The organism is Rubritalea profundi (assembly GCF_002954445.1).
Classification (GTDB): domain Bacteria; phylum Verrucomicrobiota; class Verrucomicrobiia; order Verrucomicrobiales; family Akkermansiaceae; genus Rubritalea; species Rubritalea profundi.
Genome location: NZ_MQWA01000001.1, coordinates 3,562,827 through 3,619,452, shown reverse-complemented (window position 1 = coordinate 3,619,452; position 56,626 = coordinate 3,562,827). Strand labels below are relative to the sequence as shown.

At 48.6% G+C, this 56,626-nt stretch carries 42 protein-coding genes, 1 other RNA gene and 1 pseudogene (1 of these 44 running past the window's edge); 16 read left to right on the top strand and 28 right to left on the bottom strand.

The window, feature by feature from the left end; translation table 11 throughout:
* Positions 1-457: 457 nt before the first annotated feature.
* The 11 genes from frr to nadC form a co-directional block, all read right to left on the bottom strand.
* Positions 458-1,024 (bottom strand): ribosome recycling factor, encoded by a 567-nt coding sequence (gene frr / locus BSZ32_RS15855; RefSeq protein ID WP_105044316.1) that lies wholly within the window; start codon positions 1,022-1,024, stop codon positions 458-460.
* 32 nt (positions 1,025-1,056) lie between these two features.
* A complete protein-coding gene (gene pyrH / locus BSZ32_RS15850) occupies positions 1,057-1,788 on the bottom strand; it encodes a UMP kinase (RefSeq protein WP_105044315.1) in 732 nt (243 codons plus the stop codon).
* Between the two features lie 100 nt (positions 1,789-1,888).
* A complete protein-coding gene (locus tag BSZ32_RS15845) occupies positions 1,889-2,446 on the bottom strand; it encodes a hypothetical protein (RefSeq protein WP_105044314.1) in 558 nt (185 codons plus the stop codon).
* A gap of 247 nt (positions 2,447-2,693) precedes the next feature.
* Entirely contained in the window at positions 2,694-3,737 is a 1,044-nt protein-coding gene (locus BSZ32_RS15840) for a DUF6973 domain-containing protein (RefSeq protein ID WP_129589795.1), read from the bottom strand.
* 73 nt (positions 3,738-3,810) lie between these two features.
* Positions 3,811-4,773 carry a FecCD family ABC transporter permease gene (locus BSZ32_RS15835; protein WP_105044312.1) on the bottom strand — a complete coding sequence of 321 codons (963 nt, stop codon included), beginning with the start codon at positions 4,771-4,773 and terminating at the stop codon, positions 3,811-3,813.
* Complete coding sequence (locus BSZ32_RS15830; protein WP_105044311.1) at positions 4,770-5,510, bottom strand: ABC transporter ATP-binding protein; 741 nt, start codon at positions 5,508-5,510, stop codon at positions 4,770-4,772. Before BSZ32_RS15830 ends, BSZ32_RS15835 begins: the two co-directional genes overlap by 4 nt.
* Positions 5,507-6,442, bottom strand: coding sequence for an ABC transporter substrate-binding protein (locus BSZ32_RS15825; RefSeq protein WP_129589794.1), 936 nt, complete (start codon positions 6,440-6,442; stop codon positions 5,507-5,509). The genes BSZ32_RS15830 and BSZ32_RS15825 overlap by 4 nt, the downstream gene beginning before the upstream one ends.
* Positions 6,406-7,236, bottom strand: a complete 831-nt coding sequence (locus tag BSZ32_RS15820; RefSeq protein WP_165788893.1) for an ABC transporter substrate-binding protein — start codon at positions 7,234-7,236, stop codon at positions 6,406-6,408. The genes BSZ32_RS15825 and BSZ32_RS15820 overlap by 37 nt, the downstream gene beginning before the upstream one ends.
* A gap of 75 nt (positions 7,237-7,311) precedes the next feature.
* The gene (locus tag BSZ32_RS15815; protein WP_105044308.1) at positions 7,312-8,499 is read right to left on the bottom strand and encodes a TonB-dependent receptor plug domain-containing protein; all 1,188 of its coding nucleotides are present in this window, start codon (positions 8,497-8,499) and stop codon (positions 7,312-7,314) included.
* A 26-nt stretch (positions 8,500-8,525) separates the two neighbouring features.
* Positions 8,526-9,242: a TonB-dependent receptor plug domain-containing protein gene (locus BSZ32_RS15810; RefSeq protein WP_105044884.1), complete on the bottom strand. Its 717-nt coding sequence runs from the start codon at positions 9,240-9,242 to the stop codon at positions 8,526-8,528.
* A 514-nt stretch (positions 9,243-9,756) separates the two neighbouring features.
* A complete protein-coding gene (nadC, locus tag BSZ32_RS15805) occupies positions 9,757-10,599 on the bottom strand; it encodes a carboxylating nicotinate-nucleotide diphosphorylase (RefSeq protein ID WP_105044307.1) in 843 nt (280 codons plus the stop codon).
* Positions 10,600-10,678: 79 nt separating this feature from the next.
* Here nadC and BSZ32_RS15800 point away from each other — a divergent pair, with 79 nt between their 5' ends.
* Positions 10,679-11,992, top strand: a complete 1,314-nt coding sequence (locus tag BSZ32_RS15800; RefSeq protein ID WP_105044306.1) for a bifunctional UDP-3-O-[3-hydroxymyristoyl] N-acetylglucosamine deacetylase/3-hydroxyacyl-ACP dehydratase — start codon at positions 10,679-10,681, stop codon at positions 11,990-11,992.
* A 198-nt stretch (positions 11,993-12,190) separates the two neighbouring features.
* On the opposite strand, the gene trxB is transcribed toward BSZ32_RS15800, so the two are convergent.
* Positions 12,191-13,144, bottom strand: a complete 954-nt coding sequence (gene trxB / locus BSZ32_RS15795) for a thioredoxin-disulfide reductase (RefSeq protein ID WP_105044305.1) — start codon at positions 13,142-13,144, stop codon at positions 12,191-12,193.
* A 179-nt stretch (positions 13,145-13,323) separates the two neighbouring features.
* On the opposite strand from trxB, the gene dnaG reads away from it, so the two are divergent.
* The 4 genes from dnaG to BSZ32_RS15775 all read left to right on the top strand — a co-directional run bounded on the left by dnaG (position 13,324) and on the right by BSZ32_RS15775 (position 17,067).
* Positions 13,324-14,610: a DNA primase gene (gene dnaG / locus BSZ32_RS15790; protein ID WP_105044304.1), complete on the top strand. Its 1,287-nt coding sequence runs from the start codon at positions 13,324-13,326 to the stop codon at positions 14,608-14,610.
* Positions 14,607-15,170, top strand: coding sequence for a hypothetical protein (locus BSZ32_RS15785; protein WP_105044303.1), 564 nt, complete (start codon positions 14,607-14,609; stop codon positions 15,168-15,170). Before dnaG ends, BSZ32_RS15785 begins: the two co-directional genes overlap by 4 nt.
* A 73-nt stretch (positions 15,171-15,243) precedes the next feature.
* The gene (locus tag BSZ32_RS15780) at positions 15,244-15,879 is read left to right on the top strand and encodes an RNA polymerase sigma factor (protein ID WP_240610658.1); all 636 of its coding nucleotides are present in this window, start codon (positions 15,244-15,246) and stop codon (positions 15,877-15,879) included.
* A 39-nt stretch (positions 15,880-15,918) separates the two neighbouring features.
* Positions 15,919-17,067, top strand: coding sequence for a PQQ-dependent sugar dehydrogenase (locus tag BSZ32_RS15775; RefSeq protein WP_105044302.1), 1,149 nt, complete (start codon positions 15,919-15,921; stop codon positions 17,065-17,067).
* On the opposite strand, the gene BSZ32_RS15770 is transcribed toward BSZ32_RS15775, so the two are convergent.
* The 7 genes from BSZ32_RS15770 to pyrF all read right to left on the bottom strand — a co-directional run bounded on the left by BSZ32_RS15770 (position 17,068) and on the right by pyrF (position 21,901).
* Positions 17,068-17,541 carry a rhodanese-like domain-containing protein gene (locus BSZ32_RS15770; protein ID WP_105044301.1) on the bottom strand — a complete coding sequence of 158 codons (474 nt, stop codon included), beginning with the start codon at positions 17,539-17,541 and terminating at the stop codon, positions 17,068-17,070. It abuts the gene before it with no gap.
* A gap of 2 nt (positions 17,542-17,543) precedes the next feature.
* A complete protein-coding gene (locus tag BSZ32_RS15765) occupies positions 17,544-18,245 on the bottom strand; it encodes a DUF1573 domain-containing protein (protein ID WP_105044300.1) in 702 nt (233 codons plus the stop codon).
* Positions 18,246-18,253: 8 nt separating this feature from the next.
* A complete protein-coding gene (locus BSZ32_RS15760) occupies positions 18,254-18,742 on the bottom strand; it encodes a hypothetical protein (RefSeq protein ID WP_105044299.1) in 489 nt (162 codons plus the stop codon).
* Between the two features lie 4 nt (positions 18,743-18,746).
* Positions 18,747-19,316: a hypothetical protein gene (locus BSZ32_RS15755; protein WP_105044298.1), complete on the bottom strand. Its 570-nt coding sequence runs from the start codon at positions 19,314-19,316 to the stop codon at positions 18,747-18,749.
* Entirely contained in the window at positions 19,313-19,957 is a 645-nt protein-coding gene (locus BSZ32_RS15750) for an RNA polymerase sigma factor (protein ID WP_240610657.1), read from the bottom strand. The genes BSZ32_RS15755 and BSZ32_RS15750 overlap by 4 nt, the downstream gene beginning before the upstream one ends.
* A 34-nt stretch (positions 19,958-19,991) precedes the next feature.
* The gene (recF, locus tag BSZ32_RS15745; RefSeq protein WP_105044296.1) at positions 19,992-21,056 is read right to left on the bottom strand and encodes a DNA replication/repair protein RecF; all 1,065 of its coding nucleotides are present in this window, start codon (positions 21,054-21,056) and stop codon (positions 19,992-19,994) included.
* A gap of 65 nt (positions 21,057-21,121) precedes the next feature.
* A complete protein-coding gene (pyrF, locus tag BSZ32_RS15740; RefSeq protein WP_105044295.1) occupies positions 21,122-21,901 on the bottom strand; it encodes an orotidine-5'-phosphate decarboxylase in 780 nt (259 codons plus the stop codon).
* 130 nt (positions 21,902-22,031) lie between these two features.
* On the opposite strand from pyrF, the gene BSZ32_RS15735 reads away from it, so the two are divergent.
* Positions 22,032-22,397 (top strand): KH domain-containing protein, encoded by a 366-nt coding sequence (locus BSZ32_RS15735; protein ID WP_105044294.1) that lies wholly within the window; start codon positions 22,032-22,034, stop codon positions 22,395-22,397.
* 58 nt (positions 22,398-22,455) lie between these two features.
* Here BSZ32_RS15735 and rnpB read toward each other — a convergent pair.
* The 8 genes from rnpB to BSZ32_RS15695 all read right to left on the bottom strand — a co-directional run bounded on the left by rnpB (position 22,456) and on the right by BSZ32_RS15695 (position 37,342).
* Positions 22,456-22,853: RNase P RNA component class A (gene rnpB, locus BSZ32_RS15730), an RNA gene on the bottom strand.
* Between the two features lie 408 nt (positions 22,854-23,261).
* Positions 23,262-25,181 (bottom strand): amidophosphoribosyltransferase, encoded by a 1,920-nt coding sequence (locus BSZ32_RS15725; RefSeq protein ID WP_105044293.1) that lies wholly within the window; start codon positions 25,179-25,181, stop codon positions 23,262-23,264.
* 86 nt (positions 25,182-25,267) lie between these two features.
* Entirely contained in the window at positions 25,268-26,263 is a 996-nt protein-coding gene (purM, locus tag BSZ32_RS15720) for a phosphoribosylformylglycinamidine cyclo-ligase (protein WP_105044882.1), read from the bottom strand.
* A 211-nt stretch (positions 26,264-26,474) separates the two neighbouring features.
* Complete coding sequence (gene purH / locus BSZ32_RS15715; RefSeq protein ID WP_105044292.1) at positions 26,475-28,019, bottom strand: bifunctional phosphoribosylaminoimidazolecarboxamide formyltransferase/IMP cyclohydrolase; 1,545 nt, start codon at positions 28,017-28,019, stop codon at positions 26,475-26,477.
* Positions 28,020-28,336: 317 nt separating this feature from the next.
* Positions 28,337-30,877, bottom strand: coding sequence for a CapA family protein (locus tag BSZ32_RS15710; protein ID WP_105044291.1), 2,541 nt, complete (start codon positions 30,875-30,877; stop codon positions 28,337-28,339).
* Complete coding sequence (locus tag BSZ32_RS15705; protein ID WP_105044290.1) at positions 30,864-32,087, bottom strand: NADase-type glycan-binding domain-containing protein; 1,224 nt, start codon at positions 32,085-32,087, stop codon at positions 30,864-30,866. The genes BSZ32_RS15710 and BSZ32_RS15705 overlap by 14 nt, the downstream gene beginning before the upstream one ends.
* 188 nt (positions 32,088-32,275) lie before the next feature.
* Positions 32,276-33,700 carry an aldehyde dehydrogenase family protein gene (locus BSZ32_RS15700; protein ID WP_105044289.1) on the bottom strand — a complete coding sequence of 475 codons (1,425 nt, stop codon included), beginning with the start codon at positions 33,698-33,700 and terminating at the stop codon, positions 32,276-32,278.
* Positions 33,701-33,796: 96 nt separating this feature from the next.
* A complete protein-coding gene (locus BSZ32_RS15695) occupies positions 33,797-37,342 on the bottom strand; it encodes a proline dehydrogenase family protein (protein ID WP_105044288.1) in 3,546 nt (1,181 codons plus the stop codon).
* A 205-nt stretch (positions 37,343-37,547) separates the two neighbouring features.
* Between BSZ32_RS15695 and BSZ32_RS15690 the strand changes: the two are divergent.
* The 5 genes and pseudogenes from BSZ32_RS15690 to BSZ32_RS15670 all read left to right on the top strand — a co-directional run bounded on the left by BSZ32_RS15690 (position 37,548) and on the right by BSZ32_RS15670 (position 42,869).
* Positions 37,548-39,054: pseudogene (locus BSZ32_RS15690) on the top strand (DUF7133 domain-containing protein).
* 176 nt (positions 39,055-39,230) lie between these two features.
* Complete coding sequence (locus BSZ32_RS15685; protein ID WP_165788891.1) at positions 39,231-39,764, top strand: c-type cytochrome; 534 nt, start codon at positions 39,231-39,233, stop codon at positions 39,762-39,764.
* Between the two features lie 53 nt (positions 39,765-39,817).
* On the top strand, positions 39,818-40,351 hold the full coding sequence (locus BSZ32_RS15680) for a Cif family virulence factor (protein ID WP_129589793.1): 534 nt from the start codon (positions 39,818-39,820) through the stop codon (positions 40,349-40,351).
* A 258-nt stretch (positions 40,352-40,609) separates the two neighbouring features.
* Positions 40,610-41,599, top strand: coding sequence for a ThuA domain-containing protein (locus BSZ32_RS15675; protein ID WP_105044881.1), 990 nt, complete (start codon positions 40,610-40,612; stop codon positions 41,597-41,599).
* Between the two features lie 136 nt (positions 41,600-41,735).
* The gene (locus BSZ32_RS15670; protein ID WP_105044284.1) at positions 41,736-42,869 is read left to right on the top strand and encodes a HupE/UreJ family protein; all 1,134 of its coding nucleotides are present in this window, start codon (positions 41,736-41,738) and stop codon (positions 42,867-42,869) included.
* On the opposite strand, the gene BSZ32_RS15665 is transcribed toward BSZ32_RS15670, so the two are convergent.
* Complete coding sequence (locus BSZ32_RS15665; RefSeq protein ID WP_206018884.1) at positions 42,858-43,622, bottom strand: bile acid:sodium symporter family protein; 765 nt, start codon at positions 43,620-43,622, stop codon at positions 42,858-42,860. The two genes, BSZ32_RS15670 and BSZ32_RS15665, sit on opposite strands and share 12 nt — an antisense overlap.
* Positions 43,623-44,019: 397 nt before the next feature.
* Here BSZ32_RS15665 and BSZ32_RS15660 point away from each other — a divergent pair, with 397 nt between their 5' ends.
* From BSZ32_RS15660 to BSZ32_RS15640, 5 genes are all read left to right on the top strand, one after another.
* Positions 44,020-52,743, top strand: a complete 8,724-nt coding sequence (locus BSZ32_RS15660; protein WP_105044283.1) for a tetratricopeptide repeat protein — start codon at positions 44,020-44,022, stop codon at positions 52,741-52,743.
* Positions 52,744-52,769: 26 nt separating this feature from the next.
* On the top strand, positions 52,770-53,987 hold the full coding sequence (locus BSZ32_RS15655) for a coiled-coil domain-containing protein (RefSeq protein ID WP_105044282.1): 1,218 nt from the start codon (positions 52,770-52,772) through the stop codon (positions 53,985-53,987).
* A gap of 383 nt (positions 53,988-54,370) precedes the next feature.
* A complete protein-coding gene (locus BSZ32_RS15650; RefSeq protein WP_105044281.1) occupies positions 54,371-55,360 on the top strand; it encodes an AAA family ATPase in 990 nt (329 codons plus the stop codon).
* 13 nt (positions 55,361-55,373) lie between these two features.
* A complete protein-coding gene (locus tag BSZ32_RS15645; protein WP_105044280.1) occupies positions 55,374-56,258 on the top strand; it encodes a DUF58 domain-containing protein in 885 nt (294 codons plus the stop codon).
* On the top strand, positions 56,255-56,626 hold the 5' portion of the coding sequence (locus tag BSZ32_RS15640; protein ID WP_105044279.1) for a vWA domain-containing protein. The gene runs 1,416 nt beyond the window's last position; the window shows 372 of its 1,788 coding nt (coding positions 1-372); it begins with the start codon at positions 56,255-56,257; its stop codon lies beyond the right edge, outside the window. Before BSZ32_RS15645 ends, BSZ32_RS15640 begins: the two co-directional genes overlap by 4 nt.

The following is a 56,626-nucleotide window of genomic DNA, read 5'->3' as shown; positions in this document are numbered from 1 at the left end:
TTTAGGATTATCTAAATCGTAATATTTCCAGGCTGAAGTAATGAATCATCCTGTAGATTTAATCACTTCAGGAGAACGTTCAATCAAGACCTCTGAAAAAAATATCATCGCCACAAACTGAAAGAGCTAGGAGTCAACAGTGACATGGCTCGATGCATATTCTCCATCAAGGCTTGGACCTGTAGACTTCTCCATCAACTCAGCTAATGACGCTTTGCTTTAAGTTAGGTTTTGGGTTGTGTTTAAAATTGTCATGGTCGGCTCGGCTCTCGGACGTTCAGTGATTAGATCGCGTCTTCCATGAAGAGATGCTGCTGAGTCTTACAGGCCGCTAGAAAAAATCTGTCTAACCTGAGGAATTCGCGGTCGGGACACACCCACCAACAACCTCAGCACCCAGAGTCAAAAAAGGCATCTCGTGTGAGACGCCTTTTGAAATTTGTTTGATAGAGAAAGATCAGACAGTCATGACTTCAGCTTCCTTCGCAGAGGTAGCTGCGTCGGCTTGCTTGACGAACTTGTCAGTGAGCGCTTGGATCTGCGCCTCGAAGTCGTGGAGGCTATCTTCAGTAAGTATATTCTCGTTTTTCATCTTCTTACCATTGTCCATTCCCTCTTTACGACAGCTGCGGAGACGTACTTTGATGTCTTCGGAGATTGTCTTCACACGCTTCACCATTTCGCGACGACGCTCTTCTGTGAGTTCAGGGATAGGCAGGCGAAGAACTTTGCCTTCGTTGACTGGGTTAAATCCGAGTTGAGCCTCACGGATAGCACGGTCGATATCTTCAACAGTACTCGCATCATATGGCTGGATCATGATCTGACGTGGCTCAGGAGTAGTGATAACAGCAAGCTCGCGGAGCTTCATTTTGCTGCCGTAGGCCTTGACCTCGACGGTTACATTTTCAACTAGCGCGGGTGACGCTTTACCTGTGCGAACTGAGCCAAACTCGGCGGCCATTTGCTCAACAGATGCTTCCATTGATATTTCGACTTCTTCAAGAACTGATGTTGGTTCCATAATTATTTAATTAGATACAATGTTAGAAAAATTTATGCCTCGTTACTTACGAGAGTGCCAATATCTGCCCCCTTGATGGCATTAGTGATATTACCGTGCTCGTTAAGGTCGAATATGATAATTGGAATATTGTTATCTTGGCAAAGAGAAAAAGCTGTTGAGTCCATGACTGCGAGCTCATCGGAAAGGCAACGCTTGAAGGAAATCGTCTCGTAGCGAGTTGCGTTAGGGTCTAACTTCGGATCTGCATTGTAGACTCCATCGACCATAGTAGCCTTGAGGATAGCACACGCACCCATCTCGCTAGCTCGGAGAGCTGCGGTGGTATCTGTAGAGAAAAATGGACTGCCTGTTCCAGCGGCAAAGATCACAATAGTGCCTTCAGAAAGATGGCGATTCGCTTTACGGCGAATGAATGGCTCAGCCACGTTCTTCATCTCGATGGCAGACTGAACGACACAAGGAACACCTTCCACTTCGATAGCACTCTGTACAGCAAGGGCATTCATCACAGTCGCCATCATTCCTACGTAGTCCGCGGTCGCACGATCCATTCCGCGGGCACTAGCGCTGGCTCCACGCCAAAAGTTTCCGCCGCCAACAACGATAGCTATCTCGACACCTGCAGCGTGAGCCTCCTTGATTTCTAAAGCAATGCGCTCCACAATCTCAGGAGAAATGTTATCTTGACTACCAACCTCACGAAGAGCTTCTCCGCTCAACTTCAGGACTACACGTTTAAAGGATCGTTTTGTTTCACTCATAGCTCAGCTGGTACTTAAAAAACAAATTGCGACAAGTCATGCAATCTCTATTCCCGAGAATGCGATGAAATATCAGATTCTCATCAAGGGTCATCTAGGACTACTTCCCATCTCGGGTTGCCACAAAGCGTACACTGAGCTTCTTGAGTTGCTCTAACTGAGGACCTTTCTCATCGCCAGTGATCATAATAGTACAAGGTAACCCCTCCTGAAGATAGGCAGCTCCGTAATTTTGGATTGTCATCTTTATCGCATTGACGCTCAATTTCACCACATCAAAGAGTGACACCTCCACCTCTTTTGGCACCTTTGCCCCTGAAACATCCACAGTGACCAACAAACCATTATCAGTGAGTTGAGCTCGTAGTTTGATTTTACTCAGAGCTATGAGATTCGCTTCCGGCTCATCGTAACCTCCGATCCTAGCTAATTGATGCTTCAGAGCTACCGCATAGACTAGATCCTCAGGTAACGCGCCCGATAAAACAACCGGCCGCGACATCAACACAGTGTAATCCACCCCAGACTCTTTTCCCAGAACACTAGAAACATCCGTACCGTGGAGCGAGATCGGCTGCCACACCCGATAGACTGACTTCGTAGACGCCTGAGCTAGGCTGCTAAGCACAAACAAAAGAGTTAGGATTTTTTTGATCATGCACGAAGCTATCCGCGAGCTACCACCGATGACCAGAACAAACCCTCAACGCGCAACAGCATACGACAATTTTTTAGCCCATCTCACTAGATGAAATCTATTTTCATACAGAATGATCAGAACTTTTCAGTATTCACAAATATTCGGCTAGGAAGAAGCTAGCTATACATTCTGTGAATTCTACGAAATTTTAGTGATTCTGTATAGCGCCGCAGGTTGAAACTGGAGCCAGCTCTGAGAAAATAAACTATTTCAGTAACCCTTTATACGAAGGCACCTCATGTGGACTGCGAATCACTCGAGGGTCAGATAGAATAATCTCCTCCAGGGCTTCAACTTTCACTCCATCAGCCACCAAAGCGCGCGCAACAGCATTATTATGGAAGTCCATAAGTCGCTCATTGACCGTATTTCCATCGAGTGTCTCGTGCGAATCCGTCACCCGTTTCGCAAACTCTGGGCCAAACAACTTTGTGAGTTGGTAGCTCCAATTGATATGGCGAAAGGCATCGTCCGGATAGGAGTATTCTTGTTTTTTCTTAGCCTCTGCGTCTTGTTTTGCCTTGTGAGAGATTAGTATAATTACTGGCGCTCGAAGCGGATACTCGGATAAGATATCCAGCATTTCATCGCTAATTCTAACATCAGCCTTTTCAACAATCTGCTGGAGGTCCTCACGCTTGAATCTGAGCCTGCGGACACCGCCATCCAATCGTTCAGTGTAAAGCAAGGCGTCCACACTCACATCCTTCTGCACCTGCACTGAAACATAACCTGAGAAATTGAAATCAGCTTTCACCTCATTTTCGTCAAACAAGGTCTCGAGCCCGCTCAACGTATTCCTCAAAGCCTGCTCAGGATCTAATACTGACAATGGTGCGCTCAAAAATGAGCCCGAACGAAATCCATCGAACGGGAAATCATCGGGCACATCATCGGGGTGAAATTTAAGCGAGAAATCTTGTAGCTGTATACGCGCCATTGGAGGAAATATGCCCGCGGCCGTCAGCTCTATATTTTGAGATTCAAAGCGGGAGCGCACTTTATTCTTGTTAGGCACTCCAATGTCAAAGTCGGTTCTAAACTGCTGCACACGTGCTTCCAGTGGACTGGGAATCTCAATCTCCCCGGAATCCAGATCCACCAACTCGATCCCGACCTTTTTAGCCTTTGAAGCCACCTTTACTAGCACACCATCAATCACAGCATTAGCAATAGCATGACGAGAGAACCACAGGACTGTACCAACAATCACTAACAAGCAGCCGGTAATCATCAGTAATTTCTTCAAGATTAGAATCTTGCTCTTCGGTTTTCCCCTCTGTGACTTACTGTGACTCATATCAACTTATTAAAAAAACTCTTCAAACACGCGCACGCCTAAGTAGCACTATCAGGAAAAATGGTCCACCTATCAATGAAGTAATGATTCCGACTGGCAGGTCAGCTCCAATGGTAACACTCCGCGCTAGTGTGTCACACCAAACTAAAAAGATTCCTCCTAACAAAAAAGTCATCCAAACTAACTCACGGTGCACCACGCCAAAAAGCATCCGACAAAAGTGCGGGACCATTATCCCAACAAAACCGATCGGGCCGCAGACGGACACCACTCCAGCCATCATCATTGATACAGCGAAGAAAAGCATTCGTCGCACTTTTTTCACCTCCACTCCACGACTCATTGCCAGCTCATCTCCGATTGAAAGTAAGTCGAGCTCCCTCCTGTATTGCACAATCAACAGCACGCCTGATACGACAAATGGTAATACCTGGAGCACGGCATCCATATCAGCTTGGCCAAGACTCCCCATCGTCCAGCGCATCATCTTAAACATGCTACCAGCATCGGCAAAGTATTGAACCAGCATCGTGAGGCTTGAGAAAAAGAAACTGAGTATGACCCCACCAAGCAGCAAACTCACAGTAGCCAAGCCACCAGAAAATCTTGCTAGATTATAGACTAAGGTAACAGAAAGCAGCGCACCCACCAGTGCTGCTAAAGAGACTCCTGTAATTCCTAGGACGGAAAAACTGAGACCAAAATTGATCCAAAGAGCCACCGAGAATGTAGAGCCGCTGGCCACTCCCAAGGTGTATGGAGTCGCGAGAGAATTACGGAACATTGCCTGGAAGACCAAGCCACCGAGAGCCAAAGCTGCGCCACATAGAAAGGCTAACAACACCCTTGGAACTCGCACTTCCCAAAACACCAAGCCGTCAAGACCAGCAGGATCAGCCCCCAGAATGAGGCTTTCCCCAAGAAACGGAGCACCGAGCAAGGTCAATACCGAGCATGCAATTAAGATCAACAAATGACGCTTCATACACTCTCCTCCTTATACTTTAAACCCACAGCCTCACCAAACAACCTGCTCACTCCAGAACCACTATAAAAATCAACTGTCGCGCCATCGTAATCGACACAGCCGTCACGCAATGACAACAAGGACTGAAAATCCATTTTTGCCCAATCCAGATCATGCGTCACAACCATCACAGTCACTTCCTTAGGTAGCTCACGAAGCGCTCTTTGCACTTCCATCCGTTGACTAGGATCAAGATGAACTAGCGGCTCGTCTAGAATCAAGATGGGCGCTTGCTGAGCTAAAGCTGCAGCTATGCAGACCCTCTGCCGCTCCCCTCCACTCAATGTTGAGACCACGCGATCAGCAAAACACGCAACCCCAACAGCAGTCAAAGCGCTGTCCACCGCCGCATCTCTCGGATCCCCGCCGTAGGCATACCTCCCCATAGCGACAAACTCTCTCACAGTGTAGGGAATTTCTGCCGCTAACAGCTGAGGCACATAAGAGATCGATTTTGCAATCTCAGCTTGGCGCAAGCTCGATAACTCGCAGCCACCTAGTAAAATGGATCCTCCCCGAATGGTCAGGCTTCCTAAGATAGCGCGTAGTAAAGTAGTTTTACCTGCCCCATTGGGGCCGATGATCACCTTGTGCTCACCTTGACGAAGTGAGAAGTTTACATTTGTAAGCAATAATTTACCACGTATATCAACGCAGACATCGCGGCACTCTAGCAGAATAGGATTTTCACTCATCGCCCCCCCCCTTCTTCTTCGCAGTTCGCTATCCACTCAAGGGTGGATACAAACCTTGGGCCAGGCACGAAATGCGCGTCACCTACTAACAAAAACACTTTACCATTCTTCACTGCTGATAGCTCTGGGTAGGATTTCCAATCTGCCATAATATTTTCGATACCATTTGCCTGAGCATCACGGATATTGACCATATCAATGATGACCTCTGGATTCATTCTAAGCAAATGCTCACGTGAAAGCTGTGGGAAGTTTTCGCCACCACTATAGGCATTGGTATAGCCAGCAATTTCTAATAATTGTTGATGATAACCACCGGCACCGGCCGCAACAACTCCAGTCACCTTCCCAACACCAAGCTCGCGACCGATCGATAGCAGCAGCCTCTTGTCCGGCTTTGTTTGAGCACGTATTCTAACCGCGTCGATTCTAGATTCTAACGACTCACGTAGAGCCCTCGCCTCGTCCAGTTTATCGAACCGTTCGCCGACCTTAGAAATCGAGCCCATGATCCCCTCCACCGACATGTGGTCCACGAACAAGGTCGCCATCCCTAAGTTTTCTAATTGCTTCGCCAAGTCGGATTGCTCCTTGAGCAGGACAACGACATCCGGCTTGAGCCGAACAATCGCTTCCAGATCAACATCTAGGTAGCCACCCACCTTAGCAATATCAGCCACTTCTGGTGGGTATTTTGCAAAACGTGAAACCCCCACTAACTGATTGCCCAAATCTAAAGCAAAAACGACCTCACCAGAGCTCGGGGCCATTGCCACGATCTTAACTTCAGATGTCTTAGCTAGTGGCGATTCTTTTTTATCATCATTACGCAACCAATAACTCGCTAAAAAACTGGCTAGTATGAGCAGGGAAATACCTAATTTTTTGACAAACTTCACCCAAGTTCCTCCTTTATTTTCTGGTGTAACCAAACGGAAGTATCGAGCAAGCTTGGGCCGTCTTGGATCATATTCTCCCCCATTTTCACGGTCGACATGATCACAGGGATATCGGTATCCCAGCCACGTTCATGAACTAACTCCTCGCCATCGACCAAGAACTCAGGCTCATGGAAAAAGAGATACACATCTGGCCGTTCCTCGGGCAAGGCATCGAGATCGTTTTCAAAATACCCCACAGCGCGCTCGCCAAACACTAGACTGCCACCAGCTAATTCCACCAAATCATTGATGTAGCTCAGCCCACCCACTGCGCGCCTGTGCCGACCTAACCAAAGCTCTACATAAACTCGTGGCCGATCGCTCAGTCTGTGTAGTTTACTCAGGTGACTGAATTGCTCACGCATTGCCGACACGAGTTCCCGCGCCTCTGGCAACACATTGAGCAAGCCACCTAACAACGCCACATTTTCCAGCATCCCAGCAAAGCTGCAGGGTAGGTTGAGATTATAAATAGGAACCCCCTCGCCTGCCAACTTGAGGCTTAATTTCCTCTGAATACCAGTCGTTAGAAGTACTAAATCTGGTTCCAACTCTTTAATTTTCTCAAAATCTGCCGTGATGTACTGGCCAACCACTGGGATATTTGTGGTGTCGACATAGCGATCACAATACTCAGAAACCCCGACAACCCGATCCAGCAAGCCCAGCTTATCCATCACCTCAGTTGCCGACGACACTAAACAAACAACCCGCATAGGATTCTCCGGGAGCTCGAAGCGGTGATTTAAATATTCGTTGTGGATGCTGCGCATGGTCAATTTCATTTCAAACATAGTAACAAGAAAGCTGCACGACCGAAATCGTGCAGCTCGCTATTTAGAATAACAAATAGTGTGGAATTAGAAGCTCAGAGTGAGACCGCCAAATGCACCGAATCCCTGGCCTTTCACGCTTCCGGCAATGCTTTTAGATGCATCATACTCTTCGTTGAAAAGGTTCTCAATTCGTCCGTGAATTTTAACATTTTCTGAAATCTTATAGTCTCCGTAAATACGAGTCACGAAGCGGCTGTCAGTGGGAACAAAGTACGTCCCACCAATTCCACCGTAGGAAGCTCCATCCACATAGGATGCACCTAAACCCAACACCCACTTCTCAGCATCATAGTACACATCTCCACTAAACACATGGTCTGGCACATCAAGAACTTCCTCTTTAAGTTGGGCTGTCCATGCTAGGCGATAATTCACTGTCAATTCCGAGAACGAACCTGCTAGTGCTGCCTCCACACCACTAACGCGTGACTCACCATCAATATTCACTCGGCGAGATACTGATGGGCTCGGAGGAAAGAAAGACCCGGGAGAAATAACTTCGGAACCAATTGCATCCTCTAACGACTGATAGAAATAGGTCACTTGCAGTTCATGGTTTACAACGATCTGTTGATCAAATCCAACTTCATACCCCATAATGGTCTCAGTCTTCAGACTTCCATTTTCAACTTGCACTCCAAATGGAGTCACAAATGCGCCACTATCAAGTATAGTAGGTGTTCGGAATGAACGCGCCGCGCGTGCTCTTAGGCGTGTGTTAGTCTGCTCAATGGTGTAGCCACCACCAACATTCCAAGCCACATCTCCTCCATGAGTATCATGCTCATCATAGCGACCACCAAACTCGATCAGAGCATTCTCAATTGGTTGCCAAAAACCGTTAGCGTAGAAGCCAATACTCGAGTACTCAACCGCCTGATTATTTGTGTTCTCGTAATCAGTGTCACTGTAATCGACACCACCCACAAATGTAAGAGACTCACGTGCTTCCCATTGGTTACTCCAGTTTACTGAGAATCGATCAGTTTTTGTGTCAAATGGTGACGGTCCGAATCCGTAATCGAGATCACTCTCGGAAGTCTCATCGTAATAACCAATAGTCAAATGCGACCGTAAGTCGGGGTTGATTATGTAAGTTGTATTTAGAGCCAAAAGGTGAATGTCAGTATCCGAATCCGTATGGGTTGTTCCATACAGGTCAGTCACTTCACTGAGGTACTTGTTGTTTGAACCACGGTAGCTAAACTTCATATTTAGAGCATCGGAGGCAAGCCAATTTAGCGCAAACACTGCGGAGTCCTGGCTATAATCTTGCAGAGGGAATTCTTCATACGTGTCGTTTGACGTGAATGAAGTCCCAAGTTCAAAGGCGTATTGAATATCTTGGATTTGCCCCTGCGCGCTTGCTGCGAAGCGATAGCTATCAAAGGACCCAGCCTCACCGAATAAAGTGTAAGTGGGGTCACCTTCTCCAACTGCTGTGTTAAATCCAATAACACCTGCAGCGGCCTCACTGCCGTATAGGACACTCTGAGGCCACGTAGCAACTCAAGTTGAGTTATCTGGCCAGTTTGAGCATTTGTGAGAAAATTGTTTAAGCCATTGGTTGAATCCGTGATGCGCACACCATCGACAACGACTTGTGTGTATTTTGTTTGTAAGCCACGCACGATGACAGAACCAAAAGCACCAGTCTGTCCGGCAGTGGAGAGTCCTTGTATACCAGGAAGGTCATTCAACGCATCAAGCGTCCTATTCCGCTGTCGAATCTCAATTTCTTCACCTGTCACTACAGAGACTGAAGAAACAGTCTTGCTGATAGGGTTGTCAAATTTCGAAGCCAGTACTGTGGTGGGATCTAGAGTCTCGACTGCCTCTTTAGGCACTGTTTGAGCGCTCGCCTCTTCCGCAATCGCGGTAACTTGACTGGCAACAATAAGGCCAGCCACAACTTTTGCACCCGTATTTGGGCGCTGTGATTTAGTATATTTCATAGTTCTAACCTTGTAGTCCGCAAGGATTGGAATAATTATCTCATGGCTGGATATCTGGCTTAGCTAACAATTTGTTAGCCTTACAGTGGCGGTACCGCTTCGGAATGGCTCGACCGCATACGCGATCCAGCTTCACCGGATTTCCCAACTATTTCCTGCCCGTACTACGGGCCTCCATGAGCAACGACGCGTCATTGACGTGTCGTCATGCGCTTCTAGCCACAGCATCAATGATTGCAATATAAATATCACAGAATACCGACACACCACGAAGGAGTAGATCCAAACAGCGAAAGAGGCGAAGGGCTAGGACTATGATGGAACTCAAACACTAATCGCACAAAATTTCACGAATAGATAGGCTGGGATGTTTCTCCGAATAGTCCGACTAGGTTGGCTCCCATCCCAACAAGAACCTCCAACCCGCCCATAGTATGCAACCGAATGAACGCATCTCCAAAATCTTAAATCAAACAAAGCGTCCTAGACTGCATCCTCGCTGCAACTCTGAAAACTATTCTACAAACTCCAAAGAAATATCCAGCGCTACGGCAGAATGCGTGACAGCGCCGACTGAGATAAAGTCGACCCCTGTCTGAGCAATAGCAGCCACGGTTTCAAGATTTACTCCACCACTGGCTTCTAGTCTTGGCCCGGAAGCTCCACGCAGGGCTACAGCTTCTCGCAGTTGCTCGTTGCTCATGTTATCTAGCAAGATGTAATCGACTCCTTCGAGGGTGAGAAATTGCTTCACTTGATCGATTCTATCAGCCTCTAGCTCCACCTCAACACCAGGCTTATCAGCCTTGAGCTTAAGAATCGCTTGCTGCAGCCACTCAAGTCCGTTTTCAGCAACCAGATGGTTGTCCTTCACCATCGCTCTATCGTAGAGACCCATCCTGTGATTCATACCACCACCAGCTCTCACAGCCATTTTCTCCAACCACCGCCATCCTGGTGTGGTCTTACGAGTATCAAGAATCTGCGCTTTTGTTCCTGCGGTGAGTTCTACAAACTTTGATGTCTTGGTTGCGACGCCTGAAAGCCTTTGGGTGAAATTTAGCGCCGTTCGTTCTGCCGTCAGCAATGCGCGAGCAGGCCCAGTGATCTCCATCACTCTAGTTCCATAGCTCACATCGCTACCATCCGTCACTAATTGGCGAATCACGATACTAGGATCAATTTTTGAGAAAATTTGCTCCGCAATATCTAATCCCGCAATCACGCCACAGTCCTTGACCAACATGAAGGCGCGTGACAGCACATCTGCAGGGACAAAATATTCTGATGTCACGTCCCCTGCTCCAATATCTTCACGGAGTGCTAAATCTATCAATTGCTCGACCTCTGGCTGCATGGTGGGACTCTAGCGTTAGATTTCACTCTGCAAACTCAAAAAACTTGCATCTTTGCACCACTCTGGTTTGACTCACCGCATGCCGATTGAAATGCAACAAACTCTCGCTGCGCCAGCAACCCTCGAGGGATCATCCCTCCATACTGGTCAGAAGGTGACTCTCACCATCAAGCCAGCCCCTGCTGACTCTGGATTCCAATTCCGTAGAATCGATCTCGACGACCAACCTTTCATTGATGCTGACGTCAGCAAAGTCCAAACAGTGGAGCGCGCCACGACCCTTGCAGAAGGCTCAGTAAAGGTCCACACAGTGGAACACGTCATCTCCGCGCTTACAGGAATGGGTGTCGACAACGCCCTTATTGAAATGGATGCCAATGAGCCACCGATCGGCGACGGCTCCTCTGCTCCCTACGTAGAACTCATCAAGCAAGCTGGCATTGTGACCCAGGACGTCCCTGCCAAGGTTTGGGAAATCCGCGAGCCTCTCTTCTATGATTCAGGTAAAGGATCCTTCATTACTATTGTTCCAGATAAAGAATTCCGGATTTCTTGTACCAATGTCGGTCCTGACGGCCGCTTCACTCAATATTTCTCTAGCGTTGTAAACCCAGAGACTTACGAGAAGGAAATCGCTCCAGCGCGTACTTTCGTTTACTACGAAGACGTGAAGCCACTTCTCGACAAAGGTCTCATCAAAGGCGGATCACTTGAGAATGCCGTGGTTATTCGCGGTGAAGAAATCATGAGTAAAGAGCCACTTCGTTTTGATAACGAATTTGCCCGCCACAAGGCGCTCGACGTCATTGGCGACCTCATGCTCAGTGGTAAGCGTATCACTGGCCATGTCATCTGTGTAAAACCTGGTCACGGCCCGAACACTCAAATGGCAGCACTGCTAAAGAGCAACTACCTTCGTATGCGCTCCATGGTGCCACCACTTGCTATCCCGAAAGGCGAGGCAGTACTCGACATCAACGATATCCTCAAGATCCTGCCGCACCGCTACCCATTCCTCCTCGTCGATCGTATCATCGACTTCGTAGGCGACAACAAATGTACAGGCGTAAAGAATGTCACGATCAACGAGCCATTCTTCCCCGGTCACTTCCCAGGCCACCCAATCATGCCTGGCGTACTCCAAGTCGAAGCAATGGCACAGGTCGCATCCTGCCTCATGCTGCGTAAGCCTGAGAACCAAGGAAAGATTGGTTACTTCATGAGCGCGGACAAAGTCAAATGGCGCCACCCAGTGCTCCCTGGCGACACCCTCTTTATCGAAGCTGAAATAGTCAAGACTCGCCGTAACATCGGCTTTGCGAGTTGCCGATGCGTCGTCAATGGTCAGGTTGTATCCTCCGGCGAGCTCAAATTCGCCTTAATCGACGAGTAAACGGAAACTCATTTCATTTTATAAAGGTCAATTGCCACTTAGGCTATTGGCCTTTTTTTGTTAAATCACTCTTCTTCGTAGAGTTACATCCTAATTTCTCATCGTGTAGTGTGATCGTATTTAGACCCAATACACATACAAAAAAGCGCGAACACCAAGAATGGCATCCGCGCTTTGAAATTTAAATCCCTCTCTCGACTAGAGCGAAGCGATGTAGTGCTCAGCTTCGAGCGCAGCGGCACAACCTTGACCTGCAGCTGTGATACCTTGACGGTAAACAGTGTCGGCAATGTCACCTGCAGCATAGATGCCTGGTGTCTTTGTTGCTGTTTTACCTGGAATCTGAACAAGGTAACCACTCTCGTCTTTATCGACGAGTTCTTCGCTTAGGAATTTGCTGTTAGGATTATGACCGATCGCCATGAAGACGCCTTCAAGCTCGAGCTCTGACTTGGTGCCATCCACAGTATTTTCGAGCATTACAGCGCGAATGCGGCCGTTATCGTCGAGCAGGTACTCACAGATTGTGGAGTTCCATACTGGTTCGATTTTCTCGTTAGCTAGAGCTCTAGTAGCCATGATCTTAGAAGCACGGAGCTCATCACGACGGTGAATAAGGTAAACCTTGCTGGCGAACTTGGTGAGGAAGCTAGCCTCTTCAGCTGCTGAGTCACCACCACCGATAACACAAACTGGCACGTCGCGGTAGAATGCTCCATCGCATGTAGCGCAGGCAGTGAGGCCTGCACCGCTCTTGACGAGATCCATCTCTCCGGGAAGTCCTAGGTATCTAGCAGAAGCTCCCGATGCGATAATGACTGTCTTAGTCTGCCAAACGTGCTCATTTGAGCCGAAGACATCCTTAGCATTCACAGTGAATGATCCGTCGGCATTTTTATCCACGCTAGTGACTTCGATGCTATTTTGGACGCGAGCGCCAAATTTCTCAGCCTGCTGCTGCATCTTCTGCATTAGCTCTGGCCCCATAATTCCATCGGGAAAACCAGGGAAGTTCTCCACGTCTGTCGTTGTAGTGAGCTGTCCACCTGGCTGTGATCCAGTGAGGATGAGTGGGCTGAGGTCTGCACGTGCAGTATAAATCGCTGCTGTGTAGCCAGCAGGGCCTGTTCCAATGATGATTACGTTCTCCATATAAAAGTGTGTGAGTGAATTCTGGCGGGATTATGCCCACGATTATTCAGCCCGCAACCGAAATGATGACGAATCCGATCTGATACAGACTATTAGAGAATCGAATTACCGATCAGAGCCGAATCTATGAGCAGGTTAGGTGAAAATTCATTTTCATTATTGAACCTGATCCAACGACAATGCAGAACTATGCCGTGGCACTAATACCTGAGGAAACCATCCAATCTATTTTAGCCCAGACTGACATCGTTGATGTAATCTCTGGCTACATTCCTCTCAAGAGCGCAGGAGGCACTTTTAAGGCCAATTGCCCATTCCACAACGAGAAGACCCCCTCATTCAACGTCAATCCCGGGAAGCAATTTTTCTATTGTTTCGGCTGTGGCGAAGGTGGTTCTGCCATCACCTTTGTGCAGAAGTACGAGAACATGCCATTCGTTGATGCTGTCAAGAAGCTGGCGAAGGCGGCTGGCGTCACTATCACCGCAGCTGAGTATAACCCTGAGGAGGAAAGGCAACGACGCTCGAAGTCTCGTCTTGTGCAACTACACAATGATTCTGCGGCGTATTTCCACCAACTGGTCCGCAAGTCGCCCGATGCTCAGATCGCCCGCGACTATTTAAAAAAGCGTGGATTCTCCCTAGAATCGGCCGAACGATGGCTGATCGGCTGGATGCCTGACAACCCTGCGGTCTACCTCAAGTGGGCAAAGGAAAAAGGATATTCTGGAAGAGAGCTATGTGACTCAGGCATTTGCAACCTCAAGGATGCGCAGAACCCGCGTGCTGGTATTTATGTCAACTGGCGTAATCGCCTTCTCTTCCCTATTCACAATGACTACGGTGACATCATCGGCTTCAGCGCCCGTCAGCTGATCAATGATCCAAAGACAGGCAAGTACATCAACACTCGGGAAACGCAGTTGTTTGATAAATCACGTATCTTCTTTGGTCTTAATAAGGCGCGACGTCCAATTTCTAAGGAGAAATACGCGATCCTTTGCGAAGGTCAGATCGATGTCATTTCACTCCACGAACAAGGGATTCAAAATGTGGTGGCAGCTCTTGGCACCGGCACTACCGCCCACCATGCACGTCTACTCAAGCGCTATACTAAAGACGCCGTGCTTTGTTACGACTCGGACGCCGCTGGTCACAAGGCCACCACCCGCGCCTTCAAAGTTTTCGTAACAGAAGGCATCAATGTCCGCTGCGTCACCATGCCAGAAGGCGAAGACCCAGATTCCTACATCCTCGGCAATGGAGTCGAAGCCTTCAAAAAATTACTCGACGACGCTGAAGAGTTTTTTGACTACAAGCTTAAACACGCCACAGCGACAACTGACCTCAACAGCATCAAAGATCGCTCGGCTTTAGCCTCAGACCTCAGCGAACTCGCGCAGATGGTGCAGGATAAAGTGGCTCAGGAGATGATTATCTCGAAGTTGCTGCCCATCTCGGCATGAACGGCCAAGACTTTCGTGCCCTGATCATCAAAGAAGCAAAGAAAAGGAAGTTTGAAGCAAGCCGTCCGAACAACTACCGCGACCAAGATGAGCCTCAACGCGAAGTCATCGAGCCAACCGCTATGGATGGCACCGTGGCCTACCTGTGCTTTTTGGCTCTCAGTTCCGGTGTCGCTCTAGACTGGTTATGCGAGCAAGTGGAGTCACTCCACGAACCGCTCGCAGTCACTACTGGTGGCCACCTGCTTAATCACATTCTCTCGCGTAAACCTGATCCATCAAAGAATTCTTCCATCCAAAGTTTCTTGATGACTCTGCCGCCAGCGGACCAGCTCGCCCTCCAGCGAAACTTTGCCGAGTCTGTCCCCGAAGACCCAATCAAAGCTGCAGAGGAAACGACCAGCATGCTTATAAGTAAGCAGCTTCAACAGCGTGAATCAGCAATCCGCACCGCTCTCAAACAACCAAATTTAACGAGCGAACAATTGACGTCGCTTCTAGGAGAAGCCCAAGAGATACAAGGACTTCTCAAAAATCTGCGTCAGCGGTTCATCCGCTAGCGTCACCGTATACGTCCCTTTCTTCAAAGACTTCGCAACTTCTCCGTTGTAGTGCTGTTCTAACTATAGCATTATGTCGAACACTGCCACGCAGAGCATCACCTACCCTATGTCCGACATCGATACGCCAGACTCTCACTCAGACGACGCTATCGATGTGGCTCTCATGATGCGTGTCAAAACTGGTGATCACGCGGCCTTCCAAGAGTTAATAGAGCGCCACCAGAATATGATTATCGGCACGGTTGCTAAAATGCTGGGAAACGCATCGGACGCACAAGACATTGCCCAGCAAGTTTTCATCCGCCTCTGGAAAGCTGCTCCACGCTACAAGCGAAAGGCGAAATTCACCACCTTCCTCTTCACCATCACCCGCAATCTTGTTTTCAACGAAAGCAAAAAACGCTCGCGCCGGAAGACCTATTCGCTAGAGGAACGGCAAGAGAATAACTACGGGCAAATAGCCGCTGAAGCATCGCGTTCACCAGATGCAGAAGCGCTTCAAACTGAGCTCCAGGCAGTAGTCGACGAAGCAATCAATGCGCTTCCTGAAAAACAACGTATGGCTGTCATTCTACGACGTTACGAAAATATGCCTTACGAAGAGATTGCCGACGTGTTAGACACTTCGGTTTCCGCAATCAAAAGCCATATTTTCAGGGCTCGCACCGAACTACGAGAGTCATTGAGCCATTACCTCGAAAAATAATTCTTTGCCTGCCATTCTATCTGGTAGATGTTTTAGCTTATGAAGCGATCACTTCTCGTCCTCACCTTTTCAGCTATAGTTACCTCACTCGCGCTGGCTGCTCCCTCTGCCACCCTCGTTGTCGAGCACCTCAAAAATCCAGTCTACCTCACTGCTCCAGAAAACAGCAATGACTACCTCTACATACTAGAAAAAGAAGGAGTGATTAAGATCTATGACCGAAAGAGTAAGGAGTTGCTCAAGACTCCATTCCTCGACATCAAGAACAAGATCAAGATCAAGATGAACGAGCAAGGATTGTTAGGCATGGCATTCTCGCCGAGTTTCTCATCTGACAAGCGCTTCTACCTCTACTACACTGACAATAAAGGAGACACCAAAGTAGTACGCTATACTGCTAATTCAAAAACTAAAACGGACAAGTCGTCCGAGGAAGTTCTACTCACTCAGGGTCAGGACTTTAAAAATCACAATGGTGGATGGGTGGATTTCGGCCCTGATGGCATGCTTTATATAGGCTTCGGTGACGGTGGCAAAGCGAATGACACTAAGCAACGAGCTCAAGATCTCACCACCTTTCTAGGGAAACTTCTGAGAATCGATGTTTCTGGTCCTAAAAGCTATTCAATACCTAAAGATAACCCTTTTCATGGATCGACAAAAGCACGCCCAGAAATCCTTTCTTATGGTTTACGCAACCCATGGAGGTGCGCTTGGAATGGCCAGACTCTGATTATTGCTGACGTTGGCCAAAATGCTTGGGAGGAAGTCAACGTGGTAGACTATAATGATCTATTTAGCGCAAATTTTGGTTGGCCACAGTTAGAAGGCACTCACAAGACTAAGAACTCAAAGGCCAAGAAAAAGAACCCAGGAAAACGGATCAAGCCCGTCTACGAATACAAACATGACACCAAAAGTACTGGTGGATTCAGCATCACCGGTGGCGCTGTGTATAATGGCTCAGTCAAAGAACTCCAAGGGCGCTATGTTTTTGCGGACTACGTCAAACCCCACATCTGGAGTGCCCAGATCACACAGGGTAAGCTCACTGATCTCAAACACCACAAGGCCGATTTCAGCCAAGATGGTAAAGAGATCAAACAAGTGGCATCATTCGCCACCGACCCCCAAGGAGAGATGTATATCATTTCCCATCAGGGGAAAATATACCAGATCACTGACTAACTACTTTACTAGCTCGATCTTTTGCTCGCTCGCAAGGACCGCTTTCCAGCCGCCTTGGAGGACGTAGACTTCGGAATGAAATCCGGTATCGCGGATCTTCTTAGCGACCAACTCGCTGCTGCCACAGGCATCGGTGGCGCAATAGACCACAAGTTTCTGACCATTCACGCCAGACATACCGATCTGTTCCATGTGCTCGGGTACAGCAATCTGATTATCAGCATCGGTTTCAGGGATGAGAATTGCTCCAACGAGGTGCCCTTTACGGAACTCAGTTTCGCTACGAGCATCGACCCAGAATACATTCCCACCCCACTCACCTAAAACAGTAGAGAGACAGACATGGCTTTCTTTTAGCTCAGCCTGAACGCATGGGACGCTGCGATCTGGCGGACCCACGACTAAAAACATGGCGAAAGCAATTCCTGCAGAAAAAACAAGAAGTGCTAGAGTCTGGTAGATCCAACGGGCCATCGTTATTTCTTCTTCTCAGGTTTTATTGTGATGAATGTCTGCACCGTCTTGTAGCGTGGGTTCTCGCTATCAGTAGTGAGTCTCAGAGCTGCGAATAGCACCTTCTCGGTGGACTTAGGAGTGATCGTTAGTTTGTACTCAAATCCTTCTTTCACAGTCTCCAGAGTGTAGTCGATTTGTGGGCTTGAACATGAATGCTTTATTACCTTGATAGGCTCAGGATTGTCGACCTTGATCGTGATGATCTTCGGCTTAAGCTCTTCTCCGACATTCCAGAGTAAGGACTGTGGGAATGCGGCGATGAGATAGGGAATGGTGACTTTAGTTGTCAGCATAATAGAAGGATTCTCTTCCGAATCTCCCTTCGCCCAGACCACAATCTTCTTATCGACGGTTCCTTTAAAATTCCCGAGCTCAAACACTCCCTTAAAAACACCCTCTTGACCTGGAGCAAAGCGTACCGGACCATCTTTAGAAATGGCTGTTCCGCCCTTCAGTTGCGCCAACATGCAGGTGCAGGGAGCGTCATAGCGCATCACGACGACCTCTTCAGTCGACTCATTCTTGAATGGAAAGAGGACCTCGATCTTTTTTGCGTCGGGAGCTGCCGCTACAGCCTTGTCTTTAGTTTTAAAGCTTAGCTCGCCAGCTGCCATCGAAAGCTGAACTAGCAGTAAACTCGTTAGGGTGATCAGTGATTTCATGCTGCGGGCTATTGTAGAAGCTCTACTAGCTCAATGGCGAGCAAAAGTCGTCCACCACGCCATTTTGGACCGAATATATAGAGCGGCTTTCCTTTTTCTAGCGTTGGCCCAGCTTTCATGATTTTCTTACGGCTCTGCCAAAGCTCTAGATCTAACATCATTTTCCCAGATTGCGCCTTCCCGCGCGGCTCAAAACTGAGGAGGAGTTCTTCAGACGGCTTGAGCGGCGTGAGCCAGTTTTCATAACTGCGGAATACTGGTTGGCGGTCCACCCCCAATACTCGGTAATGTTTAAACGAGGTTCGACGCAGGCTCTTGAGCTTTTTTTCTACAGCAGGACTTGGCTTCTTTAGCGCTTTACCGGCAATACTAGGTTCGCCATTGGTTGCGAAATAGACCTGGACCTGCATGCGGCCGATCACTTCCTTACCTAGGTCCGCAGCTGAACCAAGACTCGTGAAGAGTATGGTGAGAGCGCAAAAGAGTCTGATAATCATAAACTTAGAAATAGAAAGATTCGCGTTCAGTCTTGACCATCATCCGTGGACTCAAGCCTTGCCCAGTCTCACCCGAAACAATGTCTAAGGCATCTGGGATTTCATCTAATCCATCGAGCACAATCACTGTGGAGTCTCCAGAAATGATGACTTCAGAATGTACTCCTGAAGCCGGGGTGTACACTTCTTCTAACACTGCGACTGACTGTTCGATTGCGGTAGTCTCCTGATCAATACGCGTTCCCAAGTAGAAGCAAAATACCATCCCCGCCACTGCGGTAGGAGCCAAGATCCAGTTAAACCGTTTCCATAGTGGACTCGCTTTAGTTGCTGGGGGGGTCTCGACCAATTCTACAGCGTGATGCTTCACTCTCTCATTAAAGAAGTCAGCGTATGGCGGTTCTTGCTCGGATGGGAGCGCCTGTGCTATCTCATCACCAAGGGCATCCCAGCCCATTTTCGCCTCCAACTCTGTAGCATTTTCTTCCGCCCAAGCTTCCATCTGCTTGAGTTCATTGCCTTCTAGCTCGCCCTTGAGCCAGCGCTGAATGGTGGATTCGTCTGGATTATTCATGGTTTCAATAGGGTTTGTAATTTTTTGCGGGCATAGAAGAGACGGCTCATCACAGTGCCTTTGGAGCACTCCATGATGTCTGCTATCTCAGTATATTCCATGCCTTGGACTTCTCTTAGTAAAATGGTTTCTCGGTGCTCATCGCTGAGCTGACTGAGTGCTTTTTCGATCTCTGCCCGGCGCTCATTTTGAACCAGTTGTTCGTCTGGTCGCGCTGGTATTTTGGGTGCTGTAGGCGCTGCTGAATCAATTCTCGAGGAGTCGAGCATCTGATCATCTAGCTCGCCTTCGGACATCACCTTCTTTTTGCGCATCCAGTCATACACCACGTTATGACTTATACGGAAGAGCCAGGTAGAAAATTGCGCACGATGCTCAAATTTTGGCAATGCCTTCCATGCTTTGACAAAGGCGTCCTGCGCCAAGTCCCAAGCATCTGCATCATTATGAATCATATTTACTATCATCGCGTAGACCTTTCCTCTGTGACGAGTGACCAATTGGTCAAATGCTCGGTAGTCACCAGACTGCGCACGCTGAACCAGCACCTGGTCAGTTGGCCCATCGCCACCATTCCCAGCTGATTCGCTTGCTACCGCGCCCATCAAAAAGTTGGACGTAATCTGGCGTGAAATATTCATACTTACTTTACACCTCTAAACTGCGCAGTTGAACTCACTCTGCCAAGCACCTTTTCACACCACCTTCAGACACTTCGAACAAGGGCCACGGCTCCCATTCTCCCACCATCCAGTCGACGGTCGTGGTCGTGATGAATTTCTGCGCCTCTGTCGGTAAATAATCCATCAGCGCATTGCGCCGGGTTGGATCGAGCTCACCAAAAATATCATCCAGTAAATACACCGGGGTTTTACCGGCTTCAGCCTTCAGCGCTTCGCCTTGCGCAAGTTTGAGCGCCAGAGCTATCGTCCGTTGCTGCCCCTCACTGGCGAAGTCTGCTGCAGGCATTCCATTGATCGCTAGCTTGAGGTCATCGCGGTGCGGTCCAGCGAGCGTCTGCCGCTGCCGGCGTTCGCTCTCAGCTGTAGCAGCCAAAGCCTCGCGCATTCCCCCATCACTCCCAGAATTGTAAAGCACCGCCAATTGCTCATCGCTAACGCTAATTTCCTTCTGCGCGGCATTTGCAAGTGGCTCTATGAGCTGCACAACCCGATCACGGACAGCGCTGATGTAGTCGCCGTGCTCGATCAGAATTTCAGCAAAAGCATTCAGCTCGGCATCGCGTGGATCTCGATCTTTTAAAAGTAAATTACGCGACTTCAAGGCGCGGCGGTATCGGCTGAGTGCACGGCGGTAGCCTAAATCTAACTGCGAACAAATAAAGTCGAGGTATCGGCGGCGGCCGCCACCGCTGCCACGGATGAGATCGACATCTTCATTGCCCATCCAAACAATCAATCCGCTCTGAGAGAGGAAAGTATTTTGCGTGGGCAATTCTTCACCATCAATATGTAACGAAGCAGTGCCGCGTGAAAATCGCACAGCCAAGTCACGATCCCAACAATCGCCGGCAATGCCGAGTCCTGTAGATTCGAATCGAACCAATGGCCGCATCGTCTTTGCCCGCGGTGACTGTAAGCGCACGAGCACGCAAATAGCTTCGAGTATCGACGTCTTGCCCTGAGCGTTATCACCAATGAAGATTCCGCCCCGCTCAGAGAACTCGAGACTGAGTTGCTCAAAGCAGCGAAAATCTAACAATCTCAGTGACTTTAACATTATAAAATAGGATATCCTTCAGGACTAAATGTCATTTTGAGTTGTCGGAAAGAATCGCTCAGGCACTACGCTGGGTAGGCTGCGGAAATCTGATCAGCCCATTCTTTGGCCTTCTGAGCATAGCTTTTCTCCATCTCTTTGTACATGATGCCACGTGAGACGTTGATGGTGTCGGGAGCTGTGCGGCCCTTGCCTGCCATGTTTTCTAGATCGCCGCCTTGCGCGCCGAGGCCAGGAATCAGTAATGGAAAATCCTTGATCCGACTAAGAACGTCATCGCTAGCATTGGTTAGACCAACCACCATGCCGACATCCGTCTTGCGGTTTTCATCTTTTGCGCGTTGGCAAATGTCTTGCACTAGCTCGAACACGTAGCGGTCCCCCACCATCTGGCGCTGGAAGTCTGCACTGCCGGGGTTCGATGTGACGGCAAGAATGTAGATTGCCTTGCCTTCAAAATCGAGAAATGGCTCCATCGTATCGTAGCCGAGGAAGGGATTCAAAGTCACCGCGTCAACATTCCAGTTCTCAAAGTAAGAACGCGCATAGTACTTCTGAGTCTCACCAATATCCGAGCGTTTCGCGTCGAGGATGATTGGTACTTCTTTAGGCATTTGGCCTAACATCTCTTCTAAAATCTCTAAGCCACGAATACCCATTGCTTCAAAGTAAGCCATATTTGGTTTGAATGCTGCTGCCTGTTCCCAAGTCTCACCGACCACGCGTTTGAGTAATTCTGGGATGGCTTCAATACCACCTGAGTCGTCTGGTCGGGGGTCAAGCCCCACACAAAGTCGGGAGCCAGTCGTCGTGATTCGTTGTGCAAGTTTCTCTGCGTAGCGCATGGTCGCAGTCTTGGACGAAGACAACGAAGATACAAGAAGATTTGAAGCGCTCGTGCCCAGGTATCTTGGCTGATTTATTTAAAGCAAATTTCCCCTTGAGAGTTCCATCATTTGGTTAGAATGTAGTCAGATGCATGAGACAACGGAACAAATTCGAAACTTCCTCCAATTCATCACTCTGCAGTTCATCAGCCACCCGGATGAAGCGCAACTGATGGTTTCCGAAGTCACTGAAGATCACATCCGCTTCCGTCTTGTTCTGAACCGTGCAGACGTCGCCATCCTGATTGGCCGAAATGGATTTACCGCCAGCGCCATCCGCAACGTCCTCAAGGCTGCCGCTATCCGAGATGGCATCAATGCCACTCTCCAAATCGTCTCAGTGGAAGAAGAAAAGCAACGCCTCACCGCGATCGAAGCAGGTGAAGCTGTCGAGCAAGGCTACGAAGAAAAGGCCCACGATGAGACCGACGACGAACACTTAGAAGAAATTTAGCGGAAACTTCAAACTCTTCACTTATCCCTCCCCACTCTTTCCTCTCAGGAAAGAAAAGTTCCATCGCTCTCCTGTAAGCCGGATTCTGTCCAAGCTACCGAGGTAGCTCTGTGTGATCATTTATCTCCTGGCCGAAGCCAGACGCAGCCGAAGCTGTCGTGCGACTAATACCCAAGGATTCTAGTCGGGTGGGCACCCTTCCTCTGTTATGTCTTGCACCACGCGGGGTTTACCTTGCCCCAGTAGTTACCTACTGAGCGGTGGTCTCTTACACCACCCTTTCACCCTTACCTGTGATCCGGAGATCCATCGGCGGTTTACTCTCTGCTGCACTGTCCGTCTACTGGGCTTGAGCCCAGCATCCCTCGTTCTTCACGAGGCGCGTTGCCCTACGGTGTCCGGACTTTCCTCCATTACGCACCCGAAGGCAGTAACAGCGATCACCCGGAGAGCGATGGACCTGCAAACTAGGAGGATTTCTTCTAGGGGCAAGAAAAATGAGTCCCCTATCGAATGAACACGCAAGATGAACTGGACTATTAATGCTAGCTGGCCAGTGTCGAATGTCTGGAAGTCCAAGGTCATACTAGCAAAGTCTGGGGACTTTGGTTTCGTGAAATCGCGACCAAGCGATCTGCTCGGGCTTTGGACTTGCTGACTTTGGACTTGCTGACTTTCGACACTGAGCAGCCTAGAAGCGTCAAAGCTCCTCAGCATCAACGTCAGCACTACGCCTACATCAATGCAAAAAAAGAACGCCGCTTTCGCAGACGCTCTTTTTGAAAATTATCTCTCCTTAAGCTCCATCCTGCCGGCACTGAAAACTGCCAACTGAAAACTTCTAACTTAGGAGCGTAGCGACGATCATATTTCGTAACCGCGGCCAGTCTTGCCCTCGAACCAGTTGATGTAGGCAGCATTGACTGTAGCCATACCGCCCGCTGTTGGGTAGTCGCCGGTGAAGTACCAATCACCACATGGACCGTCGATGGAATCATGGAGATTCTCGGTAGTCTGGAAGATAATTTCTACTTCGCCTTTCCACTCGACTCCTTCTGGGTAAACGAGCTTGCTGACTTCAGCGGAGATTTCTTCCGGGCCGAACTCTTTATAAAGTCGCTTCACTTGGTTGATGCGCTCTGCAGCTGGCTTTTTAAGCTCGGCGACGCAGGCGTCATGAATCTCCTTGAAGATAGTTTTATTGCCATTCTTCTTGTGCAGTGAAACTGTCGCGTTGAAGGCAATGAACTTCCCGAGTTCGGACATGTCGATTCCATAACAATCTGGGTAGCGAATCTGCGGAGCCGTGGAGCAAATAACAATCTTACGCGGGTTTGTACGTGAAAGGATTTTAAGGATGGATTCCTTCAAGGTTGTGCCACGGACGATTGAGTCGTCCAACATGACGAGAACATCATCAGGCTTAACCACACCATAAGCGATGTCGTAGACGTGAGACACGAGCTGAGCCCTGCCCTTTTCCTGGGAAATGAAGGTTCGCATCTTGATATCCTTCTGTGTCACCTTTTCAGCTCTTGGCCAGTTCTTCAGAATCACATCATCGAGCATCTGAGCATCCAGCGTACCCTTTTCGAGCGCTGTGTGCAATTCTGAGCGAACCTGCTGACGACGGAAAAGACGAAGCCCATCCATCAAACCATAGTAGGCAGTTTCAGCAGTGTTAGGGATAAATGAGAAGACGGATTTATCAAAATCCCCATTCATCGACTGAACCACTTGGTCAACGAGAGCTGCACCCATTGCTTTGCGTTCGCGGTAAATCGATGGATCATTGCCACGTGAGAAATAAATACGCTCAAAGGAACACGGCTTGTACTCCTCTTCTTGATGGAAGCGCTGAGTGCTGATCTCACCATTACGGGTAACAATCGTGCAAGCGCCTGGCTCAAGCTCCTTCACCTCTTCTTTTGCTGCTTCAAAGACAGTCATCAATGGAACGCGTTCGGATGAGAAGGCAATCACCTCGTCATCAATGTAATAACTACATGGGCGAATGCCACGTGGATCGCGCATGACGAACATATCGCCATGACCCACTGCACCACAGATAGCGTAACCGCCATCCCATGCCTGAGCGGATTCGGAGATCACTTTGTGAAGGTCCATCTGCTCGGAGATGTGTTTTGGAATTTCTTTACCATCCATCCCCTTATCACGAAGTTCGTGGTAGAGGTTGGTGTGCGCCTCATCGAGGTGGAAACCAATTTCCTCAAGTACTGTCTGAGTATCAGTGCCGAACACTGGATGTTGCCCGCGGTCAATCATCTTGCGATTGAGTTCACCCGCATTGGTCATGTTAAAGTTACCCTGCACCATGAGTGTGCGGGTTGGCCAGTTACTGCGACGAAGGTACGGATGGCATGAGCTTGAATCAAATCGACCAGAGGTTCCGTAACGAAGATGACCCATAAGGATTTCACCAGAAAAATCGTAGTTCTTTTTACAGCTCTCAGCGGACTTCGGGTCAATAATCCCTTTACGTGAGAGCTTGTTGAATGTCTTGATTTCCTTGTTGAAAATGTGGGACAACGAATCATTCTCGACGCTACGTCGACGATTGATGTATTGCTGACCAAGGGGCATATTGAGCTTACAAGAGCCAATACCAATGCCGTCTTGCCCGCGGTTACGTTGCTTCTCCATCAGGAGGAAAAGCTTATTCAAGCCCCAGAGCGGTGTGCCATACTTTTCGATGTAGTAGCTAATCGGCTTACGAAGTCGAACGACGGCGATGCCGCATTCGTGGTGGAGAGGATCACTCATAAAGTGTTGTGATAGTGTGTTCGGTTAAGAATAAAACACCCAGTAAATTACCGTGCCCTGGGTGAGTTTGAATTTTCTAAGAAAGACTAAGCGGATTGCTCGACAACGCGTACGCCTTCTTGCTCAACGATTTTGCCAATCACTGTGCCACCTGGGCCAGCAGCAAGAATCTTGTCCGCATCTTCTGGAGAAACGATTGCTACCCAGCCGATACCCATGTTGAAGGTGTGGAACTTGTCCTCTGCATCAACAAATTCGAAAAGTTTGCGCATTGGTTTATTGTCCCAGAAAGGAATCTCAAGGTCAGCTCCAACGCCGTTGAAGATACGCTCGATGTTCTCAGGGAGTCCGCCACCAGTGATGTGTGCGTAAGCCTTTGGGGTAACTCCAGACTTTTTCACGTCGTTAACAACATCGTGGTAAAGGCGGGTCGGAGCGAGTAGCTCAGTGAGTTCTTCTTCGGAAAAAATGTCTGGGTTCTGAGCGATCACGCGGCGGATAAGACTCCAGCCATTTGCGTGAGGACCATCAGAACCGTAACCAACGAGCACGTCGCCTACTTTGATCTGTGTAGGGTCAATGAGGTTTGGTTTCTCACAAGCACCTATACAGAAACCTGCAAGTTCAACAACTTCTTCAGGGACGATTCCCGGCATTTCAGCTGTCTCGCCACCAGCGAGGATACAGCCACAGTCTTCGAGATAGTCGCACATTCCCGCGATCAGCTCAGTGATCATAGTCTTGTCGAGCGCTGCGATACCGATGTAGTCGAGGAACATGAGAGGGTCACCACCAGTGGTGATGATGTCATTCACGCTCATTGCTACAAGATCTTTACCAGCTATGCCGTACTCCTTCTTTTCGAGAAGGATATCGATCTTAGTGCCAACTCCGTCACAACCTGTAACGATGACTGGTTGTTTGTAATCACTGAGATCAAAACAAGCAGCGAAAAGGCCAAATGCTCCGTGAAGTTTACGTTGCTGCTGCGTGCGGCGAACGTGTGTCCCGATGTCGCCTACGAGAGCTGCTGCCTCGCGTGTGTCGACTCCTGATTCTTTGTAGGTGAGTTTGCCTGACATGATGTGGCTTTGTTGTAACACTCCGCCGCCCCGTGGCAAGCCCTTTGCTAAAGAAGAATCAAGAATTTACAATCCCACCAAAAACTATCAATTAATTGATCATTCCTGAGCGCTACAACCACGGGAAACAAAAAAATGCGTCAGCCGATTACTCAGCTAACGCATTGAAAGTTGTTGCTCGATTATTAGATCTAGAATTTAGACCCTTTCCTTAATGGCGGAAGTGCCGGTGACCAGTAAAGATCATAGCTATACCCGCTGCATCAGCGGCTTCAATCACTTCTTTGTCACGGATCGATCCACCAGGCTGAATGCAAGCAGTTGCTCCAGCTTCGATCGCTGCTTCTAATCCATCAGCAAATGGCAGCATTGCGTCAGAAGCCATCACTGAACTTTCGAGTGAAAGGCCAGCTTCTTTAGCTTTCCAAACGGCAATACGGGAGGAATCCACGCGGCTCATTTGGCCAGCACCCACACCAAGTGTGCGATCGGACTTAGCGTAAACAATAGCGTTAGATTTAACATGCTTTACCACTCTCCAAGCGAAACGCATTGCGCGCATCTCTTCTTCTGTTGGTGGGCGCTTAGTCACAACACGCTCTTCGAGATTGTCGAGACCGAGTGCCGTGTGATCGCGATCCATTACCATTAGGCCTGCTGGAGACGAACGAATCAGCGGCTCTTTTTTGGCCACGGCATAAGCTTCGATGTTCATTTTGATAAGACGAAGATTTTTCTTCTTCTGAAGAATCGCACGGGCTTCTGCTTCAAAATCTGGAGCGATAATAACATCGGTGAAAATGGTGGAGATCACACGAGCAAGGCTCTCGGTAAGCGGACGGTTCACAACAATGACGCCACCGAATGGTGCCTGCGTGTCAGTCTCAAATGCACGCTGCCAAGCAACACGGAGGTCTTCATCATCTTGACCAACACCACAAGGATTCGTATGCTTGAGGATGCCTACTGTTGGACGACAAAAGTCGAAAATAAGATCCGCTGCAGCCTCGATATCGAGGATGTTAGTGTAGCTTAGCTCTTTACCTTGGAGCTGAGTGAAGCAACCACTGAAGTTGCCGTAGATGCTAGCCTTCTGATGTGGATTGTCACCGTAACGTAGTTCATGATCAAGCGGTAGCGTTATACTGAAGGAAGAACGAGTCCCCTCTGCCGCTTGGCTGAGGTAGTTTGTTATTGCTCCATCATAAGCTGAAGTACGGAGGAAGACTTTAACTGAAAGTTCCTCGCGAAGCTTGAAAGTGGTGTCGCCATCGTGCTCAGCCATCTCGGCCAACACACGGTCGTAATCACTGGTATCAGTCACCACCGTGACGCTCTTGTAGTTTTTCGCTGCCGAACGAAGCATGGATGGACCTCCGATATCGATATTTTCGATCGCCTCTTCCAAGGTCACGTCTTCACGCGCAATGGTCTGCTCGAACGGGTAAAGATTTACCACGACTATGTCGATGGGTGGGATGTCATGTTCCTTCGCCTGAGAGAGATGAAGGTCACTATCCCGCTTGTGCAGTAGACCGCCATGCACCTTTGGGTGAAGCGTCTTGACGCGGCCTTCGAAAAGCTCGGGTGCGCCAGTAAAGGTGGAAACATCGATCACTGGTAGATCTGCGTCACGGAGAGCAGCTGCTGTGCCGCCGGTTGAGAGGAGCTCAACTCCAAATTCGTGAAGTCCTTTCGCGAATTCGACCAAGCCGGTCTTGTCAGAAACTGAGAGTAGCGCGCGTTGAATTGCCATAATTTTGATATTTATTTACTCGCTTCCCAGTTCGGAGTGGAAGCGAGACACGTCTCCTACCTCAGCCACCCGCACACGACAAGACCAATGTGCTGATAATTGAGTCACCGTCAAAAAATTTGTATCGCGTCCGCCTACAATCAAGAGTCGTGCACAAGTTGTTTTTTCTAAAACGAGGCAATAGGTCATCCTGCACTTCTTTATTGAATGCCGCACCAAAGTTACTAATCGGCATCGCACAACAGGCCTTCAATCTTGCATCAATGCTTACAGCTAAATCTTTCCAGTCCGCAGCCATCCCAACCGAGCCATGTAATCTATTCACTTACTGACCAGTTCACCTTAACTTGTCTTGAAGTAGTCGAAATCTGTATATCTAGCAATTGATAATCATTGAAGCCTGCTGGTCCTCGATTAGGGAAATACAAATTTCCCAAAGAATAAACTATAGGCACTCCTCGATAATATTCTATAGCTTGCCGAATATGTGGATGACTCCCGACCACTACATCAGCACCACTCCTGACCAACCATCGAGCTACAGACCGTTGACTGTCAGTCACGACTCGAGTGTATTCACTCCCCCAGTGTGGCAAAATAATGACAATATCGCAGCTCTTTCTCAACTTACTGATGGAACTTTCTATAGCATTTTCATCTCTCGGGTACTGGAGTATTCGAGTGTCAGGCGGGTCATCCCTACTCAGAACCGCATTGAAACTTAGCAGCCCGAGCTTCCTCCCACGGATCTCAACTAACTGCGTGCCATCGCGAGACTCCCCTTGGCTCCCAACACTTTCGATTTTAGATTTAGCTAAAGTATCGAGTGTTGAATCATGACCTCCAATACCGCCATCATAGGCGTGATTATTTGCTAAATTGACTGCATCCACACCAGCGACTTCTAACAATGCGAGCCGCGATGTCGGAGCTATAAATGAAAATGGTTTACTAGCTCCTCCATCCACAGAGTCAGCCAAAACACATTCCAAATTGATTACAGAATAATCTGCAGACTGTAGTTTATTTCGCATGGCAGCTGAAAATATTTTTATCTCATGCCCAGTAAGGTTCACATCTCCACCTACTCGAACCGTCAGAGAGTCAGTCTCCACAGGTAAAGTGAAGACTTTATAACGACTATATTTCTTCAGCATTTGCTCCAAAGTTACCACCTCTGGCTCACCACTTAGGTGATGAATAATCAAATCTTGTGGGTCAATAACCCCCATTTCTCCTCTATCCTGCCAGAGAGCTGTAATGTACGACCCGAAATCGATTGCAACCCCACTATCAATAATCGCGGGTTCGATATGCACGCGTGAGGCGGAGCTACAATTCGCAGAGAGAAGCGTTAGTTGCCTAGTGAGTTGGTATGGATTCCCCCACTTCAACCGCCCACCTACCTGACGCCAGGCATAGACTAGGAAATTTGCGCAATCATTTCCTATCAGAGTTTCACCCGCCTTCTCACCATTCGATTGAAGCTTTCCAATCCCAAATACATAGGGAGAACCAAATTGTTCACTCAGAGCTCCACGAAACCCTGTACCATAACGCACTCGAATTTCTAGCATTGCTGTAATTTCAGAATGATCTTCGTAAATGGCTTCAGCCTGTAGTCTGACAATGCCAGCCGACTCTTTCCAAGGTAGCTGTTTCCCCCATACTCTATGACCCAAGGCTGGCTCCTCAGTCGTCGCAATCCATTCTTTCCGTAGCGACACAAAACTCGAAGCACCACCAGTAAAAATCTTCCCGAATTTCAATTCAGGCACTAGATTATGCACCATTGATTCAGGCCTGAGCACATACCACTTAACTGACTTTGGTGGGTGCTTAGACTTAAGCCAGACATCTCCTAGATTTTCAGTCGACATTCTCCATGCTCCATCAATCGATTTTTGATGCTCTGGAATGTTAAGGCTAGCTCCAGTTAGCTGGCCCTTCCATTTATCGATTAATGCCTGCCAACGTTCAGTTTCATAGCTGACTGAAATCCTATCGCTATTCCTCACCAACACCTCACGTAAACTCGTAGGGACTGTTGAGAGATCAAAACGTGGCACATTCTCTCCTCGCTGGTAGAACCCTTTCGCCTTTTCCGAACGGTCAATTTCATCATTCTTAAATAGCTCAAATATAAGCTCAGAATTCTGGATGGCTAATGAACGATCAAGCGCCAGCTGGAGTAATCGGCAGCCCTGTGAATCGGATTCCAGCCATGGTCTCGATATAGCAAAACTGATAGCTTTTAGCTGTGGTACCGACAGCACCCACGCCCAATGATCGTAGAATGCATCCTCCGGCACATTTTCCTGAGCATAAATATCTAGGTCGATACTCACTGCTGTCTTGCCAACAAGATCCATCAACTTTAGATCAGAAAAATTCACTACCTCAAACTTGGGCCCCAGCTCACCAGCGGTTCTCGGGTTTAGCTCAGATTTCCAATCGAGATGAATCCGCGCTTCTAACTCCAAGCCCTTCAGCCGCTTTTGCGAGAGCCCGTCACCAGGAACCCAAATAACACGAGTGAAGGGATTTGGCATCAAGGGCTCTATCCAGTTGAATGGCTGAATCACCCCAGTAGTTCGATATTTCTGTAGCACAATTGCCCTATCTTCATTAGATCTAACTCTCCGAATCGCCTGACGAATCGAGTCACTGTCCGCTATAGATGACGCGTCCGAATGGGCATCAAAAAGAACCAGAGTGTGAACCTCATCAAGCTCAAGATGCTGAGCAAAGAACTCGAAACTACCAGCGTGACTGTCTTCGAAGTAAATGGGTAATTGTCTAGCGATTACCGAGGTCCAAAGAAGTAATAATGCCGTTAAAAGACTAACGTGCACCATAGCGCTTAGGTTCTTTCTTGAGCTTATGCAAAATTACTATTTCAGACACACAACAGTCCTTATACTTGCTGCCTGCGTGAACAGAATCTATCACCAGTGAAATCGTCTCCACTTTACCTTTGAAGGTTTCAAGCGATAGAATTTGCTCGCTCGAGTAATCGTACAAGCGATGCTTAATCTTGTGCTTACCATTGATAATGAGAGTACAGTCAGCCACGCGACAATTTTCTTTAAAAGAAGCCTCGCTCTTGCCATATCCATTACTAACTAAAATGGCTGAAACTGGAGACGGCTTATCCAATGTGAGTGTGACACTCTCACCAACACCTTCACTGGCAACTCCTTCAGCCCATGCGTAATCTTTACCGTCTATATGCATCGGTGAAACATTTTGAGCCTTATAATTGAGATTGTTTTCAGGTTTCAGTTCAGAGCTCGCCGTTACTCTATAGTCCGCATCAGCATCGTAGAATATTGCATTATGGCTAATATATTCATTATGTCTAGGGTCAGCATCTGAGTCAGGCCCGGATCCCCCATGCTTGTAGTGATGAGAAAATCCAGATCTAACGGCTACATTCAAATCATCAGCAAGAGTGGGTTCGAGGTTTGAAAAATTCCAGAAGTAGCTCTCACCGTCTTTTTTGAAAATATTCACAGGAGTCGTGATTAGAACATCTTTAGGGTCGCAGCCTTTATTGCGAATAGTCACAACCCCATTCTTGATAGGTCCATGCCAAATTGCTCCACTTGAGAAACGGTACTTGAATATCCATGGCCCGACCGTGCCATCGCTACTAATAGAAAATGCCGAGTAGTCATACATTGATTTGTAAGAGATCTCTAAAACAATCAGCTCCTCAGCAGCGAGCCGCATCTTACTCACCATCCATCCCTCAATTCCAACAAGAACCTCAGCACCTTTGAATGGCTTTACTTTTCCGGATGCAAAGGGCTCAAGCTCGTAAACATATTTCAAAGATTTGCCTCTTAGCCGAACAGAATAATCACGGCAGTACCTGGGGCTCAGCTTTGTGACTGGCTTTTTTTCTTCTAAGTGAAAGTCCCATTCATCCTTTGAGTCCTCCACCGGAAAACCGAACTTCACGGACACCGCCTTCTTGCTCACATTTTTCATGTGGTAGCGCACTTTCACCTCGGCATACTCAGGGTAGAGATCGATATCTAACTTTTCATCTACGATTTGCACATACTCGGTACCTTCAGCCGTGAATGGTGCAATTCCGCCCGTAAAACCGACTCCATGCCGTTATCCACCACCATTTCCAAGAGCTGAAATACAAAAGATTAAGTAGAAACAAAATAAACGCATGAGTTCTGAATAACATTATCCAGCAACCAGTGTCTACCCACAATCTGTTGGTCCACTACTTCCTCCTATGGCTTACGGATAATGAGATTACGGATCTCGGTCATATCTTCGATGGCGAAGCGAATTCCTTCTCGGCCTAGTCCTGAATCCTTCACGCCACCGTACGGCATATTATCCACCCGCCACGATGGAACATCGCCAATAACCACCCCACCCACTTCGAGCGTGTCCCAGGCTGCGTGGGCTTTGTAGATGTCGCGAGTGAAGATGCCAGCTTGTAGGCCGAACTTGCTATCATTCACATCCGCTAGCGCCTCCTCAAAGTCGTCAAAGCTACTCAAAATGACGGCTGGGCCAAACGCTTCCTCACGGTACAGAGTCGATTGCTTGGAAACATTTTCTAGGACCGCTGGGCGAAGCATCGCGCCATCGCGCTCACCGCCAGTTACTAATCGAGCCCCATCTGCAACCGCCTCGTCGAGCCATCCAGAGAGACGAGCGGCTTCCTTCTCAGAAATCATTGGCCCAATGAAAGTTGCCTCATCTTTAGGGTCGCCACAAACCAGTTGCTTCGTCGCATCGACAAAAGCTGAGACGAACTTAGCATAGAGGCTTTGGTGGATGATCACTCGTTGAACACTGATGCAGGATTGGCCCGACTGATAAAATGCACCGACGATGATGCGATCGACGGCATCTTCAATATCGGCATCGTGGTCGACGACACACGCTGCGTTCCCGCCAAGCTCTAGCACCACTTTCTTCTTGCCAGCTTTCGACTTCAGGTCCCAACCAACACTTGGTGATCCAGTAAAGCTCAAGAGCTTGAGTCGCTCGTCGACAGTGAAAAGCTCAGCCCCCTCCCTCCTGCACGGCAGAATGGAAAATGCCCCCTCGGGTAGATCCGTTTCAGCCAATACCTCGCCAATCAGAATAGCTCCCACTGGTGTCAGGCTTGCTGGTTTAAGAATGAAAGTACAGCCAGCAGCAATCGCCGGTGCTATCTTGTGCGCTGCCAAGTTGAGTGGGAAATTGAATGGTGAAATGAAAGAACATGGCCCTATCGGTACCCGCTTCCACATCCCCGAGTAGCCTTTCGTTCTCTCAGAAATTTGTAATTCTTGAACTTCCCCTTGGATTCTAACCGACTCTTCTGCAGCAATCCTAAAGGTATCTATTAAGCGTGTGACCTCAGTCCGACTGTCCTTAATCGGCTTACCCGCCTCGACACAAAGTGCCATCGCCAACTCCTCATACCTTTCTTCAAATCGCTTCACACAATGCTGTAAAACTGCCTGCCGCGCGTAGGGAGGAAACGCCGCCATTGCTGGGCTCGCCGCCTTGGCTGCCGAAATTGCCTGGTCGATTGCCGCCTCATCCGCCAGCGCGACTTTACTGACCAATGCACCAGTGAATTTATCAAACAACTCCAGGTCTTCATTAGCATTCACTGCTCGGCTTGCTAGATAGTAGGGATAACGTGGTTTCATGGTCTCGAATTTTGAGATTTGTCCTCAGCAATTGGATCTCGCAGTTCAGCATGCCATCACTATCAGAATAGTCGATAGGTTCTAGCCATTTCCTACCTACTGACCAAGTGAACCCGGCTTTGCAATGATATTCCCGTAGCGATGGACACACTCTGAGATAGACTGCTCGCGGAAGTAATGCATCAGCTCAATGCGCCCATTGAGTAACACCTTCCAGTCAATCAATTGCAGACCAACATCATTGGCAGCTCTCCGCATAGAGTCATCCGCAACGGGTGCTCTGAGGCTGGCGTACTTTCCTGCTATTTGTGGCAATCGACCGACAAATGCGCGATCGGACTCGATCACACAACTCGCTCCGCTAATCCTACGCTCAGAGGAAACTGACACATCCACTATCACTCCAGCAGTAGCAGCGGCCAAAAGTATCACAGCCAGCTCAGTGTCATCTAATCCCTCAGCGCGTACTAACAGCCGCTTAATTGGGACGTATCGGAAATGGTTTGTCTCACCGTGAAGACTGGATGGGTCATGCTCGATCGAAAATTCTTTCTCATACCAATGGGCAAAACTTCCTGCCGCGCTCACAAGCAATCTTGTCTCATCTAGCACTGATTTAAGCTCATTAAGTAACACCCCAACATTCTGGCTCAAATCACTCACAGCCATAGGCATCTCAACCTGCTCCCATGTTGCAAAGATCGACACATAGTTCGGCCCGCCGGCTTTTGCGCCGGGGCCAAAGCAAGATTTCTTCCAGCCACCGAATGGCTGACGCTGCACAATAGCACCAGTGATTGGCCGGTTGATGTAAGCATTGCCAACCTCAACTTGCTCGCGCCAAACCCTAATTTCACGATCATCTAGCGTGTGAATGCCGCCAGTAAGTCCAAAGTCAGAGTCATTCTGGATCGCCATGGCATCCCTTAAATCATCAGCTCTAATCAATCCTAACACCGGCCCAAAGCACTCGGTCTTATGAAACCAGCTTCCTCTTTTGACACCCAGCTTCACCCCAGGCGACCAGAGCTGTGGGTTGTTCTCTAGCATTGTAGGTTCGACCAACCATTTTTCACCTTCATCCAGACTCGTTAGCGCCCGCTCGAGGCTCGCCTCGGGTTTGATCATCAATGGAGTGACAATAGATGATGGCTCCCATGATTGACCTACAGTAAGACTCTCAACAGCATCTTTCAACTGACGCATAAATGCTGGATTATCGTAGACGTCTGCCTCAATGATCGCCAGCGATGAGGCGGAACACTTCTGACCGGAATGCCCAAATGAACCTCTTACTAAATCCTTCACCGCTTGGTCTGGGTCAGCTGCGTTGGTGATGATCAGTGAGTTTTTACCTGAAGTCTCGGCGTAGAGCCGCATGTCTGGCTTCCAACCTTGGAACATCCTACCAGTCTCATAGGCACCAGTGAGCACCACTGCGCCCACTCGATCGCTGGACACAAGACTTTGACCAACCTCGTCGTCAGGACATGGGAGAAATTGCAACACATCGCGCGGCACTCCAGCATCCCAAAGTTGTTTCGCCATCACCCATGCTGTCAATACCGACTCTGGCGCGGGCTTGATAATCACTGCATTCCCAGCCATTAGACTGGCAAGGATACCGCCACACGGGATTGCGAATGGAAAATTCCATGGAGGTGTGATTACCACAATTCCTAGTGCCTTGAACTCGGAACCATCTAACATGCCATCCCAACTCAAGCTATCAGCATAGTAGTTAGCAAAATCAACGGCCTCACTCACTTCAGCGTCAGACTCAGCAGCGGCTTTGCCAGCATCCATCGCCATCGTCGCGATAGATGCTCCACGGCATTTCTCGATCTCGATAGCCACATCTTTAACAATCTTTGAGCGCTCCTCAATACTCCGAGCTTCCCAAACTGGCTGGGCCTTTTCGGCAATATCTAGTGACTTTTGGACGTGGTGAGCATCGGCTAGAGAATATTGGTAGATTTGTACGTTTCGTGACGGGTCCATCCCCTTGCCCAGATTCCCGGTAATTATGGTATCTCTGCCAATCTTCAAAGGAATAATGTCTTGCTTCACCGCCTTCAAGCTATTGATTTTTTCATCAATCCAGTGGGCATTGCGTCGTAGACTCCAGTCAGTACCTGGTGAGTTATGAAATGGCTTAGAGTAGTCTACTGTGTAGCGTTCATCCCCTCGGACCTGATTCCTATTAGGAGTATCCTGCACCGTGTCTTTAATCGCACACGCATCGAGGAACATCTGCTTTTGTTTGACCCACTTCGGGCAACCAGGCTTCATCCCAAAGATGTCATGCAGGAAGTTTTCTTCGTGGGTGTTTTCATCCAAACGGCGAACTAGGTAGGATATAGCCGAGTGAAAATCCTCCTTCTTCACCACAGGAGCGTAGCGCAACAAACCACCAGCAATCTCCTGCACAGCACGGGCTTGGTGGTTCGCCATACCCTCAAGCATCTCTAACTCAACAAACTCTTTCACCCCCTCCCGCGCACGCACCAACAAGGAATAGGCAATCTCAAACAAATTGTGCGATGCTATACCTAAGTGGACACTCTGTGCATTCGCATAATCACAGCCGTAGTGGACCATCCGTTTATAGCTAGCATCTACTTCAAGCTTGCTGGCGTAGGGAGCTTGTGGCAAATCGTGGATGCTAGCCTCTACTGCCTCCATCGCCAAGTTGGCACCTTTCACAATACGAATCTTGATAGACACACCACCAGCAGCAGTGCGCATCTTAGCCCACTCGGTCAACTCGACCTGAACATTATACGCATCTGGTAAATACGCCTGAAGCACGATACCAGCACAAAGGTTTTTAAAGGGTTCCTCGTCGAGCACCTGCATGAATGCATCACAGGTTAGACGCAGATCGCGATACTTCTCCATGTCAAGGTTGACAAATTTAGGACAGGATTCCCCCGCTTCATTGATATAGCTGTGGTCTTTAGCGCATTGATAAAGCCGACGGATACGCTCTTTGATCAACTCCAGAGTCTGATCATACGCCACTAGATTGATTTGAGAAAATACCGCAGAAATTTTCACTGAGATATACTCGCAATCCGGGCTAGCAAGTCGGTCTAAGACCTGTTGCATGCGGTTCTCCGCTTCATGCTCACCAAGGATTGCTTCCCCCAGTTGGTTGATATTCATGTGCGTACCCTGCTTCTTGCGCTTTGCTAGGTGCGGTTTCAGTTTTGCGTTCTCGCTTGGTAGAATCACCTGATCACTCTCACTGCGCATCTTTTGAGTCACCGCTGGCATCACAAGGTCGGGCGCTATGCTCGAGGCTTTTACAGCCACACGCATCGCAACCCGCTCGTGTAATGGTAGGTAATTGGGGATTCCGTATTGATCGATAAGGTAACGGAACTGGTCAGCTGAGCGCGCATGGCTCACTGGCCGAAATACCTGATCCGCCATAGCCAGTGTCAGGGCCTTGCCAGCTGGGTCATCCATCATCCGTGACATTTTCCACGCATGGTAGCGTTCAGCCACAGTTTGCTGCCCAGCGGCCTTCCGCAAGATCACTTCAGCCAACTCAATCGCTTTCTGAGCTAATTCCTCATCGCTCACCCCTTTGAGGGAGTTTTCGTCTAAAAGTGCTTCATTCCTAATCTCCGACATAATTATCTAACATGAATTGGTTGAAGGGCATTATATTCAACATATCAGATACTTATAAAATTAGCAAAGCCCCCCTCGATTCTTTTCAACTCTCCCTGTCCTAAGCTTGTAATTATTCACCCACATCGAAACGACGTGAATAGCTAAGCTATTGACGGCTTAATTCATAGACCACTCCCAATACCAGTGCTAGTGTTTCGGCATCATGACTCCCAAACAACTCATCCCCATTGCTCTGTCCATCCTAGCGCACACATTAGGGCACACGCTAGGGCACGCAGACAATGCGTCCAAAGCGGAGGCTCAGCTTGAAAAACACCCGACCTATCAACAAGGATACCTGAGTAAAACTGACTCGCTCAAATCATTCGAACTCCCCGAGGGCTATAAGCTAGAGCTGGTACTCAGTGAACCTCAGATCAAAGAACCAGTGGCTGTCGCGTGGGATGGCAATGGTGTCATGTACGTGGCGCAAATGCGTACTTATATGCAAGATGCGGACGCCACCGGTGAACAAACTCCTAGATCACAGATCTCACGCCATGAGGACACTGATGGTGATGGCGTTTATGACAAGCACAGCATCTACATTGATGACATCCTATTACCCAGAATGATCCTGCCTCTTGACGATCGGCTGATGGTGGGAATCACCAACACGCTCGACCTCTGGAACTACCGCGACACTGATGGCGATGGCGTTGCTGACGAGAAAGTAAAGATCTATGAAGGTGGGCACCGCGGTGGCAATATGGAGCACCAGCAGTGGACTCATTTGGGGCTTAGACAACTGGATCTACCTTACCTACCAAGCAATTCGCTACCGCTTCACCGATGGCAAGTTGATCACAGAAAAACTCTCCAGAGGCGAAGGCCAATGGGGGCTCACTCAGGACGACGATGGACGAAACTATTACTCCCGTGCTGGCGGCGAAGTCGTATCCGTTGGCTTTCAACAACCAGTTCAATACGGAAATCTCAACTTACCGGGCCAATTTTCTGGGGAGTTCCAGAAAATTTTTCCAATTACCCAGGTCCCCGATGTCCAGGGTGGCCCACGCCGCGTCGGCGAAAATGGATCGATCAATCACTTCACTGGAGTCGCTGGACAAGAAGTTTTCCGTGGTGACAACCTGCCTGATGATCTCTACGGCGACCTTCTCACCCCCGAGCCAGTAGGACGGTTTATCCGCCGCGCTAAGATTCAACGGAGTGGCGCAAAAACCACACTGGCCAATGCAACCCCCGGTACCGAGTTCATCCGCACCCGGGATGTCAATTTCCGACCAGTCCAGACAGTCACAGGACCAGACGGCAGCCTCTACATCGTAGACATGCACCGTGGAATTATTCAGCAAGGAAACTGGACCCGTAAAGGCAGCTATCTGCGTGAAGTGATCGATCGCAACGGTCTCGACACAAATATCGGCCACGGACGGATCTACCGGTTGGTCCACAAAGACCGCCAACCAGGCAAGCGCCCACAACTACGCGATCTCCCGACAGCAGACCTGGTTCAGCACATCTCCCACCGCAATGGCTGGTGGCGTGACACAGCAAAAAAGCTCATCATCCTGCGAAAAGATCGTCAGTCTGTAGCTCCAGATCTGGAAAAAATCGCCTTTGATTCGAAACAACCAGAACAAGCGCGCATCACCGCACTCTGGAGCCTAGAAGGCATCTCGGCCATCACTGAGCCACTGCTCATCTAGCTTCTCTCTGACAACAACGACCGCATTCTCACCCACGCCATACGCGTCAGCGAGCCCCACATTAAGAAAAATAGTGCAGACATCATCGCCAAGCTATCAAAGCTAGCCACCACGCAAACCCTGAAGTCGCTATCCAGTTAATCAACACGATCAACCATTGTGGCAACCCTAGCGCATTGACGGCCACTCAGCAGACATTGATCAAGAACCACGGAAAAGTCGAAGCAGTCATTGCCTATAGCAAGCAGCGAGATCGCAAAATAGCCGATAAAAAACGCCACGAGGAAGCTAAGAAGAAGAACGCCATACTCGCCAAATCGGTGGAGAGGGGAAAAGCGACCTACCAACAAATCTGTTTCGCCTGCCACGGCGCCGGCGGCAAGGAACAACCACTCGCTGGCCAAGACGGACACTTTCTAGCTCCCTCATTTGTGAAAGCTAAGACCGTGATCGGCTCTGGAGAACCAATGATTCTCTCTATCCTACACGGACTCGAAGGACCAATAGATGGCAAAACCTACGATGGCCTCATGCCCGCCCAGCATAGCAACTCTGACGAATGGATCGCCGATGTAGCCACCTACATCCGCAACAGCTTTGGCAACAAAGCTCCCGCCATCACAAAAGGCCAAGTCAAAGCAATGAGAAGCAAACACAAAGACCGCAAACAGGCATGGACTCAAAAGGAGCTCAAGGCACTTTTGCCGTAGTAAATCACCCATAAATTCACTCGCCAACCTTTGCGATAGAAACCACATTCCAAATGATAAAAACACCTCGAACTCTCCTAGGCATTTTCTTGCTCCCGCTATTCCTATGCACTTCGCTGATGGCATCCACCCCCAGCGACAAAAATAACGCGCGACTGGCCCAACTCGACACCTATTGGGCCGAGGTGTCACGCTCTGTCCGCGAAGGAGATTTCGAGGGATACAAAGCCACATGCCACCCCCAAGCGGTAATCGTATCCATCAGCAAAAAAAACAGCACCCCGCTCACAGTAGCGCTCGCACGATGGGAGAAAGAATTTTCCGACACCAAGTCGGGCAAAATCAAAGCCACCGTGACATTTAGATTCTCCCAGCGACTTGGTGATGAAACCACCGCACACGAGACTGGGATCTTCTTCTACTCAACCATAAACACCAAAGGCGAACGCACCCAAGAATACCTGCGCTTCGAAACATTACTTGTAAAAAGAGAGGATGGTTGGAAAACTCTGATGGAATACCAAAAAACGCAGGCGACCCAACAAGAGTGGGATGTTCTCGCGAAGCATCACCTCTACAAAAAATAATACCATTTAGAGTTTGAAATGAAACTAATGCCGCAGCTATTTTCTGAGAAATCAAGGCGCTATGTAAGCGCGATGCGAGCATCGTAACTGAAGAGGAACGCTGATTTATCAGGAAAGCGCCCGATTCTATCCCCATTCCGCCAAGCACTCCCTCTCTAAAGCCTAATAATTATCATCTGTCTCTTTTGGATTTCTAAGCGGTATAAGCTCCTAACAATCTCCTTGCCCGCCTCCATAGAGGTCAATATCATCGCTCTAATGAAACCTACATTCTCTTTTAGCCGCTCGATTTTCGCACTGTGTTTTGCTATCATTTCGACGTCCGAACTTTCGGCGGCCGAGAAGATGAAGGCGCTGATCATGGACGGTCAGAACAACCACGCTGTCTGGCCAAAGTCATCCATCATGATGCGTCAGTATCTGGAAGATACCGGACTTTTCGCGGTGGACATCGCACGGACTGCATCGATCTGGAAATGGCAACGTGAAGAGGCTTTCCTTCCGCTAGCGGGCGTAGGTGAGTCCAAGAAATCAAAGAAGTCCGAGCCAGACCCAAACTTTGCCCCGGACTTCAGCAAATATGACGTGGTGGTGAGCAACTTCGGTTACAATGCCGCAAATTGGCCGGAAAAGACCAAGAAATCGTTTGAGGAATACATGGCTACCGGTGGTGGACTGGTATCGGTTCACGCGGCTGATAACAGCTGGGGTGACTGGCCGGAATACAACAAGATGATCGGATTAGGTGGTTGGGGTGGTCGCAAGGAGAAAGCTGGTCCCTACGTGTATTACAATGCCGAAGGGAAGGTTGTCCGTGACGAATCACCAGGCGGCTGCGGCTCCCACGGTCCTCAAAGCGCGTTCCTCATCACGATGCGGAACACCGGGCATCCGATCACCAACGGCCTACCTGACTTCTGGTCCCACACGAAAGACGAATGCTACTCGCGGCTACGTGGACCGGGTGAAAATATGACAATCCTTGCGACGGCGGCGGATACCCCGAAATTACAAGAAGCTGGACGCAATGAGCCGATGCTGATGGTGCTCGATTATCACAAGGGCCGCGTTTTCCACACGACCCTCGGCCACGATACCGAGGCGTTTGAGGGTGTAGGATTCATCGTGACCTTCTTGCGTGGAACCGAATGGGCTGCCACCGGTAAAGTGACCCAAGAGATTCCTAAAGATTTCCCCAGCAAGGGAAACGCAACGTCCCGTAAGTTTGAGTTGAGGAAAGCAAAGTAAACGAGGCTTGAGAGCATCACTTTGGGAGAGATTGCTAGTGGGCTGTATCTTTGGAGCTATTACACCATGGATATAGTTTAATATAAGGGGTATTTTTTGCCACCGATGACCTTTGAGTATAAATCCCTAAATACAGATGCGTTTCATCCTCTCACTACTTCTCTATTCAGTCCTAACCTGTGCGAGCCATGGCCATGTGGTGCAGCAGCTCTTCGTCGACTTCTCTGCCGATGAATCTACATGGATGGCTGAGATTCGCTTTGACGCCGGTATCGCCCTACCGGAAATGCGTGCTGACAAAGAGGCTATGCAACCCAAGCGTCAGTGGTTGATCGACAAGACTCCAGCGCAACATGCCGAGCTGCGTAAACAAGCCGAGCTCTACCTGCGGCAATGCTTCCAATTTTACTGGGTAACGCCATCCACTGAAACCCCAGTTCAATACACTGTTCATTTCCCAGAATGGGAGACTGCTCCGCCACAGTTTGCCAACCCGTTCACCGACCTCGGCTTTGCCTACTTCAGCATCCAATGCTCAGGCCTCATCCCAGAATCAGGTGGGGAGCTAGAGGTCCGCGTCAGTGAGGGCGACAACCCAGACTTCGCCTTCGGCTACGAACGCGTGGGCTCCGATAGGATCGTCACCGCCTACCCGGGAAAATCGCTCACCCTCTGGACTGCCGAGTCCACTCCGCCCACTGCCCAGCAATCCTTCCTGAGCTTCCTCGACTACGGTTACCGCCATGTCGTCCCTCTGGGGTGGGATCACGTCCTCTTCATCGCAGCTCTGTGTTTCCTCAGTTTCGCTTGGCGGCCACTGCTCAGCCAATCGCTGATCTTCACCCTCGGCCACACTATCACCCTCGCTCTCAGCATCTGTAATGTCATACCAGCCATCGCGCCAGCCAGCATGGGATGGATCGAAATGCTGATTGCCGCCACTATCGTTTACATCGCGCTTGAGAACATTTTTACTCAAAAACTCAAAGCCCACAGACTCCTCACTATCTTCATCTTCGGACTCATTCACGGGCTGGGATTTGCCTCCGTTCTAGGTGAAACCATCCGTTCCTCAGGCAGTATCGCCATGCCGCTTCTAGCAGCCAATCTCGGCGTAGAGCTCGGCCAAATCACTGTCATCGGCTTCGTCCTGATCACACTTTTATGGGCCAAAGAAAAAAGCTATTTCCCCACACTCGGAAAAATAGCCTCAGCTTCTATCGCGCTCGTTGGCGCGTATTGGATGGTTCAGAGACTTCTAGCAGTCTAATGCCATCTCAGAAGAATCGATCGATTCGTCATCCCGACTCTTCGCACGCTTTTTAGAGATCAAGACGACTACCGTGGCTGGCACCATCATCCACAAGCTGTAGATGCTAGGAGCGATCGACATCTCCATGCTCTTCAAAATCGTCGTTGTCACCAGCAATGCTATAGTTCCATTCTGCAGTCCCACCTCTAGCATAATACAGGTGCGTTGGGCGCGCTTGAGCTTCGCCAGACTTGCCACCGCAAAACCTAATGTCATGCCGATCAAATTCATTGCCACACAGGCGGGCCCAGCAAGCACGGCAAATTCGTTCACCTTCGCCACTCCTAATTTCACATAAAGAGCCACAATAACCAAAGCTAATACCGCTGAAGACCCCATCCTTACCAGTCCTTCTATTTTATCAATATTGCCCTTAGTCCAGCGCCTAACAGCCATGCCAATTGCCACAGGAAGCACTGAGATGATTAGCAATGTCCTCACGGTTTTAGCCACAGGAAGAGCAAAGCCCTCATTGCTCATTCCCTGCCATTCAAAGCCCCAATTCACAATAAAAGGAATTGTGAAGGGCGTGATGATTCCGATAATAGCCGTGAGACTCACGGATAAGCCAACATCCCCTTTAGCTAGGTAAGTGAATAGGTTGGAAGTCACACCCCCTGGGCATAAAGAAATCACTAACACCCCCATGGCCAATGTCCCAGTCAGTCCAAATGCTGAAATGACGGCATAAGCCAATATTGGTAAAAACACTAACTGACAAAAAGCTCCAATAAAAACGCCCTAGGACATTTTGCCACTCTCTTAAAATCAGCAATCTGAAGGCTCATTCCGACCCCAATCATGACTAGAATCAGTGCTACCGGCAGGGCTATTTCTACTATTTTCTCAAACATAGGATGATGTGTGTCCATGCTCATAGCACTGATACAGTCGTTTACAACTCTGATTCCAAAATTCTCCCCCGGCCTCCATTGCCCCTTGCCAGACCTTAAACTCCTACCAGAGTAACTAACACTAGTAGGCTAAAATTCCATTTCTTATTTTTTAATGATTTATAACTTGTCCTCAGAGTAATTTTTTACAACTTTACCTGCCATCTCTAGTGTGTCCGTTATAAATCGCTTTCTCTGCGATAGTTTAACTAATTATGAATTTTCAAAAAAATCCGATGAAGTCGCTTTATACTCCACTCATTCTATCCGCATCTCTCTCACTATCGTTTCTTTACGCCGGTGAAGCACCAAGCGACAAGACGCTAAAGTACCATAAAGCTCTCCAGTCAAGACCACTCAATGAGCAACTTTTTGAGCGGTTTTATTCAGCATGGATCGAAGACCAACAGCTCGAGGCGATGGAAAAATTTCTGGCCCAAGGTAAGGATAAAAGCTGGCAGAAATGGGCTTTGCTCGCGCGCTACCAGATGCGACGCAGCCTCAATGAGGAAGCCATCACATCGCTCGGCCATGCGATAGCCAAAGCTCCAGACCCATCCACCCTGCTCCAGCTCAGGGCCGAACTGTATGTCCGTAACATGGATTTCACCAATGCCATCAATGACCTCAAACAAATCGAGATCAAGGACAATGAAGACTCTATCCGCACCATCCGCTTGCTAGGAAAGTGCTACCTTCGCGTCAACCAAGTCGATGAGGCACTGGCACTCTGGACTGAAGCTATCAAGAGCAGCGATGTAGGCATTGATTTTGTCGACGCGGCTGCCACTGAAGGAGAATTTAAAAAAGCAATTGAACTATGCTCAGTGCTCATAGAGAAGACCAAAAAGCCCTATGAGAACGTACTCTATCGTATACGTTTAGCTGAACTCCAAGGACGAGCAGAAGCCCATGAGGATGCCCTCACCACACTCAAAGTAACCCTAGACGACACAGGAAACGCTTCATGGCTCGAAGCTGATATTCTACGAAAAGCAGACAGTTTATTCGACCGCCAAGGTGACTTTGCAGGTCAAATAAATTTCTATAAATCTCTCTACGCTGAGCATAAACATCGGCTACAGATCAAACGTAAATACGCTTTTCTGCTAGCGCATAACGACAATTGGGAAGAAGCCGAGAAACTCTTCTCAGAAATGCTACTGAGTGCTCCAGATGATATCCAGCTAAGAAAGGACTACATCTTATTACTTACCAACAGTGAGAAACAAACGAAAGCGTTGAGCGAACTAGAGCACCTGATAAAACAAGTCGGAAACGACCAACAATTACTGCTGCAAAAGGTGGATCTTCTCACCCAACTCGACCGCAAGGACGAAGTCGAAGCTGTGATTAAGACCATCGATAGTATCGCGGGAGAATCCGAATCCGAACAAATCAGGATTTCGCAAATCTATCTACAGAACGGCTTCAAAGAACAAGCTGAGAAAATCCTCACCACTCTCGCCGGAGATGACAGCAACCTGCTAGCAAAAGAATCACTCGCTAGCTTTTTCCTCCGTAACGAACGCAAAGAAGAAGCTCTAGCAACTCTCGAAAAAGCCACTCTAGGTGCCGATATAGAAAGCTTGATTCGCATCACCAGCAACATCGCAAAAGCTGGAGCCCCAGTAAAAGCGTACGACATCTTGCTTGCTCGCAGCTCTGAGTTCTCCAGCGACACGCGCTACCTCTACGGTATTTGCCAGCTAGCAATCAGCTCTAACAATGAAGACTCAGCACTGCATTTCTCTGAAGACATTCTTCATTTAGCCACTCGCCCACAAGAATTAGAAGATGCCATCAAAATGGCTCTGAAGATGATCACGCGAGCATCAGCGGTAGAAAGCTACCTCAAAAAACTCGAAGCTAAGAAAAACCTTGCCGAGCAAGACCGTTGCCTCCTCGCAGCCCTCTATGCAAGCTCTGACGAGATAAACAAAGCCCGTGAGCTAGTCACCACCGACAGTCCCGCTGAACTCACATCTTACTTCTGGGCCAGCCTGTTAGTACAATACAGGCTCACTGACGAAGCTTGCGAAGTCTTGCTCAAACTAGTCGACTCACCTGCTGGCCGCAATGCAGTCTTCCTCAGAAAACTCTGCCAGCTTCAGAAATCCACGGGTGACTTTGACGCCGCCTACCAGACTGTGAAGAAGTGGAAAGAGATCGCTCCAAACGACAAAATCGCCTGGATTTGGGAAAGCGAGTTACTCCAAAGCCTCGGAGAAACAGGAAAATCCATCGCCAACCTGCGCCGAGCTACTGCGCGCTTTGAAAATGCTGGTGACCTCTTCAGCCTTCTAAGCAAGCAATATCTGGCAGCAGGAATGTACAGCGACGCCCATCAGGTGCTTTGGAAATCCTTCGAAAATGCGACCTCTGTCGACTCGAAAATCCATTGGTCACGCGAACTAGTAAACCTCAACTATGACCTCGCGAATCTGGATGAGCTCAGAAATGAATTCCAAAAGCGCCGTTCCGGTAACAACAAATCGATCTCACCAGTGCTCGCACTGATCCAGATAGCGATTAAAGAACAAGACCTCGATGGCGAGCGCGAATTCACCAAAGAAGCTCTGGCTCTTCAGCCTAACAACGAGAAGCTTCTCCTCAATTTAGGCGGCATTGAAGAACGACTAGGCAACCCCAAATTTGCAGAAAACTACTACAAGCAAGCTGCCCACCTCAGCAATGCAAAGTCTGCCCGCAACCGACTGCTCAAGTTCTACTTCCGCACTGGTCAGGAGCAAAAGGCATTCTTCCTAGTCAAATCAAAGTCTGACACTTCCGATCCGCGTAAGGCTGAGAATATTGCGATAGAAATGTACAAGCTCGGCTACCTAGAAATGGCCATCACCAGCTTAGAGGACTTCCTCGTGCAGACGCCTAACGACTGGCGTCTCAAATACCTCTACGCTACATTGCTCGAAGAGAACAATCAGCAAGAAGAGGCAGCCCAGCACTTCATGGCTCTATCCACTGCTCATGGCGAACTCACTGGCGTGGAAGCCAAAGAGCCAAATTTTTACCCAGCATCATACCCAGCATCATACCCTAGAGTTCTCAACTATGACTACAATGCCTATCGCTACCGCAGCAACTTAGATAATTTACATCATTCTCAGAGCCAATCTTTGGAGCAATTTTTCCTACTACCTAATTCTGTAGAAGAACTTCAAGTGCTAGCCCACACCCACCTATTTAATCTAATGGCGATAGCTGGGCCATCTCCTCTCTATAACAAAATCCTCGCTCATTTAACCAAGGAGGATGTCAAAGAACCCGAAATAGTAGCCGAAGTCATCTTCAAAAACCTCATGTCTAGAGGTTATTACCACTTCAACGACCACCCAAGATTTGTTCAATGGCTCCGGCAGAAAAACCCCGATAGTGCTCTTATGGCCAGAGTCTACATCAGATCATCCCAAGGGCTCGATCCTGATGAGGCTGTTGAAATGCTAGAAAGCTTTAAAGGCCTCAAAGACATCGAATCCTATGCTGCCAGTCAACTACTTCTCAGCAAAAGCTCTGACGAAAACTTCCTGTTGGGCAAAGAGATCATTTCAAAGCAATTAAAAGAAAAAGTCGTACTCAGTCCGCAGATTTTCATGCTGATCAGTACCGCCTGCTTCACCACTAATGATGAGCGATCTGAAGAGCGTACGAAGGTTTTGCTCGACATCGTCACCCTTGCCTTCGATCAACTTGATGAATCAGAAGAACGAGATATCCATATACTCTCCGTCCCATCTTTATTGTTCGCCCTCACAGGTGATGACCAAAGGTTGCTGAAGATTCTTAATAACAAAAAACTTAAAGACTCCGTCAAAAATATTTCAGCCAATCGCAGCTTCGAACCTGGAAGAACTGATTTCGGCCACCTGATTCATAAAAAATCCAACAATGTCGAGCACCTCATTGAAGCCAACCTTGGCTACCTTCAAAAGAAGATGTTCGACAATGAGACCGTTTTACCTGGGCTTGATAGAGATGCTATAAAAGTGACTCTAAGGCGCATCATCCCCCAAATTGAATCCAAAATCATTGCCTCTCAAATTCTCAGCACCATTGGTGAAGATGAACAATCCCTAGCTGTACTGAGTGAGGAAGTTGCCTCTAAAGGTGATGAAATGAAAGCTGCAACTCTCTCTTTGGCTTTCAAGTTAGAGCTCGAGGAGAAGTACTCCGACGCTCTAGAAGGCTATATCAAGTATCGAAAGTTCGCGACAACTCCCTACACCAAAGCTCTGGTGGATTCGCGGATTCTTCAAGTGGCCCAAAAGTGCGAGAAAGAACAAACCGCTAATCATTCAGGAGTACTCTTGTCAGCTCTCACCACCTTTCTCAGTAGTCCTGATTCCTATTTGGTTAGGTATGCGAGTGAGTTCGCTACGAAACTTGACATCAAACTCCCGCGTGTCGCGGTTAATAAAAAAATGCGCAAAAAAAGAGAACCCATTCTCCAAAGCATCAACGGCACGGCATACCGCGACCTTCACAAGCGTATCACACCCATGGTCGAGGCCGGCCAGCAAGATGCCGCCATCCGGCTATCGGCTCGCCTCTTCGCGGGTTACATGCACATTAAAAAGCGGTTACCTAGTATTCAAGACCTATTTAGTTCACTCAAAGAGAATCAACTAGAAGACGCCTTTCTCCTAGAGATCGAGAAAGACTCATCCACCAGCGCTCTCAAAAATAAGAACTATGTGTTTGCTCTTCATTTGCTAGATAGAGAAAGCAAAATACTACCTGCTATTAACTCGCTAGAAGACTCTCGGATTTACGAGCAATGGAATCAAGTGAGACTGGCTCTTCAACTCTACGCTACGGACCCAACTAGGGCTATAGAATTGCTTTCAAGCGCAACAAAAGAGGCCAGCGAGTCTATCGAAATCCCAGCGAGCATTACTCTCTCCAGAAAGCAATGGTACAATTGGGGCGCGCTAGTTGCAGATTACGTGCAATCATTAGATAAATCGACATTGAAGGACCAAGACATGCTCTGGCTGGTTCCAGTGGTTAGTAACATCGCCGATTCCCAACGCTTTTTTGATGGTAAGCAGCACATCTCCTCGATTTTTGTTGCTAATACTGTGATCCAGAAGGAACAAAAGCGTAGCGAATCAGTCAGCAACATCGCACACACTTTACTCTCATCTCAAAAGACGGCGGACATCGGGTTCCTGCTGCTCATGTCGCTTGATGAATCTGGAAAAATCGCCAAGGCTGATCGAGTTCAGTGGATGCAAACCTACTTGATGACTGGAGCCCTCACTGGTGACGGAGTCTCTGATTCACGCTCGCGATATCTTTATCGTAGTTGGGTCGACCGCTACGTTCGCGGTAAATCTGCAGAATTCAGTGATTATTTCTATAGAGCCCTCAAAAAACAAGGTTCTGGAACTATCCTCCCTGAGGCGTTCCTAAAAAAGCTCAAGGCACAAGAACCTGAAACGGCAACTGTCATCGATCAAGTACTGGCGCTAAGCAAGCTCAAGGGGGACTCCTTCAAAAAGCGTAGTGTTGAGCTCGCTGATACTTGGAAGAAAGAAAAATCTTCTAACTATCACAAACTTGCAGATAATTTGGGCAACCTTTCGCCCTACACGAAAAAGCGTGTGAAGCTCGAACTCGCTAAAATCCTCACTGACCTTAAAAAGTACGCTTCGCTTGATTACGACAAGCAATCAAAGGTTATGCAGCGCACAATAAGCCTTCTAACAATATGCTCTGAAGACATCTCTGACGCCTACACTGAAGAAAAGTATAAAGAGATCGTCGAGTCGATCCTAGGTGACCGCAGTGAATGGCCAGATCGCAACGGCAGTCTTTCTGGTAGAAATGGAGTCGAGCAAATTTGCTACAGACTTACGAGTGTACTGTTGAAGCAACCCGAGCTTGTCGCGCCTATCCTCAAGGCTTCTTGGACTTATGAACTGCCTCTTCAAGATGTATCCTATGACGTGATACGTTTATTTACTGAGCACACTTTCGATGATCCCGATTCCTTCATCAAGTTCCTTGAAAAATTTGGTCTTATTGGCGACGTTGATGAATACTTCCCGTTGGTGATGCGTACCGGCAATCGGCAGAATTTCTATCAGATCGCTCAGGTCCAAACGCCGCTAGCTGAGGTATCTCATCACATTCGTAAGCAAATATCCGGGTTAGAGAAATGGGGGAAAGTAGTCGAAGCTCTTAAGAAGAGAAAAGTGGGGAGATTCGGAGCACTGCTAACAGCGGCATGCTTCACCCAACACTATAAGTACAAACGAGCATTGGTCTTGCTGGCTCTCCAAGAAAATGTCGATGCCTTGCTTGCTCTCCCAGACCAGAAATTGGTAGCCATCTATACAAACTTTAAGATGCACCTGCCGAAGTCTGCGAGTCAGGATAATGCGAAGATTTCCAAACTCATGAGTAAATTTGAAGAGCTTTCCTCACGCGAAGCTCTCACGTCATTGGAGAAAATGATCGTCAACTTGGACAGCGGACAGACCTTCTCAAGCTCCAACAACAGCTCCTATATCATCTATCAGACAGAAAAAACCGCCGCCCAGCTACTGTCTTCTGTAGTTAAGAGCTACCCAAAAAAGGCTCTCCAATTCGTTAAATCCTACGAAGCTGCCTACAGCAAGCATGTAAGGACAGGTGGATCCTACTCCCGCAGCAGTTCATCAAACACAGCCATCTCTGCCACTAAGGACCAGCTACTAGAAGACACATTCGGACTCCTCCGACAGGCCAACCAGCCAGCGAAAGTGTACTTCAACTTCATCGCTGCTGTGCAAAGCGACAAGGACCTCAGTGAGAAACTTTATTGGAATTATAACACTTATTACCCTCTCGAGAGAGCTAGAGGATCCAAGAAGCATGCGAAGAAGAAACAACAATGGCTCTACCTTGATACCATGGCTAAGGAATTTTCAGCACTATCCTATGGCGCGCAATCTATTGCTGCCGCCGCAATCATTCACGAATACTCTGAATACACTAATAGCAGCAGCTGGAGCACTGAGATGCACAACCCCGTCATTGTCGACTGGCTCGAAAAGGCTGATGAATCCCCTATCTACAACGCCCTTAGCATGGTTGCTGCTAGGTATTGTAAACCGAGCGAGGGTAAGTTCGAACGCTTCAAACCCTTCCTCATAAGCTACCTAGCCGATAAAAACGTGCCTGATTCATTCCGCCTTTATTGTGCTGCGGATAACTTGAAAAATTATCCAGCCCTGATCAAAGACGAAGAATTTAACTCAACTGTCATTGCTCTCAACAAAGCACATCTCAATGGAAACCGCAGTGCGCGGACTAGCCTCCAGCAAGAGCTGATTGAGGCATATGCTCGTGCGGCAAAGTCACAAGGATCCAACTCAGCCGCCCACGCCATGCTCGAAACTTGGGCGACCAGCGCCAAGAGACCAATGCGTGGCGAAGTACAAACCATTTATGGTAGTCTCTCCAAAGCTGCAATCTCCCTATCAGTGTTAACTGAAAACCACAACACCACCAATTGGTTGTTAGGAAACACTAATGGCGGAATACGCGGCAACACACCTATCATCATTACTCTGATCAAAGGCCAGCAATACGCCATAGCGAAGCGGCTACTTCCTCTGCCAGGAAAACTCTACCAAGTAACTAATAAAAATTCCCTGTACGATAAGGAACTCGAGACCGCAGTCAAAGGATTCAAGGAATTCATCAACAATCCGCGTACTAGCTTCCGCTTTGAATGCGAACTCCTCTACACCAAAGATGGCCAAAATGATGCTGCTCCAGAAGAGAGTTTCATTCAGCGCACCGCCCGACTTTCAAAAGAACTCGTCGCTATTGGCGCGATTAATAGAGAAGCAAAAGTTGAAGCTCTCGTTGGACTCAACAGATGCAGACTTGGAGTGATTACTAACCAGCAACTCGTCGCCGATACGGTCAAAGGCAAAAGCTTCGATTCCCTTCTCACAGCCTATGCCACAAACAGCTCAGACAAGTACAAGCGCTGGCTCACCGAACTCTATCAATTCCATGCGATGAACGAGATGCTCAAGGGCAATATAGCGCCATTGAAATCGATAGTAGACTCTATCATCAAAGCTGATGACGACAGAAACATCAGCTATTTAGCGAGAAGAATTCAGTCAAATATGGCCTTCACCATGTGCTACCCACTGGTGGAAGCAGTTCGCTCACAGACAGCTGAGCAGTTAGAGGCCATCTTGCCCTTGCTCCAGCGTCTCGCCATCCATGCGCATCAGAAGGGCTACTCCGTTATTAGGTGCTGCACTAGTCCATTGGCCTATGCTAAATTAGTCTCACACGCGCTCGGTAGACGTGATGAGCTCGACAGCTGGGGCGACAACCTAACTGAGGAAGTAAAGAAGAAGTTTGATGCTTCTATGAAGCGCGCAAACATCCCAGCCTACATCGCATTGCCATCTTCAGGTGTCAGCCATTGGCTCTCAGCTGAGAACAAAGAGTACCGCATCGACCTGTATAAATGGGTCTATGCCAACTCTGAAGCTGCAAATAGTATGACTAAAAGCCTTTCGACTAAAAGCCTTTCCTGGGCCGCTAAAGATGTTCCAGGAAAAGGCCTCACTGAAGCAGAGGCCTTTGAGCTCACTGGGGCTGAACAGACCCACCCAGATGCGAAGAAGTCGCTACTCGTTCACCGTGCTTGGCACTACTACGAAAAGAAGGAGTACACCAAGGCTCTAGCTGACTATGCCGCAGCCATGACTCTGATGGAGACTCCCTCTAAAACATGGGATCCAATCTACGATGACGCGGCTATCTATTCGGCTGAGATCCATCTGGAACTTGATGAAAAAGATAAAGCTGTCGAACTAGCTAAGTCACTAAGACTTCAAAATATTTCTCCTAGAGAAAAAAAAACGAAGGAACACATTGTTGAAAAAACTAGGCCTGCTTGAAAACAGCTAAACAACCCAAACCACCTATGAAACTAGAATCTTTTCTACATCGAGTCTCGCGCAGGCTCAATCTGAGCACCACACTCAGGTCTCTAACCATCGGAGCTCTAGGCTTCTCATTGCTGGGTGCTAGCTTGGCATTGGTTTATCTAGTTCAAGGTCATGCTGTGCCATGGTACATCTTTGCCATAGCCAGCGCTCTAAGCGCCACTGTAGCCATAGTCTGCATGGTCAAGTCGTGGTCGGACACACACAAAGCGGCGCACTTTGCCGACAAGCACTTTCAACTAAAGAATGGTATCGTCACCTCGATCCATCTCAGCCAATCAGATGAGACCTTCAGCAAGCTTCAAGAAAAATGGACCGCAGATCAGATCCAACAATGCGACCCCACTAACATTCCTCTGCGCTACTCCAGAAAACTTGCGGTGCTTGCTCTGTTGCTCACCTCTGGCACCGCCTCTATGGCTCTCATTCCCACATCTCAGCGCGTGTTAGAACAAGAAGCTGAAGAAGCACACACCCTCCAGCGTTCAGCTCACGCAATCGAAGAACTCAAAAAAGTCGTCGAAGAAATGGAGGACGATCTCAGCGATGAAGAAGCCAAGGTGCTCAAACTGGATTCTATCAAAAAGCAAGTGGATGAGCTAGAGGCCACGGGCGACCGCAAAGAAGCGACCCGCCAGTTTGCCAGACTCGAACAAAAAGCTCGCGAAATGTCCAAGGACCTAGAGCAGAAAAAAGACGAGGAAGCCCTAAAGAAGGCGATCAAGAATCTTAAAAAATCTACCAATAAGGAAGCCAAAGAAATAGCCAAAGACCTCGAGAACAAGAAGCTCGCTGAAGCTGCTAAAAAGCTCAAGAAGCTCGCTCCCAAGAAGATTGATTCAAAACTAAAGACTAAGGAAAAGATCGCTCTCGCGCGTAAACAAATCGAAAAACTGCGTGCGGTTTCTAAGCAACTTGCCGCAGCATCAAAGTCTTCATCAGCCAGCGCTGCAGGTGCTGGGTCTGCTGGCAGCATGGGATTAGCAGCGGACATGGAGGCTCTCGACAGACAAGCCAAGGAGCTAGAAAACAAACTCAAGCAAGTCGAGTTAGAGTTCCAGCGCAACCCGAATGCTAACTTCAACGCATTCAACGCGAAGCTTCCACAAACGACCATGGCGGTGAACCAAGTCGCCAACAAATGGATTCGGATGCAGGCCAAGATGAGCGCTAAAAAACGACTCGACGGGCTCTGAAAAAGCCTCGCTCAATGTCAGAAGTTTTCTGACAAACAAACTAGCAGTCTTTCGTTAAAATCAAGTAACGGACTCCAAGCCGGATTTGGCTCATCAGATGCCCGTAAAAAGCCTGGTAACGAACTCGAGAATAATGGCTCGCTTGAGCAACTCTCCGGACAGAAAGGTAGCGGACCATCGCTCTCAAAAATCGAAGAGGCCGAAAGTGGTTCAGGCACCAGCGCCAACTACACCACCAGGAAAGCTCAAAGCTTCTCTAGACAAATGGAATCGTTCGTCGAGCGCGACGATGTGCCAGAAGAACTCAAAATTGGCGTACGTGAATATTTCAAAAGTATCCACGACGCAGCAACCTCAAAATAAATACCTAACAAAACTCACCTATGGAAAACGACGTCAAACATTTCAAAGAAACCTTTCTCAAAGTAAAAGATGAAGTCTCACGCTTCATTGTTGGCCAGAGCGACATCATCGAAGACGTCATGATCAGCATTTGCTGCGGCGGCCACGTACTTTTAGAAGGTGTCCCAGGAGTCGGTAAAACCTCCTTGGTCAATGCCCTTTCAAAAGCCCTATCAGTGGAATCCAAAAGAATCCAGTTCACTCCCGACCTTCTCCCTAGTGATGTTGTGGGAACTCAGGTGCTGATCGACAAAGGAGGAAAGCGCGAACTCGAGTTCCAGCCCGGTCCTATTTTTTGCAACCTCCTGCTCGCGGATGAGATCAACCGAGCCACACCAAAAACCCAGTCAGCATTGTTAGAGGCTATGCAGGAAAAAACAGTTACTGTAGCGAACATCACGCACAAGCTGCCTTCTCCATTCTTTGTAATGGCGACTCAAAACCCGATCGAGAACGATGGCACCTACCCACTGCCTGAAGCTCAACTGGATCGCTTTTTCTTCAAGCTCGAAGTAGGCCTACCAAGCCACGATGAATTCTTTGAAATCCTCAACCGCACCTCTGGCAAGAGCATGCCTGAAGTGCATGCCGTAGCCTCTGGAGAGGATGTTCTCCGCATTGGCAACACCCTCCGCGATGTCCCAGTGGCTCCTGAAGTTCAGTCATTCCTGGTTAAGCTCGTGCGTGCCACCCACCCAGAAGATGAGCAATCGCCAAAGAGCGTGAAGCAATTTGTCCGCAATGGTGCCTCGCCACGTGCGGGACAAGCAATGCTCTCGGCAGCACGCGCCAAGGCGTTATTAGACGGTCGCTACCATGTTTCCACTGAAGATGTCCAATCGGTCGCCCGCCAAGCTCTGCGCCACAGAATGATCCTTTCATTTGAAGGTGAATCAGAAGGCATCAGGACTGACCAGCTGATCGAAGAAATCATCAGCAGCATTTCGGCTAAAGAGCCAAGCTTCGCATAAATCTCAAAAACCGATGGCTGCACCCAAGCACAAATCGCTGACGGACTCAAAGTTCATCAGCCAGCTCGACGCACTCTACTTACTCGCTCAGCGGATTCTAAAAGGCAATCTACAAGCTGATAGACGAACTGAGCGCAAAGGTAGCGGCATCGATTTTGCCGACTATGCTGAGTACCAACAAGGCGACGACTACCGAGCAATCGACTGGAAAGTCTATGCTCGGAATGAGCAACTCCTAGTCAAGCTCTTCGAAGTTGAAGAAGACACTACCGTCTACCTAATGCTCGACTCTAGTCCCTCGATGGAGAGCAAGCTAGATGCGGCCAAACGTCTGACCGCAAGCCTTGGCTACATTGCTCTCAACAGCCTCGACCGACTTGTCACCTACAGCATTGCAGACAAGTTAGAAAACATCATGCCTCCAGCGCGTGGCAGAGCAAAAACTCTCACCTTCCTGCGTACGTTAGAGGCGACAGCCAGCAAAGGGAACGACACTCGCTTCACGCAGTGCTGCAAGGCCCTACAGGCACGGCATCGAAAAAAAGGCATCGTCATTGTGATCTCAGACTTTCTCTTCGCTAATGGCTTTGATGATGGGCTGCGTATTTTGCAAGGCGCTGGCCATGACGTGTACTGTCTGCAGATCCACGACAAAGCTGACCTCGAGTGCCAATGGTTAGGCGATGCCGACCTCATCTGTAGTGAGACTGGAACCCACCAGAAAGTCACCATCACCGAATCTGAAGCTGCGGCCTACAAGAAAGCCATGAGCGACTGGAACGACTCACTAAAGAACTACTGTAGGCGCAAAGGGATCGGCCTTACATCTATCACCACTGAGGACCACTTCGAAGTGGTTATTCAAGGCCTACTACGTAAAGGAGGCTTGGTCGCGTGAACCTTCTCACTCCTTCATTTCTCTGGGCATTCTTAGCCTTGATCCCGCTTGGTGCGGTCTACTTCATGAAGACCAAACCGCGCAAGCGTGTCACCAATGCGCTTTTTCTTTGGCAAAAAATCCTAGAAGAAAAGTCATCGCATTTTGCATTCAAGAAAATGCGCAATCTGTGGTCATTGCTATTGATGCTTCTAGTTTTCGCGCTCGCTGCATTTTCACTCACCAACCCACAGTGGGGAGAAAAACAACAAACCCATGACCTGCTTATCATCATCGACACCTCGGTATCCATGAGAGCAACTCAGGATGGTCAAAGCCGCTTCGACATTGCTCGCGATAAAGTGGCTGATTGGCTCAAGTCTGTTGAG

What these genes read in the sequence shown, in the direction of transcription:
- frr (WP_105044316.1), bottom strand. Translation starts at nt 1,024, where the DNA reads ATGGAACCAACATCAGTTCTTGAAGAAGTCGAAATATCAATGGAAGCA.
- pyrH (WP_105044315.1), bottom strand. Translation starts at nt 1,788, where the DNA reads ATGAGTGAAACAAAACGATCCTTTAAACGTGTAGTCCTGAAGTTGAGC.
- BSZ32_RS15845 (WP_105044314.1), bottom strand. Translation starts at nt 2,446, where the DNA reads ATGATCAAAAAAATCCTAACTCTTTTGTTTGTGCTTAGCAGCCTAGCT.
- BSZ32_RS15835 (WP_105044312.1), bottom strand. Translation starts at nt 4,773, where the DNA reads ATGAAGCGTCATTTGTTGATCTTAATTGCATGCTCGGTATTGACCTTG.
- BSZ32_RS15830 (WP_105044311.1), bottom strand. Translation starts at nt 5,510, where the DNA reads ATGAGTGAAAATCCTATTCTGCTAGAGTGCCGCGATGTCTGCGTTGAT.
- BSZ32_RS15820 (WP_165788893.1), bottom strand. Translation starts at nt 7,236, where the DNA reads ATGAAATTGACCATGCGCAGCATCCACAACGAATATTTAAATCACCGC.
- BSZ32_RS15815 (WP_105044308.1), bottom strand. Translation starts at nt 8,499, where the DNA reads ATGAAGTTTAGCTACCGTGGTTCAAACAACAAGTACCTCAGTGAAGTG.
- BSZ32_RS15810 (WP_105044884.1), bottom strand. Translation starts at nt 9,242, where the DNA reads ATGAAATATACTAAATCACAGCGCCCAAATACGGGTGCAAAAGTTGTG.
- nadC (WP_105044307.1), bottom strand. Translation starts at nt 10,599, where the DNA reads ATGCAGCCAGAGGTCGAGCAATTGATAGATTTAGCACTCCGTGAAGAT.
- BSZ32_RS15800 (WP_105044306.1), top strand. Translation starts at nt 10,679, where the DNA reads ATGCCGATTGAAATGCAACAAACTCTCGCTGCGCCAGCAACCCTCGAG.
- trxB (WP_105044305.1), bottom strand. Translation starts at nt 13,144, where the DNA reads ATGGAGAACGTAATCATCATTGGAACAGGCCCTGCTGGCTACACAGCA.
- dnaG (WP_105044304.1), top strand. Translation starts at nt 13,324, where the DNA reads ATGCAGAACTATGCCGTGGCACTAATACCTGAGGAAACCATCCAATCT.
- BSZ32_RS15785 (WP_105044303.1), top strand. Translation starts at nt 14,607, where the DNA reads ATGAACGGCCAAGACTTTCGTGCCCTGATCATCAAAGAAGCAAAGAAA.
- BSZ32_RS15780 (WP_240610658.1), top strand. Translation starts at nt 15,244, where the DNA reads ATGTCGAACACTGCCACGCAGAGCATCACCTACCCTATGTCCGACATC.
- BSZ32_RS15775 (WP_105044302.1), top strand. Translation starts at nt 15,919, where the DNA reads ATGAAGCGATCACTTCTCGTCCTCACCTTTTCAGCTATAGTTACCTCA.
- BSZ32_RS15770 (WP_105044301.1), bottom strand. Translation starts at nt 17,541, where the DNA reads ATGGCCCGTTGGATCTACCAGACTCTAGCACTTCTTGTTTTTTCTGCA.
- BSZ32_RS15765 (WP_105044300.1), bottom strand. Translation starts at nt 18,245, where the DNA reads ATGAAATCACTGATCACCCTAACGAGTTTACTGCTAGTTCAGCTTTCG.
- BSZ32_RS15760 (WP_105044299.1), bottom strand. Translation starts at nt 18,742, where the DNA reads ATGATTATCAGACTCTTTTGCGCTCTCACCATACTCTTCACGAGTCTT.
- BSZ32_RS15755 (WP_105044298.1), bottom strand. Translation starts at nt 19,316, where the DNA reads ATGAATAATCCAGACGAATCCACCATTCAGCGCTGGCTCAAGGGCGAG.
- BSZ32_RS15750 (WP_240610657.1), bottom strand. Translation starts at nt 19,957, where the DNA reads ATGAATATTTCACGCCAGATTACGTCCAACTTTTTGATGGGCGCGGTA.
- recF (WP_105044296.1), bottom strand. Translation starts at nt 21,056, where the DNA reads ATGTTAAAGTCACTGAGATTGTTAGATTTTCGCTGCTTTGAGCAACTC.
- pyrF (WP_105044295.1), bottom strand. Translation starts at nt 21,901, where the DNA reads ATGCGCTACGCAGAGAAACTTGCACAACGAATCACGACGACTGGCTCC.
- BSZ32_RS15735 (WP_105044294.1), top strand. Translation starts at nt 22,032, where the DNA reads ATGCATGAGACAACGGAACAAATTCGAAACTTCCTCCAATTCATCACT.
- BSZ32_RS15725 (WP_105044293.1), bottom strand. Translation starts at nt 25,181, where the DNA reads ATGAGTGATCCTCTCCACCACGAATGCGGCATCGCCGTCGTTCGACTT.
- purM (WP_105044882.1), bottom strand. Translation starts at nt 26,263, where the DNA reads ATGTCAGGCAAACTCACCTACAAAGAATCAGGAGTCGACACACGCGAG.
- purH (WP_105044292.1), bottom strand. Translation starts at nt 28,019, where the DNA reads ATGGCAATTCAACGCGCGCTACTCTCAGTTTCTGACAAGACCGGCTTG.
- BSZ32_RS15710 (WP_105044291.1), bottom strand. Translation starts at nt 30,877, where the DNA reads ATGGTGCACGTTAGTCTTTTAACGGCATTATTACTTCTTTGGACCTCG.
- BSZ32_RS15700 (WP_105044289.1), bottom strand. Translation starts at nt 33,700, where the DNA reads ATGAAACCACGTTATCCCTACTATCTAGCAAGCCGAGCAGTGAATGCT.
- BSZ32_RS15695 (WP_105044288.1), bottom strand. Translation starts at nt 37,342, where the DNA reads ATGTCGGAGATTAGGAATGAAGCACTTTTAGACGAAAACTCCCTCAAA.
- BSZ32_RS15680 (WP_129589793.1), top strand. Translation starts at nt 39,818, where the DNA reads ATGATAAAAACACCTCGAACTCTCCTAGGCATTTTCTTGCTCCCGCTA.
- BSZ32_RS15675 (WP_105044881.1), top strand. Translation starts at nt 40,610, where the DNA reads ATGAAACCTACATTCTCTTTTAGCCGCTCGATTTTCGCACTGTGTTTT.
- BSZ32_RS15670 (WP_105044284.1), top strand. Translation starts at nt 41,736, where the DNA reads ATGCGTTTCATCCTCTCACTACTTCTCTATTCAGTCCTAACCTGTGCG.
- BSZ32_RS15660 (WP_105044283.1), top strand. Translation starts at nt 44,020, where the DNA reads ATGAATTTTCAAAAAAATCCGATGAAGTCGCTTTATACTCCACTCATT.
- BSZ32_RS15655 (WP_105044282.1), top strand. Translation starts at nt 52,770, where the DNA reads ATGAAACTAGAATCTTTTCTACATCGAGTCTCGCGCAGGCTCAATCTG.
- BSZ32_RS15650 (WP_105044281.1), top strand. Translation starts at nt 54,371, where the DNA reads ATGGAAAACGACGTCAAACATTTCAAAGAAACCTTTCTCAAAGTAAAA.
- BSZ32_RS15645 (WP_105044280.1), top strand. Translation starts at nt 55,374, where the DNA reads ATGGCTGCACCCAAGCACAAATCGCTGACGGACTCAAAGTTCATCAGC.